This is a genomic window from Bacillus sp. 196mf, from assembly GCF_003217275.1.
GTDB classification, from domain to species: Bacteria; Bacillota; Bacilli; order Bacillales; family Bacillaceae_G; genus Bacillus_A; species Bacillus_A thuringiensis_S.
The window spans coordinates 1-47,422 of record NZ_QJTG01000032.1; the positions used below are offsets into that span (position 1 = coordinate 1).

Genomic DNA, 47,422 nt, shown 5'->3' on the forward strand with positions numbered 1-47,422 from the left:
AAGGGATAAGTGCTGAAAGCATCTAAGCATGAAGCCCCCCTCAAGATGAGATTTCCCATAGCGTAAGCTAGTAAGATCCCTGAAAGATGATCAGGTTGATAGGTTCGAGGTGGAAGCATGGTGACATGTGGAGCTGACGAATACTAATAGATCGAGGACTTAACCATATAATATGTAGCAAATGTTATCTAGTTTTGAAGGAATATGCCTTCATAGTTTGGTGATGATGGCAGAGAGGTCACACCCGTTCCCATACCGAACACGGAAGTTAAGCTCTCTAGCGCCGATGGTAGTTGGGACCTTGTCCCTGTGAGAGTAGGACGTCGCCAAGCAACTAAAACACGAGTCAAATGACTCGTGTTTTTTCGTGTTTTATTTTATAATCCATAGTAATAAAAAATGTGTTTAAAGTATTCATATTTTGTTTAAATACAAGGGAATGTGGCTAGGATAGTGAATAAGCAAAAGAGTTGCAAATTTTATTAATACGTATATAATTAAAGTCAAAGATAGTCAAAGTCAATAAAGGTGGCGGATAAATGAGAAATATATCTGATATCATTGAGCAATATCTAAAGCAAGTTATTGACTTAAGTAATAATAATGTGATTGAAATCAAGAGAAATGAGATTGCGGATCGATTCGAGTGCGTACCATCTCAAATCAATTATGTAATCAATACCCGTTTTACGTTAGAAAGAGGATTTGTAGTAGAAAGTAAACGTGGTGGAGGAGGTTACATTCGCATTATAAAAGTCAAACTGCATGATGATATAGACATTATTGATCAAATGCTTCATATGATTGATCATAGCGTTGCGCAAGGGAATGCAGAAAGTATGATTATACGTTTAATAGAAGAGGGAATCATAACAAATCGTGAAGCGAAACTGATGTTAAGTGTAATAGACCGTTCTGTATTATCAATGGATGTTCCTTCTCGAGATGAACTTAGGGCTCGAATATTATGCGCAATGTTAAGAACACTGAAATATAAATAAATATAACTTTTGTAAAAGATTGATAACTAAGATAAAGCAGTTAAATATTGTAGAAGTTTTGAAAAAGAACATGCACTTTTATTTAAATGGATTCAGGAAAGCGAACAATCTAGTAATGTATGAAAAGTATCATGAGATAGAGCGTTCCTGTTGTAAAGGTGGGGATAGTGATGACTTGTCAAAACTGTAACATAAGACCAGCAACTTTACATTATACAAAAGTAATTAACGAGAAGAAGGCGGAAGTTCATCTTTGTGAGCAATGTGCAGAGCAAAGTGGCTATACGTCTTTCTTTCAATCATCGCAGTCTAACTTTTCATTTCATGATTTATTTGCTGGTTTATTACACGGTGAATCAACAATGTTTGAAGAAGGAAAAAATGGATTTTCAAATGCAGATATAGTAAGGTGTCCAGATTGTAAGATGACATATGAACAATTTACAAAAGTCGGACGTTTTGGCTGTTCTTCTTGTTACGATACATTTAAGGAGCATTTAAAGCCATTATTAAAACGCCTTCACGGTGGGCATACAGAACATTGTGGAAAAATTCCGGAACGTATAGAAGGAAATATCCACTTAAAGAAAGAATTAGATGAACTAAAACTTATTCTGAAACAATACGTACAGAAAGAGGAATTTGAGAAAGCTGCAGAGGTAAGGGATAAAATCCGAGGTCTTGAAATACAGCTTAGTGAGCATAGGGAGGGGGAATAATTCTATGTCACTGGACAAAATTATGAACGAAGCAATTAGTCCATGGATGAAGGGGGATGGCCCTGATTCTGATATTGTTTTAAGTAGTCGAATTCGTTTGGCTCGTAATTTTAAACAATATCAATTTTCCACTATGCAAAACGAAGAAGAAGCTAAACAGATTCATGAATTATTCAAAAAGAAATTTATAAATAAAGCAGTAGGGTCCTTTGGGGAGTTTGGACTATTAAAGATGAATGAATTAACCCCTCTTCAAAGGAGAGTTTTAGTCGAAAAGCATTTAATTAGTCCAAATCTTGCAGGGACAGAATATGGAGCATGTCTACTATCAGAAAGTGAACATATTAGTGTTATGCTTAATGAAGAAGACCATATTCGGATTCAGTGCCTATTTTCAGGATTACAGTTATCAGAGGCGCTTCAAAGCGCCAATCAAATAGATAATTGGATTGAGAAAGAAGTTGAATACGCTTTTGATGAGTCACTTGGATATATTACAAGTTGTCCTACTAATGTTGGCACAGGGTTAAGAGCTTCTGTGATGATTCATTTACCGGGACTGGTTTTAACAAAAAGAATTAGCCGTATTATACAAGTAATTCAAAAATTAGGGTTAGTAGTAAGAGGAATATACGGTGAAGGTAGCGAAGCGTTAGGTAATATATTTCAAGTTTCAAATCAAATGACGCTAGGAAAGTCTGAAGAAGATATTATTGCAGATTTAAAGAGTGTCATTCAACAAATTATACAGCAAGAAAAAATAGCTAGAGAATTAATTGTACAAAATTCAAGTATTGAACTTGAAGATAAGGTTTATCGTTCTTACGGCATACTAGCAAACAGTCGTTTAATTCAATCTGCAGAAGCAGCCAATTGCTTATCGGATGTACGACTTGGTATTGATCTAGGATATATAAAAGGTATATCGAGAAATATTTTGACTGAGCTAATGGTTCTTACGCAACCAGGTATTTTACAACAATACGCAGGTGGACCTTTAGGGCCAGAAGAAAGAGATTATCGAAGAGCAACCTTAATCCGTGAGCGATTACGTATTGAAAAAAACTAAGCGCAAGTAGGAGGCGATTTCTATGATGTTTGGAAGATTTACAGAAAGAGCACAGAAAGTATTAGCTTTATCTCAAGAGGAAGCAATTCGTATTGGGCATAATAATATTGGAACAGAACATATTTTACTTGGGCTTGTACGCGAAGGTGAAGGAATTGCAGCAAAAGCATTAATTGCTCTTGGATTAAGTCCAGAGAAAGTTCAAAAAGAAGTAGAGGCGTTAATTGGGCGTGGAACAGAAGCTTCTCAAACTGTACATTATACACCTCGTGCTAAAAAGGTTATTGAATTATCTATGGATGAAGCGCGTAAGCTAGGCCATTCTTACGTTGGAACAGAACACATTTTACTCGGTTTAATCCGTGAAGGTGAAGGTGTAGCCGCACGTGTTTTAAATAATTTAGGTGTAAGTCTAAATAAAGCAAGACAACAAGTCTTACAACTTCTTGGAAGTAATGAAGCTAGTTCAGGTCATCAAGGTGGTTCAGCATCAAATGTAAATACACCGACACTTGATAGTTTAGCAAGGGACTTAACAGTTGTTGCGCGTGAAAATCGCTTAGACCCTGTTATTGGACGTGGTAAAGAAATTCAACGTGTAATTGAGGTATTAAGCCGTAGAACGAAAAACAACCCAGTATTAATTGGTGAGCCTGGTGTAGGTAAAACGGCAATTGCAGAAGGATTAGCACAGCAAATTGTAAATAATGAAGTTCCTGAAACTTTAAGAGATAAGCGTGTTATGACACTAGATATGGGTACAGTGGTAGCTGGAACGAAATATCGCGGTGAATTTGAAGATCGTTTAAAGAAAGTGATGGATGAAATTCGCCAAGCAGGCAATATTATTCTATTTATTGATGAGCTTCATACATTAATTGGTGCAGGTGGAGCAGAAGGTGCAATCGATGCATCGAATATTTTAAAACCATCTTTAGCACGAGGAGAGTTACAATGTATTGGGGCAACAACTTTAGATGAGTATCGTAAATATATTGAAAAAGACGCGGCTTTAGAAAGACGTTTTCAACCAATTCATGTTGATGAGCCAAGTTTAGAAGAATCGATTCAAATCTTGAAAGGTTTACGTGATCGTTATGAGGCGCATCACCGTGTATCTATTACAGATGACGCTATTGATGCAGCTGTAAAACTTTCAGATCGTTATATTACAGATCGCTTTTTACCAGATAAAGCAATTGATTTAATTGATGAAGCTGCTTCAAAAGTTCGCTTACGTTCTTATACAACACCACCAAACTTAAAAGAGCTTGAAGTGAAGCTTGAGGAGATTCGAAAAGAAAAAGATGCAGCTGTACAAAGTCAAGAATTTGAAAAGGCTGCATCCTTACGTGATATGGAGCAACGCTTACGTGAGAAGTTAGAAGATACAAAACGTCAATGGAAAGAGCAACAAGGAAAAGAAAATTCAGAGGTTACGGTAGAAGATATTGCAAATGTCGTTTCTACATGGACGCGTATCCCAGTTTCTAAACTTGCACAAACAGAGACTGATAAATTATTAAATTTAGAATCCATTCTCCATGATCGTTTGATTGGTCAAGATGAAGCAGTAGTAGCTGTAGCAAAAGCTGTTCGTCGTGCAAGAGCAGGATTAAAAGATCCGAAGCGCCCAATTGGTTCATTTATTTTCTTAGGGCCAACAGGTGTAGGTAAAACAGAACTTGCAAGAGCACTAGCAGAATCTATGTTCGGTGATGAAGATGCAATGATTCGCATCGATATGTCAGAATACATGGAGAAGCATTCTACTTCCCGTTTAGTTGGTTCTCCTCCAGGATATGTTGGATATGAAGAAGGTGGACAATTAACAGAGAAAGTTCGTCGCAAGCCATATTCAGTTGTCTTATTAGATGAGGTAGAGAAAGCTCATCCGGATGTGTTTAATATTTTACTACAAGTATTAGAAGATGGTCGTTTAACAGATTCTAAAGGACGTACAGTTGATTTCCGTAATACGATTGTTATTATGACGTCTAACGTTGGTGCCGAGGCGTTAAAACGTAACAAACATCTTGGATTTAATGTACAAGATGAAAGCCGTGATTATTCGGATATGAAAGGTAAAGTAATGGATGAGCTGAAAAAGGCATTTCGTCCAGAATTCTTAAACCGTATTGATGAAATTATCGTATTCCATATGCTTGAGAAAAAACATATTCAAGAGATTGTAACTCTTATGGTAAATCAGTTAGTTAATCGCTTAAAAGAACAAGAAATCGAATTGCACTTAACGGAAGGGGCAATTTCAGCTATTGCAGATAAAGGATTTGATCGTGAGTATGGCGCTCGTCCACTTCGCAGAGCAATTCAGAAACATGTAGAAGATAGACTATCAGAAGAACTTTTAAAAGGTGCTATTGAGAAAGGACAAAAAGTTATCTTTGATGTAGAAGGAGAATCATTTGTCATTCATAGTGCGGAAAAGGTAAAATAAGTATAGACAAACAAAGAGGGCTACGCGATAGCCCTCTTTCTTGTACGAGAAGGATAAACGTTTATAGACGAAAGTGAAGTGAACTATAAAAAGGTATGGCTAAAAAGAAAACGAAATTTATATGTCAAGAATGTGGTTATCAGTCACCAAAATATATGGGTAAATGTCCTGGATGTGGTCAATGGAATACACTTGTTGAAGAAATGGAGCCAGTTGTATCATCTAGGCGCCTTAATTACGCGAATGCAATTCAAACGGAAGTAACAAAACCAAGACGTCTTACCGAAGTAGAAACAAAGTCTGAGGCACGTATTGAAACGGAATTTCAAGAGTTTAATCGTGTGCTTGGTGGTGGAATTGTAGATGGGTCCTTAGTGCTTATTGGTGGAGACCCTGGGATTGGAAAATCAACATTACTATTACAGATTTCATCACAATTAGCAGATTCTTCATATGATGTATTATACATATCGGGTGAGGAGTCGGCAAAACAGATTAAACTTCGTGCAGATCGTTTGCATGTAAAGGGTAGCAATCTATTTGTTGTAGCAGAGACAGACCTGCAGCGTATTGCAGCACATATTGAAGAGATGAATCCAGCTTTTGTTGTTATTGATTCTATTCAAACGATACATTTACCTGAAGTGACGTCAGCACCAGGAAGTGTGGCACAAGTACGTGAATGTACAGCGGAATTAATGAAACTTGCAAAAACAAAAGGAATCCCTATTTTCATTGTCGGGCATGTGACAAAAGAAGGAGCAATTGCAGGACCTCGTATGTTAGAACATATGGTCGATGCAGTTCTTTATTTTGAAGGAGATCGACACCATACGTATCGTATTTTACGGGCTGTGAAGAACCGTTTTGGTTCCACGAATGAAATGGGTATCTTTGAAATGAAAGAGCTTGGTCTTGCGGAAGTTTTAAATCCTTCTGAAATCTTCCTTGAGGAAAGGCCGGTTGGTGTTGCAGGATCAACAGTAGTTGCTTCAATGGAAGGAACAAGACCGGTTTTAGTAGAAATACAAGCATTAATCTCCCCTACTAGTTTTGGAAATCCTCGAAGAATGGCGACGGGAATTGATCATAACCGTGTTTCGCTTATTATGGCAGTATTAGAAAAAAGAACAGGTTTACTATTGCAAAATCAAGATGCATATTTAAAAGTAGCTGGTGGTTTGAAATTAGACGAACCGGCAATTGATTTAGCAGTGGCTTTAAGTATAGCCTCAAGTTTTAGGGATAAATCTACGGCACCAACTGATGCAGTAATAGGAGAAGTAGGATTAACTGGAGAAATAAGAAGAGTATCAAGAATCGAACAACGTGTACAAGAAGCGGCTAAATTAGGATTTCAACGTGTTATTATTCCTAGAAAAAACTTAGGAGGATGGACAATTCCGGATGGGATTGAGGTTGTAGGTGTTTCTAATTTAGGAGAAGCGCTTCGTTTGACATTAGGAGGCTAGGCTATGGAAGAAAATAAGCAACGTGTCAAAAGTATGATTAATATTTTACAGCTCGTGGCCCCAGGAACACCACTGCGTGAAGGGATAGATAATGTACTTCGCGCACAAACAGGGGGGCTAATTGTTCTTGGATATAATGAGCAGATTAAAAGTATTGTGGATGGTGGTTTTCACATTAATTGTGCATTCTCTCCTGCTAGTTTATATGAATTAGCAAAAATGGACGGGGCACTTATTTTAAATGAAACGGGAAGTAAAATTTTAATAGCGAATGCACAGTTAGTTCCAGAGGCATCTATTGATTCTATTGAAACCGGTATGCGTCACCGAACAGCAGAACGTGTAGCGAAGCAGACGGGCAGCCTTGTTGTGGCCATTTCACAAAGACGTAACGTAATTACGCTATATCAAGGGAACTTACGTTATACACTAAAAGATATAGGGGTTATTTTAACAAAGGCAAACCAAGCTATTCAAACGTTAGAAAAATATAAGGCTGTATGGAATGATGGTATTACGAATTTGGGCATTCTAGAATTTGAAGAGGTCGTTACAATGTCTGAGGTAGTTCACGTTTTACATAGTGTTGAAATGGTACTGCGTATTAAAAATGAAATATTGAGCTATATTCATGAGTTAGGAACAGAAGGTAGGTTAATTCGTTTACAGCTTACAGAATTACTAGCTGATTTAGAAGCAGAGGCAGCATTGTTAATTAAAGATTACCATCAGGAGAAAACACAAGACCATCATCAAATTTTGAAAAAGTTACAGGACCTTGCAAATACACAACTTTTAGAGGATAGTGATTTAGTTAAATTACTTGGTTACCCAGGGCAAACCAGTTTAGAAGAAAGTGTGACGCCAAGGGGATATCGAATTACAAGCAAAATCTCTCGTGTTCCGCCACTTATCATTGAAAATTTAATTAATCGATTCAAAACGTTGCAAGGAGTTTGTCGCGCGACTATTCATGAATTGGATGATGTGGAAGGAATTGGGGAAGTAAGGGCGAAGAAAATACGAGAAGGCCTAAAAAGAATTCAAGAGCATCTATATATGAGTAGACACAATTAAGAATATTACATTGATTCCATAATATAACGACACTAGAACATTTTTGGTATATGATATGATATATTGGTAAATAAAACTATTTATAAAAAAACACGTCCGCTTTTGCATTCGGCGTTTTGATTAGCGAAACAATGGTTAATAATGAGTAGGAGGTGGTTGGATGTTAAAACGGATCGTACAGCTCTTCTTTCTAGTGATCGGGGGAGCGTTAGGGATTTACTTAATCCCAAAAGTTATTAATGTATTAGACATCGGTGCTGTTCCTTTATTGGAAGGATCGTATGTTCGTGCGATTATTGGTGCAATTATTTTATTTTTAACAACATTTTGGCTTGTAGATTATATTGTTCAACTTATTAAGCATATTGAAGAGGCTCTTGTAAAGGCGCCTGTAGCAGATGTTTTATTTGGTACATTAGGATTAATCTCTGGTCTTATTGTTGCATATTTAATTTTAATACCGATTCGTGAATTTACAATTCCGGTTATTAGTACGGTATTGCAAGTGTTCTTCACTCTTTTACTTGGATATTTAGGATTCCAAGTAGGATTTAAAAAGAGGAATGAATTGCTAGGATTATTTACATTACCCCAACGCGGAGGTAAGAAGAAAAATAATAACGAGAACGAAGAGGCAGAAGCAGAAAAATCTACGACTCATTGGAAAATTCTCGATACGAGTGTAATTATCGATGGACGTATTGCTGACATTTGCCAAACGAAGTTTTTGGAAGGAACAATTGTGATTCCACAATTCGTATTAGAAGAGCTTCAGCATATTGCCGATTCTTCCGATGCTTTAAAGCGTAATCGTGGTCGCAGAGGACTAGACATTTTAAATCGTATTCAAAAAGAGATGCCGATTCCGGTAGAAATTTATGAAGGCGATTTCGAGGATATCCAAGAGGTGGATAGCAAACTTGTAAAGTTAGCAAAAATCACCGGTGGAACTGTAGTAACGAATGATTTTAACTTAAATAAAGTTTCTGAATTACAAGGAGTAACAGTGTTAAACATTAATGATTTAGCTAATGCAATTAAACCAGTTGTACTCCCTGGCGAAGAATTAAATGTTTATGTTGTGAAAGATGGTAAAGAGCAAAACCAAGGTGTTGCGTACTTAGATGATGGTACGATGATTGTAGTAGAAGATGGTAGAGAGTATGTAGGTTCGCAACTTAATGTACTGGTTACTAGCGTATTACAAACATCAGCTGGTCGTATGATTTTCGCAAAACGTAAATTATTAGAAAAAGCATTATAGGTAGAGGATTATTAATATGTATACATTAATTATTCCGGCAGCCGGCCAAGGAAAGCGGATGGGTGCTGGCAAAAATAAGTTGTTCTTACTTATAAATGAAGTACCGATTATCGTTCATACATTACGTGCTTTTGAAAGAGATAAAGCGTGCAAAAGTATTGTTATGGCAATTAACGAAGAGGAACGCCCGTATTTTGAAGAATTAATGCAGAAGTATCCGATTGAAAAACAGGTACAATTTATTCAGGGTGGAGCCGAAAGACAAGATAGTGTATATAACGCGATTCAGCATGCGAGTGGTGTTGAATACGTTCTTGTACATGACGGAGCGCGCCCATTCGTAACGAATAAAGTGATTCAAGATGTATTAACAGCAGCAGAAAAATATGGAGCTTCCATTTGTGCAGTGCCAGTAAAGGATACAGTTAAGAAGGTAGAGCAAGGTGTTGTTGTCGAAACGGTAGAACGATCTCAGCTTAAGGCTGTACAAACACCGCAAGGGTTCTCTGTTTCTCTTTTGCTAGAAGCTCATAGAAGTGCAAAACAGAGCTGTTTTCTTGGTACAGATGATGCAAGTCTCGTGGAACGTATTGGAAAGCAAGTAGGTGTAGTAGAAGGGAGTTACTATAATATTAAAGTGACGACTCCAGAGGATTTACTAATTGCTGAAAGTTTCCTTCATGTTCTGAAAAAATAGCCGTGATGGTGTATAACAAAGGAAAGCTCGGCAATGGCCGGGCTTTTCTTTGTAAGGATATCGATATAATATAGAGTCATAAAGCTCAGTGGTTTAGCTCAAGGAGGATGTAAAGAATGTTTCGAATTGGACAAGGTTTTGACGTGCATGAATTTGCAGAAGGTAGACCGTTAATTATTGGCGGAATTACAATTCCACACGAGAAAGGATTAATCGGCCATTCAGATGCAGATGTATTGTTACATACGATTGCTGATGCATGTTTAGGTGCCATTGCAGCAGGAGATATCGGAAAGCATTTTCCTGATACAGACCCAGCTTTTAAAGATGCAGATTCAGCTGTATTGTTGCAAAAAGTTTGGGAATTTGTGCGTGAACAAGGTTACGAGTTAGGGAATTTAGATTGTACAATTATTGCTCAAAAGCCAAAAATGGCACCGCATATTGAAAGTATGCGTAAACGTATTAGTGAACTGTTAGAAACGTCTATAGATAACATTAATGTAAAGGCAACTACAACAGAAAAATTAGGATTTACAGGTAGGGAAGAAGGAATTGCTTCTCAAGCAGTGGTATTATTACAGAAAAAATAATGGTTTTTAATTCGTAAGATGGATAATCACATTTTTTTGTTGTACAATTATAGAATGTGTAGACATTAAGAATGGAAGGTGTACCAATTATGGAAAAGCAAGTGAGAGTGCGCTATGCGCCAAGTCCAACAGGACACTTACATATCGGAAATGCGCGTACGGCATTATTTAATTATTTATTTGCTCGTCATTTAGATGGCAAGTTTATTATTCGTATTGAAGATACTGATGTAAAACGTAACGTGGCTGGTGGAGAAGAAAGCCAATTAAAATACTTAAAATGGCTCGGTATGGACTGGGATGAAGGTGTTGATGTTGGCGGTGAATTTGGACCATATCGTCAAACAGAGCGTTTAGATATTTATAAAAAATTATATCTAGATTTATTAGAGCGTGGTTTAGCTTACAAATGTTATATGACAGAAGAAGAGCTAGAAGCAGAGCGTGAAGGACAAATTTCTCGTGGTGAAACACCTCGTTATGCAGGTAACCACCGTGATTTAACTGAAGAACAAATGAAAGAATTTGAAGCTGAGGGACGTATTCCGAGTATTCGTTTCCGTGTACCAGCTAATCGTGATTACACATTCAAAGACATCGTAAAAGACGAAGTTGCATTCCATTCAAATGATTTTGGTGATTTTGTTATCGTGAAAAAAGATGGAATCCCAACTTATAACTTTGCGGTAGCAGTAGATGATCACTTAATGGAAATTACACATGTACTTCGTGGTGATGATCATATTTCAAACACGCCAAAACAAATGATGATTTATGAAGCTTTCGGTTGGGATATCCCACAATTCGGTCATATGACTTTAATTGTAAATGAAAGTCGTAAAAAATTAAGCAAGCGTGATGAATCTATTATTCAATTTATTGAGCAATATAAAGAGCTTGGATATCTTCCAGAAGCAATCTTTAACTTTATTGCGCTATTAGGTTGGTCACCAGTAGGTGAAGAAGAAATCTTCTCTAAAGATGAGTTTATCAAAATGTTTGATGCAGCTCGTTTATCAAAATCACCTGCATTATTTGATTCTCAAAAACTAAAATGGATGAACAACCAGTATATGAAAAAGCAAGATTTAGATACGGTTGTAGAGTTAAGTTTACCGCATTTAGTGAAAGCTGGACGTGTGGGAGAAACTTTAAGTGAACAAGACCAAGATTGGATCCGTGGTGTAATTGCTTTATACCATGAACAAATGAGTTTTGGAGCTGAAATTGTAGAGCTTTCTGAAATGTTCTTCAAAGATCATGTTGATTATGAAGAAGAAGGACAAGAAGTATTAAAAGGTGAACAAGTACCAGAAGTACTTCGTGCATTTGCTGGTCAAGTAGAAGCACTAGAAGCGATGGAACCAGCAGCAATTAAGGCGGCTATTAAAGCAGTTCAAAAGGAAACAGGTCATAAAGGTAAAAACTTATTTATGCCAATCCGTGTTGCAACTACTGGTCAAACACATGGTCCAGAGCTTCCGAATGCTATTGCACTTCTTGGAAAAGAAAAAGTTTTAAATCGTCTTCAAAAAGTAATTGGTTAACATTTTCTAGGTTTAGAAATATAATAAGTATACTTAAAACCTAATAAGGAAAAGCGACGAGAAGGAGAAGTAGAAAATCAGGCTTTTTACAGAGAGAACCACCTTTAGGCTGGAAGTGGTTTATAAGCGGATTTTTGAAATGCCCCTTCGAGTCTTCTGCTGAACAGTAAATTGTTTTGCGAAACGTCTTAGGGCGTAAAGTAAGCAGAAGCGGTGTACACCGTTATCAGAGATGAGTTTGAGGCTTTTTTAGCCTAAACAGAGTGGAACCGCGCTTATAAGGCGTCTCTGTCAATATGACAGAGGCGTCTTTTTTTATACCGTAAAACTGGGTATGAGTATAAATTTTATCTACGTGTATAAAGATTTAGGGAGATAAGTAGGGAGTTAGTTCATTCGAAAAAGCAGCCCATAAAGGGGAGGGAACGTCGATGTTTAAGAGGCTTCGGGAAGATATTGAAGTCGTTTTTGAACAGGATCCAGCGGCAAGAAGTTATTTCGAAGTCATTTTGACTTACTCTGGATTACATGCAGTTTGGGCCCATCGAATTGCACATGCTTTTTATAAAAAAAATTTCTTCTTTATTGCACGTTCGATCTCACAAGTTAGTCGTTTCTTTACTGGCATTGAGATTCATCCAGGAGCAACAATTGGTCGTCGTTTTTTCATAGACCATGGAATGGGGGTTGTAATTGGAGAAACGTGCGAAATTGGTGATAATGTAACGATCTATCAAGGGGTTACATTAGGTGGTACGGGTAAAGAAAAGGGAAAGAGGCACCCTACAATTCAGGATAATGTATTAATTGCAACAGGTGCTAAAGTACTAGGTTCTATTACAGTTGGAGAGAATTCTAAAATTGGAGCAGGTTCTGTCGTATTAAAAGAAGTCCCTGCACATTCTACAGTTGTAGGTATACCTGGCCGAGTCGTTATTCAAAATGGAGTAAAAATCGGTCAAGAATTAAATCATTCTGACCTTCCAGACCCAATTTTTGATAAGTTAAAGGTCATGGAAGTAGAACTTGATAAATTGAAAAAACAACTTGAAGTAAAGGTAGAAAGGAAGGATAAAAATGACTATTCACATTTATAATACGTTAACACGTCAAAAGGAAGAGTTTACTCCATTAGAAGAAAATAAGGTAAAGATGTATGTGTGTGGACCTACAGTTTATAACTATATTCACATTGGGAATGCAAGACCACCTATGGTATTTGATACGGTACGCCGTTATTTAGAATATAAAGGGTATGATGTGCAGTATGTGTCCAACTTTACTGACGTAGATGATAAATTAATTAAAGCAGCAAATGAATTAGGTGAAGATGTGCCGACAATTGCTGACCGTTTCGTTGAAGCGTACTTTGAGGATGTAACGGCACTAGGTTGCAAACACGCAACAGTTCATCCGCGTGTAACGGAAAATATGGATATTATTATTGAATTTATTCAAGAACTTGTGAATAAAGGATATGCATATGAATCAGAAGGTGATGTGTACTTTAGAACGAAGGAATTCGAAGGATACGGTAAATTATCGCATCAACCAATCGCAGACTTACGTCACGGTGCGCGTATTGAAGTAGGAGAAAAGAAACAAGACCCTCTTGATTTTGCTTTATGGAAAGATGCTAAAGAAGGAGAAATCTTCTGGGAAAGCCCTTGGGGGAAAGGTCGTCCAGGCTGGCATATTGAATGCTCGGCAATGGCACGTAAATACTTAGGAGATACAATCGATATTCATGCTGGTGGTCAAGACTTAGCATTTCCTCATCATGAGAATGAAATTGCGCAGTCTGAGGCGTTAACTGGAAAAACATTTGCACGTTACTGGATGCACAATGGATATATTAATATTAATAATGAGAAGATGTCTAAGTCATTGGGGAACTTTATTTTAGTTCACGATATCATTAAGCAATATAATCCGCAGTTAATTAGATTCTTTATGCTATCGGTACATTACCGTCATCCAATTAATTTCAGTGAAGAGTTATTACAAAGCACAAATAACGGACTGGAAAGAATTAAGACGGCTTACGGTAACTTAAAACACCGTATGGAAAGTAGTACTGATTTAACAGACCATAATGAGAAATGGTTAGCGGAACTGGAAAAATTCCAGACTGCATTTGAAGAAGCGATGAATGATGACTTCAACACTGCTAATGCAATCACTGAGTTATATAATGTGGCAAATCATGCGAATCAATATTTACTGGAAGAACATACGTCTACAGTGGTAATTGAAGCATACGTAAAACAACTTGAAACATTATTTGATATTTTAGGGTTAGAATTAGCGCAAGAAGAGTTGCTTGATGAAGAAATTGATGCACTTATTCAAAAACGCATTGAAGCTCGTAAAAATCGTGATTTTGCATTATCAGATCAAATTCGCGATGACTTAAAAGACCGTAATATTATTTTAGAAGATACCGCTCAAGGTACAAGATGGAAAAGAGGATAAGAATGATTGATGCAAAGCAATTAAACAGCTTAGCGTTAGCATACATGGGTGATGCGGTATATGAACAATATATCCGCTATCACCTACTTCAAAAAGGGAAAGTTCGCCCTAATCAATTACATCGATTAGGGACAAGCTTTGTTTCAGCAAAAGCACAGGCGAAAGTTGTTTATCATTTATTAGAGACGGCGTTTTTGACAGAGGAAGAAGAGGCGGTATTAAGAAGAGGACGTAATGCAAATTCAGGTACAGTTCCAAAAAATACGGATGTACAAACATATCGACATAGTACAGCCTTTGAAGCGCTAATTGGTTATCATCATTTATTAAATAACCGTGAAAGATTAGACGAAATTGTATATAAGGCTATTGCAGTTTTAGAAGAAAAGGAAGGGGGCACATCATCATGAGTAGTGAATATATTATCGGACGTAACCCTGTAATTGAGGCGTTACGATCAGGGAGAGATATAAATAAAATTTGGATCGCAGAAGGTGCTGCCAAAGGACAAGTACAGATTGTACTAGCGTTAGCGAAAGAAAATAAGGTTATTTTACAACATGCACCAAAGAAAAAGTTAGATCAATTAGTTGAGGGTAATCATCAAGGTGTAATTGCTCAAGTAGCTGCATATCAGTATGCGGAGTTAGAAGAGTTATTCAAAGTGGCAGAAAAACGTAATGAAGATCCATTCTTCTTAATTTTAGATGAGATTGAAGATCCGCATAACCTAGGTTCTATTATGCGTACTGCTGATGCGACAGGAGCTCATGGAATTATTATTCCAAAGAGAAGGGCTGTGGGGCTTACAGCGTCAGTTGCGAAAGCATCAACAGGAGCGATTGAATACATTCCTGTTGCGCGCGTAACGAACTTATCCCGTACAATTGATGAATTAAAAGAACGTGGACTTTGGATTGCTGGTACAGATGCCAAAGGGAAAACGGATTACCGTAATTTAGATAGTAAAATGCCAATTGGGTTAGTAATTGGTAGTGAAGGAAAAGGTATGAGTCGTATTATTGGTGAAAAGTGTGATTTCCTAATCACTCTACCGATGGTTGGTAAAGTTACATCCTTAAATGCTTCCGTAGCCGCAAGTTTGTTAATGTATGAGGTATATCGTAAACGTCACGAAATTGGTAAATAAAAGATGAACGATATTTTAATCGTTGACGGTTACAACATTATCGGAGCTTGGGGAGATTTGAAGAAACTGCGGGATGTAGATTTACAATCATCAAGAGATGCACTTATTGATAAGATGGCGGATTATCAAGGTTATACAGGTACAAAAGTGATGATAGTCTTTGATGCCTATACAGTACATGGTATTGAAAAAAAGATGAAACAATCTCGTGTGGAAGTAATATTCACACGAAAGAATCAAACTGCAGACGAAAAGATAGAGCAGCTTGCGATAGAGCTTAGAAATATAAATACACGAATATATGTTGCGACTTCTGATTACACGGAACAATGGGTTATATTTGCGCAAGGTGCCCTTCGGAAATCTGCGCGTGAATTAGAGTTGGAAGTACAGGCAATGGAGCAACAAGTAAGAAGGCGTACAAAAGACACGAAAGAACAGCAACCCGCCATGCGAAAGATATTTAGTAAAGATATTACAGAAAAATTAGAAAAATTAAGAAGAGGAGAGCGTTGAAGCATTGACGCTCTTTGTCTTTTTACTGTATAATATTGCTAAATAAATAGCGGTCGGAGGGATCAAGGTGGAAGCAGGCTTCGTAAGTGTAGGCGACGTTACATTTCGTGATTTAGAGGATGAGGCAATCGTTGAGTTAGTTCGAAAAGGTAATACTGACGCTCTAGAATATTTAATTCACAAATATAAGAACTTTGTTCGCGCGAAATCAAGATCTTACTTTTTAGTGGGTGCCGATCGAGAAGATATTGTTCAAGAAGGTATGATAGGATTGTTTAAAGCAATTCGTGATTATAAAGAGGACAAGCTGTCTTCATTCAAAGCATTTGCTGAACTGTGTATCACTCGACAAATTATTACCGCTATTAAAACGGCAACAAGGCAAAAACATATTCCCTTAAATTCGTATGTGTCTTTAGATAAGCCGATTTACGATGAGGAATCTGATCGAACATTATTGGATGTTATTTCTGAAGCGAAGGTAACTGATCCTGAAGAGATGATTATTAGCCAAGAAGAATATACAGACATAGAATCAAAAATATCAGAATTATTAAGCGATTTAGAAAGAAAAGTACTTTCTTTATATCTAGATGGGCGTTCTTATCAAGAGATTTCAGAACAGTTAAACAGACATGTGAAATCTATTGATAACGCTTTACAGCGGGTGAAGAGGAAATTGGAACGATATATGGAAATGCGAGAAAGTACAACTTTAAATTCATAACAAATAACAAGTGCAACAGGTGTAAAATAAATCACCTGTTTTCTTTTGTAGACAGTACAAAATGCATGTCATTGACATTGTCTTTTATTGTATGATACATTTTTAGGGACATAATGTTACAAGGTTGGTGTAACTAATGAGGAAAAAAGTTGTACTCTCATGTGAAGAGTGTAAAAATCGAAACTACTCTACTATGAAAGATACGAGCTCAATAGAGCGACTTGAAATAAAAAAGTTTTGTAAAACATGCAATCAGCATACAGTTCACAAGGAAACAAAATAAATAATTGAAATAATACACTGGAGGTCCCGCAGATGCGTTTAACGAACTTTTTCGGCGATGTAGGTCGCGAAATGAAAAAAGTAAGTTGGCCTAAAAAAGATGAATTACTCCGCTCAACAGCGACTGTTGTTGCTACAGTTGTGTTCTTTGCGATTTTCTTCGCAGTAGTTGATATGGGCATTTCTTCTTTAATTCGGTTAATTCTTGGTTAATTCTTGAATAAGAAGCACTTATCCATGATATAATGTTATTTATAAGAACTGTGTAAAAGCCCGGTGAACGGGTTTTTTCATTTGCGCAAAAAAATGTACGTCAGGGAGGGAAGGACGCTCGTCCTAAATGAATGGAAAAAAGTTGGTATGTTGTCCATACTTATTCTGGATATGAAAATAAAGTAAAAGCAAACCTAGAGAAGCGTGTAGAATCAATGGGTATGCAAGATAAAATTTTCCGTGTTGTTGTCCCGGAAGAAGTAGAAGTAGAAATGAAAAACGGAAAAGAAAAATTAATGAAAAGAAAAGTGTTCCCAGGTTATGTATTAGTAGAATTAATCATGACTGATGATTCTTGGTATGTTGTACGTAACACGCCGGGTGTAACTGGGTTCGTTGGTTCTTCTGGTTCTGGATCTAAACCATCACCTCTATTAGAAGAGGAAGTTGTTACCATTATGAAACATATGGGAATGGACAACGAAGTGGTTGATTTCGACTTTGAACTTCATGAGACAGTACGTGTAAATGAGGGGCCATTCGCAGATTATACAGGTGCTATTGAAGAAATTGATGTGGAGAAGAAAAAGGTTAGCGTACTTGTGGACATGTTTGGTCGCGAGACTCCAGTTGAACTTGACTTCCATCAAATTGAAAAATTATAAAATGAAACTTGAAATGAATTGTAAAAAGTGATAATATCTTTTAAGTCAGTACGTCTTCGTTATCGGAGACGTTTTTTGAAAGATTTTATCCTTACAGATAAAATATGACGTGGGAGGGCAAATCACTGTCCAATTGACCACATCACGGACTTAAGGAGGTGTGTCTCGTGGCTAAAAAGGTAATTAAAATGGTAAAGCTTCAAATTCCTGCAGGTAAAGCTAACCCAGCTCCACCAGTTGGTCCAGCATTAGGACAAGCAGGTGTTAACATCATGGGCTTCTGTAAAGAGTTTAACGCTCGTACAGCAGATCAAGCTGGTCTTATCATCCCTGTTGAAATTACGGTATTTGAGGACCGTTCATTCACTTTCATTACTAAAACTCCTCCTGCTGCTGTTCTTCTTAAGAAAGTAGCTGGTATTGAGTCTGGTTCTGGTGAACCAAACCGTAATAAAGTGGCAACTGTTAAGCGTGATAAAGTACGCGAAATCGCTGAAACTAAAATGCCTGACCTAAACGCTGCTAGCGTAGAAGCTGCAATGCGTATGGTTGAAGGTACTGCACGCAGTATGGGCATCGTTATCGAAGACTAATTCGATTTGTTTTTAAAAAAGGTTGCGGGTCTGGAATTCCAATTCGCAACCTTTATTATCGTAAATGATTATTGTTTTTAAATAAATGGATGGCGCTCATCCTCAGGTTATACCTGAAAACAGGCGTAAACGTGGGAGGTTATTCCGCTAAAACCACATTCGAGGAGGAAATAAAAATGGCTAAAAGAGGTAAAAAGTACGTAGAAGCTGCAAAGCTTGTTGATCGTGCATCTGCTTACTCTGCAACAGAAGCAGTAGAATTAGTAAAGAAAACAAACACAGCTAAATTTGATGCAACTGTAGAAGCTGCATTCCGTTTAGGTGTTGACCCTAAGAAAGCTGACCAACAAATCCGTGGTGCAGTTGTTCTTCCACACGGTACTGGTAAAGTACAACGTGTATTAGTGTTCGCTAAAGGTGAAAAAGCTAAAGAAGCTGAAGCTGCTGGCGCTGACTTCGTAGGCGATACTGATTACATCGGTAAAATCCAACAAGGTTGGTTCGATTTCGATGTAGTAGTAGCAACTCCTGACATGATGGGTGAAGTTGGTAAACTTGGTCGCGTATTAGGACCTAAAGGTTTAATGCCAAACCCTAAAACTGGAACAGTTACTTTCGATGTAACTAAAGCTGTTAACGAAATCAAAGCTGGTAAAGTTGAATACCGCGTTGATAAAGCTGGTAACATCCATGTTCCAATCGGTAAAGTATCTTTCGAAGATGCTAAATTAGTAGAAAACTTCAAAACAATCGCTGACACTTTATTAAAAGTTAAGCCATCTGCTGCAAAAGGTACTTACATGAAGAACGTAACAGTTGCTTCTACAATGGGACCTGGCGTACGCGTAGACGTTTCTACATTAGCGTAAAAATTGGAAGTTGACTTCATAAAGAAGATTTAATATAATCATTTATGTTGTGAATTTAAATAGTGTACCGTAGACAGTAGGTGTCAATAGACTTAATTTCCTACCTAGGTGTTAATATACGAAACGGAATTTTTTTCTGTGACTATATGCCTCCATGTCTACAAGTTGGGCATGGAGGTTTTTAGTGCACTTTCGGTACATCTTCTATATAATCTACAGGAGGTGTAATAACATGAGCAAAGTAATCGAAACTAAACAACAAGTTGTAACTGAAATCGCGGACAAACTTCGTGCTAGTAAATCTACAATTGTTGTTGACTACCGTGGTTTAACAGTTTCTGAAGCAACAGAATTACGTAAGCAATTACGTGAAGCTGGCGTTGAGTTCAAAGTTTACAAAAACTCTCTAACTCGTCGTGCTGCAGAATCTGCTGAAATGGCTGAGTTAAACGAATTCTTAACAGGACCAAACGCAATCGCGTTCAGTAACGAGGATGTAGTTGCTCCTGCGAAAGTATTAAACGACTTCGCTACAAAACATGAAGCTTTAGAAATTAAAGCGGGCGTAATCGAAGGTAAACTTGTAACACTTGATGAGGTTAAAGCAATCGCTACTCTTCCATCACGTGAAGGCTTACTTTCTATGCTTCTTAGCGTTCTTCAAGCTCCAATCCGTAACCTTGCACTTGCTACTAAAGCAGTTGCAGAACAAAAGGAAGAGCAAGGCGCTTAATTTTTTAAAAGATAATTACTTGTTATCTATAAAACAATACAAACCTATTTAAGGGAGGATATTTACAATGACTAAAGAACAAATCATTGAAGCAGTTAAATCTATGACTGTATTAGAACTTAACGACTTAGTAAAAGCTATCGAGGAAGAATTCGGCGTAACTGCTGCTGCTCCTGTAGCTGTAGCTGGTGGCGCTGGTGAAGCTGCTGCTGAAAAAACTGAGTTTGATGTAGTACTTGCAAGTGCTGGCGCTCAAAAAATCAAAGTTATCAAAGCTGTACGTGAAATCACTGGTCTTGGCTTAAAAGAAGCTAAAGAATTAGTTGACAACACTCCAAAAGCAATCAAAGAAGGCGTTTCTAAAGAGGAAGCTGAAGAAATGAAAGCTAAACTTGAAGAAGTTGGCGCTGCTGTAGAAGTTAAGTAATTAACTTTTGATGCTTTAAAAAAAGCTCGCTCTCATGCGAGCTTTTTTTTTAACTGTAAAGAAAAGAGGTGGCCATATGGCAGACCATTATTTTTCTAACGACCCTTCTAGTAAAAGTGATCGTAAACGATGGGAATTTCCACTTCGTGGATCTCAATTTACTTTTTTATCTGACCATGGGGTGTTTTCGAAAAACGAGGTGGACTTTGGTTCTCGTCTTTTAATTGAAGCGTTTCAAATGCCGGATATTAAAGGTGATATATTAGACGTAGGTTGTGGATACGGTCCTATTGGTTTGTCGTTAGCGAAAGAGTTTCAAGGTTGTGAAGTTCACATGGTGGATGTGAATGAAAGGGCGCTTGGGCTTGCGAAAGAAAATGCCGCTAATAACAGAATCGAGAATATACGTATTTTTCAAAGTAGCGTCTATGAAAATGTAGATGGCGAGTATGCTGCTATTCTATCTAACCCTCCAATTCGTGCGGGTAAGGATATCGTACATGAGATTTTAGAAAAAGCTGTGGAGTATTTAGTTCCAGGTGGAGAACTTTGGATTGTTATTCAAAAGAAGCAAGGTGCACCATCTGCGCTGAAAAAACTAGAAGAAGTATTTTCTGAAGTTGAGATTGTAGAAAAGAAAAAAGGATATTATATCATAAAATCAAAAAAACGTTGACGGTTATTTTTGGCTATGTTAACATTATACAATGCCAATATATGATTTTCTGCGTTGAGAAAGATGTATATTTTTGTTTCTCTTGGAAAAGATAGTAAAATCAGCAGATTATGAAACAGAATGATGGTTTTCTTATAGAAGCCATTTTTCTTTTTTGAGCAGGTAGAAAGACTCAACGTATTTATCTTTAAGAGAACAAGACTACGCTAATAGCAGTAGTTGTATTTATTTGTGATTTTGCACAAATTTTTTTGTGCATTTATAATACTCATGATTTGAGGGGTGAAGCAGTTGACAGGTCAACTAGTTCAATACGGACGCCACCGCCAACGAAGAAGTTATGCCCGTATTAGTGAAGTATTAGAGTTACCAAATCTTATCGAAATTCAAACCTCTTCTTATCAGTGGTTTCTTGATGAGGGTTTGCGAGAAATGTTCCAAGACATTTCTCCGATTGAAGACTTTACGGGAAATCTATCGCTTGAATTTATCGACTACAGCTTAGGTGAACCTAAATACTCTGTAGACGAATGCAAAGAGCGTGATGTGACGTATGCAGCACCACTTCGTGTAAAAGTGCGTCTAATCAACAAGGAAACTGGTGAAGTAAAAGAACAAGATGTGTTCATGGGAGATTTCCCACTCATGACAGAGACTGGAACATTCGTAATTAACGGTGCAGAACGTGTTATCGTTTCCCAGTTAGTTCGCTCTCCAAGCGTATACTATAGTGGCAAAGTGGATAAAAACGGAAAACGTGGTTTTACTGCTACTGTAATTCCAAACCGCGGAGCTTGGTTAGAGTATGAGACAGATGCTAAGGATGTTGTATATGTGCGTATTGACCGTACGCGTAAACTTCCTGTAACTGTTTTGTTACGCGCATTAGGGTTTGGCTCTGATCAAGAAATCACCGAGCTTTTAGGTGATAACGAATACTTAAGCAACACATTAGAAAAAGACAACACAGATAGTACAGAAAAAGCATTGCTTGAAATTTATGAGCGTCTACGTCCTGGTGAACCACCAACAGTAGAAAATGCTAAGAGCTTACTTGTGTCTCGTTTCTTCGATCCAAAGCGCTACGATTTAGCAAATGTAGGTCGCTATAAGATCAACAAGAAGTTACACATTAAAAACAGATTGTTTAATCAACGTTTAGCTGAAACATTAGTGGATCCAGAAACTGGTGAAATTTTAGCGGCAGAAGGAACAATCTTAGATCGTCGTACACTTGATCGCATTTTACCTTACTTAGAGAAAAACATTGGATTCAAAACAGCGAAACCAATGGGTGGAGTGGTAGAAGGCGATGTTGAGCTGCAATCTATTAAGATTTATGCTCCTGAGTCGGAAGGCGAACGTGTAATTAATGTAATTGGTAATGCAAATATTACTCGTGATGTGAAACACATCACACCAGGTGATATCCTTGCTTCTATCAGTTACTTCTTCAACCTACTATACAAAGTAGGGGATACAGATGATATTGACCATTTAGGAAACCGTCGTCTGCGTTCTGTTGGAGAACTATTACAAAATCAATTCCGTATCGGTCTTTCTCGTATGGAACGTGTTGTTCGTGAGAGAATGTCGATCCAAGATACAAATGCAATTACACCACAGGCGCTAATTAATATTCGTCCTGTTATTGCATCTATTAAAGAGTTCTTCGGAAGTTCTCAGTTATCTCAGTTCATGGACCAAACAAATCCATTAGCAGAGTTAACTCACAAACGAAGACTATCTGCATTAGGACCTGGTGGTTTAACGCGTGAGCGCGCAGGCTTTGAAGTACGTGACGTTCATTACTCCCACTACGGTCGTATGTGTCCGATTGAAACACCAGAGGGACCAAACATCGGTTTGATTAACTCATTATCTTCGTTCGCGAAAGTAAATGAGTTTGGTTTCATTGAAACACCATATCGTCGTGTTGACCCAGAAACTGGTCTTGTAACAGGGCATGTTGATTATTTAACAGCAGATGAAGAAGATAACTATGTTGTAGCCCAAGCGAATATGAAATTATCTGATGAAGGTGAATTCCTAAGTGAAGATATCGTAGCTCGTTTCCGTGGTGAAAACATTGTCACAAATAGAGAACGCATCGACTACATGGATGTATCTCCAAAACAAGTAGTGTCGGCAGCGACAGCTTGTATTCCGTTCTTAGAAAACGATGACTCTAACCGCGCACTTATGGGAGCGAACATGCAACGTCAGGCGGTTCCGTTAATGAATCCGGAATCTCCGATTGTAGGTACAGGTATGGAGTACGTATCAGCAAAAGACTCAGGTGCTGCAGTAATCTGTAAACATCCTGGTGTTGTTGAGCGCGTAGAAGCACGTGAAGTTTGGGTACGTCGCTATGTAGAAGTTGACGGTCAAACAGTAAAAGGCGACTTAGATCGCTACAAAATGCAAAAATTCATTCGTTCTAACCAAGGAACTTGTTACAACCAACGTCCAATCGTAAGTGTTGGAAATGAAGTTGTAAAAGGTGAAATCCTTGCGGATGGTCCTTCTATGGAATTAGGTGAACTAGCACTTGGACGTAACGTGCTTGTTGGCTTCATGACTTGGGACGGTTATAACTACGAGGATGCGATCATCATGAGTGAGCGCCTTGTAAAAGATGATGTGTACACTTCTATTCATATTGAAGAATATGAATCAGAAGCTCGTGATACGAAGCTTGGACCAGAAGAAATTACACGTGACATTCCAAATGTTGGGGAAGACGCATTACGTAACCTTGACGAGCGCGGTATCATTCGCGTTGGTGCTGAAGTAAAAGATGGAGATTTACTTGTTGGTAAAGTAACACCTAAAGGTGTAACAGAATTAACAGCTGAAGAACGTCTATTACATGCTATCTTTGGAGAAAAAGCGCGTGAAGTACGTGATACATCACTACGTGTACCACACGGTGGTGGCGGTATTATCTTAGACGTAAAAGTATTCAACCGTGAAGATGGCGATGAATTGCCACCAGGCGTGAATCAACTTGTACGTGCATATATCGTTCAAAAACGTAAAATTTCTGAAGGTGACAAGATGGCCGGACGTCACGGTAACAAAGGTGTTATTTCTCGTATTTTACCAGAAGAAGATATGCCTTACTTACCAGACGGTACGCCAATCGATATCATGTTAAACCCATTAGGGGTACCATCTCGTATGAATATCGGTCAGGTATTAGAGCTTCATCTTGGTATGGCAGCAAGATACCTGGGCATTCACATTGCAACACCAGTATTCGATGGTGCTCGTGAGGAAGATGTTTGGGGCACAATTGAAGAAGCTGGTATGGCAAATGACGCGAAAACAATCCTGTATGACGGACGTACTGGTGAACCATTCGATAACCGCGTATCTGTTGGTGTCATGTATATGATCAAACTTGCGCACATGGTTGACGATAAACTTCATGCTCGTTCTACTGGACCATACTCACTTGTAACGCAGCAACCTCTTGGAGGTAAAGCTCAGTTCGGTGGACAGCGTTTCGGTGAGATGGAGGTTTGGGCACTTGAAGCTTACGGTGCTGCTTATACTCTTCAAGAAATCTTAACAGTGAAGTCTGATGATGTTGTTGGACGTGTTAAGACTTATGAAGCAATTGTTAAAGGCGAAAATGTTCCAGAACCAGGCGTTCCTGAATCATTCAAAGTATTGATTAAAGAGCTGCAAAGTTTAGGTATGGACGTTAAAATGATGTCTAGCGACGATACAGAAATTGAAATGCGTGATACAGAAGATGACGATGATCATCAATCAGCAGATAAATTGAATGTCGAAGTTGAGACAACTAAGGAATAATTGGGATAACCTGTAGACTAAAAGGGAGGTAGGCCCCTTGATAGATGTAAATAACTTTGAATATATGAAGATTGGACTTGCTTCACCTGACAAGATTCGTTCTTGGTCATACGGTGAAGTTAAGAAACCAGAAACTATTAACTATCGTACGTTAAAGCCTGAAAAAGATGGCTTGTTCTGTGAGCGTATTTTCGGACCACAAAAGGACTGGGAATGTCATTGCGGAAAATACAAACGTGTACGTTATAAAGGTGTAGTTTGTGATCGATGTGGCGTTGAAGTAACGCGTGCAAAAGTACGTCGTGAACGTATGGGTCATATTGAATTAGCTGCTCCTGTATCTCATATTTGGTATTTCAAAGGTATCCCGAGCCGCATGGGACTTGTCTTAGACATGTCCCCTCGCGCGCTTGAAGAAGTAATTTATTTCGCTTCTTATGTTGTAACAGAAAGTGGAGATACACCACTTGATAAGAAGCAATTACTTTCTGAAAAAGAATACCGTGCATATCGTGATCGATATGGTAGCACATTCCAAGCTGCTATGGGTGCAGAAGCGATTAAAAAGCTACTACAAGACATTGATTTAGATAAAGAAGTAGACTTCTTAAAAGAAGAATTAAAAACAGCACAAGGACAACGCCGTACTCGTGCTATTAAACGTCTAGAAGTATTAGAAGCATTCCGTAACTCTGGAAATGAACCATCTTGGATGATCTTAGATGTTCTACCAGTTATCCCACCAGAACTACGCCCAATGGTACAGTTAGATGGTGGACGTTTTGCTACTTCTGACTTAAACGACTTATATCGTCGTGTAATTAACCGTAACAACCGTTTAAAACGTCTATTGGACCTAGGTGCTCCAAGCATTATCGTTCAAAACGAAAAACGTATGTTACAAGAAGCTGTAGATGCATTAATTGATAATGGTCGTCGTGGCCGTCCAGTAACTGGACCAGGTAACCGTCCATTAAAATCACTATCTCACATGCTTAAAGGTAAACAAGGACGTTTCCGTCAAAACTTATTAGGTAAACGTGTTGACTACTCTGGTCGTTCTGTAATCGTTGTAGGACCGAACTTAAAGATGTACCAATGTGGATTACCGAAAGAAATGGCGCTTGAACTGTTCAAACCTTTTGTTATGAAAGAATTAGTTGGAAAAGGGTTAGCACACAACATTAAGAGTGCGAAACGTAAAATTGAGCGTGTACACCCTGAAGTTTGGGACGTTTTAGAATCTGTGATTAAAGAACATCCAGTACTTCTAAACCGCGCACCAACACTTCACCGTCTTGGTATCCAGGCGTTTGAACCTACATTAGTAGAAGGTCGCGCAATTCGTCTTCACCCACTTGTATGTACTGCATACAACGCGGACTTTGACGGTGACCAAATGGCGGTTCACGTTCCGTTATCATCAGAGGCACAAGCAGAAGCTCGTATTCTTATGTTAGCGGCACAAAACATCTTGAATCCAAAAGACGGAAAACCAGTTGTTACTCCATCTCAGGATATGGTATTAGGTAACTACTACTTAACACTTGAGCGTGAAGGCGCAATCGGTGAAGGTATGGTCTTCAAAGATGCAAACGAAGCAATACTTGCATATCAAAATGGATATGTACATCTGCACACACGTGTTGCAGTTGCTGCAAGTTCAGTAAATAACGTAACGTTTACTGAAGAGCAAAAAGGTAAGCTTCTATTAACAACAGTTGGTAAATTAATATTTAACGAAATCTTACCAGAGTCGTTCCCTTATATTAATGAACCGACAAACTCAAACCTTGAAAAAGAAACACCAGCGGAATATTTCGTTGAAAAAGGTGCGAACATTAAAGAAATTATTGCTAGTCGCGAAGAAGTGGCGCCATTTAGCAAGAAGATCCTTGGTAACATCATTGCGGAAGTGTTCAAACGTTTCCAAATTACAGAAACGTCTCGCATGCTTGACCGTATGAAAAACTTAGGGTTCAAGTACTCTACAAAAGCTGGTATTACAGTTGGGGTATCTGACATTCTTGTATTAGGCGAAAAAGATGAAATTCTCCACGAAGCACAAGCAAAAGTAGATAATGTAATTAAACAATTCCGTCGCGGTTTAATCACGGAAGAAGAACGTTACGATCGCGTTATCTCTATTTGGAGTAATGCAAAAGATGTTATCCAAGGAAAACTGATGAAATCCTTGAATAAACGCAATCCAATCTTCATGATGAGTGACTCAGGTGCCCGTGGTAACGCATCTAACTTTACTCAGCTTGCTGGTATGCGTGGTCTGATGGCCAATCCATCTGGTCGTATCATCGAACTTCCAATCAAATCGAGTTTCCGTGAAGGTTTAACAGTACTTGAGTACTTCATCTCTACGCATGGTGCGCGTAAAGGTCTTGCCGATACAGCACTTAAAACTGCCGATTCTGGTTACTTAACACGTCGTCTTGTAGACGTTGCACAAGATGTAATTGTCCGTGAAGATGATTGTGGAACAGATCGTGGTCTATTAATTGGTGCGATTAAAGAGGGTAATGAAGTAATTGAGTCATTATATGATCGTCTTGTTGGACGTTTTGCAAGAAAAACTGTAAAACATCCTGAAACAGGTGAAGTATTAGTTAGTGAAAACCAATTAATTACTGAAGATATCGCTCATATCGTTGAAAATTCGGGTGTTGAAACTGTAAATATTCGTTCAGCGTTTACGTGTAACACTCGCCATGGTGTATGTAAGAAGTGTTACGGTCGTAACTTAGCAACTGGTACAGACGTAGAAGTAGGAGAAGCGGTAGGTATTATCGCAGCTCAATCTATCGGTGAGCCAGGTACACAGTTAACGATGCGTACATTCCATACAGGTGGGGTTGCCGGAGATGATATCACTCAAGGTTTACCTCGTATCCAAGAGATCTTCGAAGCTCGTAATCCGAAAGGTCAGGCAGTTATCAGTGAAATCGACGGTGTTATCGCAGCGATCAACGATGTTAAAGATCGCCAAGAAGTAGTTGTACAGGGTGAAGTTGAAGCTCGTACGTATGCTATTCCTTACGGTGCTCGTCTGAAAGTAACTCCAGGACAGCCAATTAGCCACGGTAAAGAGTTAACAGAAGGTTCTATTGATCCGAAAGAATTACTAAAAGTAACGGACATTACAGCAGTTCAAGAATACTTATTACGTGAAGTTCAAAAAGTATACCGTATGCAAGGGGTAGAAATTGGTGACAAACACGTAGAGGTAATGGTACGTCAAATGCTACGTAAAGTTCGTGTAAGTGATGCAGGTGAAACAGACGTATTACCAGGAACATTACTAGATATCCATCAGTTTACTGATGCGAATGCGAAGGTGTTACTGAAAGGTAAACAACCAGCGACAGCTAGACCTGTTCTACTTGGTATTACAAAAGCTTCACTTGAAACTGATTCATTCTTATCTGCAGCATCATTCCAAGAAACAACTCGTGTCTTAACTGATGCAGCAATTAAAGGTAAACGTGATGAGCTTCTAGGATTGAAAGAGAACGTTATTATCGGTAAACTTGTTCCTGCTGGAACAGGTATGAATCGTTATCGCAAAGTGGATCTTGTAAAAACAACACAAGATAACATGAATGTAGAAAACGATGAGATTTATGTGGAACAGTAAAATTTTCCGTCGTAAATTTTGTATAAAAACATCTAATCCTAGTTGACATTGTATGAGTCAAAATGTTACTATAATCAAGGTTGCTCCTGAACGATGCTTTGGAGGATATTTATATGTCTTATCAAAAAGTGTCAAATGCTGAAAATGTAGTCGTTGGTCATAAACGCACATTGGAAGCAATCAAAAATGGTATAGTTAAAGAAGTTGTTATTGCAGAAGATGCTGATGTGCGGTTAACCCATGTTATCATTCGCACTGCTTTGCAACATAACATACCCATAACAAAGGTTGAATCAGTTCGTAAGCTTGGAAAAGTTTCGGGGATTCAAGTGGGAGCTTCAGCAATAGGAATAATAAGTTAAAACTGTTTTTGTGAGGAGAGAGCATTTGCTCTTCCTTGCAAAAACTTTGTTTTCAACTAATAATGAACCACCTGGATATGTGGTCATACAAACATGCGAAGGGAGGATAATCAAATGCCTACTATTAACCAATTAGTGAGAAATGGTCGTACTGATAAAGTATGGAAATCTAAATCACCTGCGTTAAACAAAGGATTTAACTCTTTAAAGAAAAAATCAACTGATATCTCTGCACCTCAAAAACGTGGTGTATGTACTCGTGTTGGTACAATGACTCCAAAGAAACCTAACTCAGCGTTACGTAAATACGCTCGTGTACGTTTAACAAACGGTATTGAAGTTACAGCTTACATCCCAGGTATCGGTCATAACTTACAAGAGCATAGCGTAGTATTAATTCGCGGTGGTCGAGTAAAGGATTTACCAGGGGTACGTTACCACATCGTTCGTGGAGCGCTTGATACAGCTGGTGTTGACAAACGTATGCAAGGACGTTCTAAATATGGTACTAAGCGACCAAAACCTGCTAAAAAATAATAAACTTATAATGAAAGGAGGAACTCAATATGCCTCGTAAAGGACCTGTTGCGAAACGTGACGTGTTACCAGATCCAATGTACAATTCTAAGCTAGTAACACGCCTTATCAACAAAATGATGGTTGACGGTAAAAAAGGTAAATCTCAAACAATTCTTTATAACGCTTTCGATATCGTTCGTGAACGTTCAGATAAAGAACCAATGGAAGTATTCGAGCAAGCTCTTAAGAACATCATGCCTGTTCTTGAAGTACGCGCTCGTCGTGTTGGTGGTGCTAACTACCAAGTTCCAGTTGAGGTTCGTCCAGAACGCCGTACAACTTTAGGTCTTCGCTGGTTAGTAAACTATGCTCGTCTTCGTGGTGAAAAAACTATGGAAGAGCGTCTAGCTTACGAAATCTTAGATGCAGCTAACAACGCTGGTGCATCTGTTAAGAAACGTGAAGACACTCATAAAATGGCAGAAGCTAACAAAGCATTTGCTCATTACCGTTGGTAGGATTCAACGTAAAATAAATGTATGCATAAACCGCTTTATTTGTCGCTTATGGAAGTGTGGAGAGGGAGAATGCCTCTCCCTTTCGTTGGGCGCTCGTTTTACATAATGAGGGTACTGGACACTGGCATATGTAACAATATAAAGTGGCTTTTTTGCTACTTAAAATAAAAAATCCAATCCATATATGGAAGGAGCAAGACACCAAATGACAAGAGAGTTCTCTTTAGAAAACACTCGTAATATTGGTATCATGGCTCACATCGATGCTGGTAAAACAACAGCAACTGAGCGTATTCTGTATTACACAGGACGTATTCATAAAATCGGTGAAACTCATGAAGGTGCATCTCAGATGGACTGGATGGAGCAAGAGCAAGAGCGTGGTATCACAATTACTTCTGCTGCAACTACAGCTCAATGGAAAGGTCACCGTGTAAACATCATTGATACTCCAGGACACGTAGACTTCACAGTAGAAGTAGAACGTTCTTTACGCGTACTTGATGGTGCGGTAGCAGTACTTGATGCACAATCTGGTGTAGAACCACAAACAGAAACTGTTTGGCGTCAGGCTACTACTTACGGTGTACCTCGTATCGTATTCGTTAACAAAATGGATAAGATCGGTGCAGATTTCTTATACTCTGTAGGAACAATCCACGATCGTTTACAAGCAAACGCACATCCAATTCAGTTACCAATCGGTGCTGAAGATGAGTTCAATGGTATCATTGACCTTGTTGAAGAGTGTGCTTACATGTACGGTAACGATTTAGGAACAGACATCGAGCGTGTCGAAATTCCTGAAGAGCACAAAGAACTAGCTGAAGAATACCGTGGAAAGCTTATTGAAGCGGTAGCTGAGCTTGATGAAGAAATGATGATGAAGTACCTAGAAGGTGAAGAAATCACTGTAGAAGAGCTTAAAGCTGGTATCCGTAAGGCTACAACTTCTGTAGAATTCTTCCCAGTAATCTGTGGTTCTGCATTCAAAAACAAAGGTGTTCAAATTCTGTTAGACGCAGTTATCGACTACCTACCATCTCCATTAGATGTACCTGCTATTAAAGGTACTCTTCCGGATACAGATGAAGAAGTAGAACGTAAGTCTAGCGATGAAGAACCATTCGCAGCTTTAGCATTCAAAATCATGACTGACCCTTATGTTGGTAAGTTAACGTTCTTCCGTGTGTACTCTGGTGTGTTAAACTCTGGATCATACGTGAAAAACTCAACTAAAGGTAAGCGTGAGCGTGTAGGACGTATCCTACAAATGCACGCTAACAGCCGTGAAGAGATTTCAACAGTTTACGCTGGTGATATCGCTGCTGCTGTAGGTTTAAAAGATACTACTACTGGTGATACTCTTTGTGACGAGAAGAGCCTTGTTATCCTTGAGTCTATGGAATTCCCAGAGCCAGTTATCTCTGTAGCTATCGAACCAAAATCTAAAGCTGACCAAGATAAAATGGGTACAGCATTATCTAAGCTTTCTGAAGAAGATCCAACATTCCGTGCTCACACTGACCAAGAAACTGGCCAAACTATCATCGCTGGTATGGGTGAACTTCACCTTGATATCATCGTTGACCGTATGCGCCGTGAATTCAAAGTCGAAGCAAACGTTGGTGCTCCTCAGGTAGCATACCGTGAAACTTTCCGCGCTGCTGCGAAAGTTGAAGGTAAGTTTGCTCGTCAATCTGGTGGACGTGGACAATTCGGTCACGTTTGGATTGAGTTTGCACCTAACGAAGAAGGTAAAGGATTTGAATTCGAAAACAAAATCGTCGGCGGTGTAGTTCCACGTGAATACATCCCAGCTGTTGGAGCGGGTCTTGAAGACTCACTTAAAAATGGTGTACTAGCTGGTTACCCACTAGTTGACATTAAAGCAGCATTAGTTGACGGTTCTTACCATGATGTCGATTCATCTGAGATGGCGTTCAAAATCGCTGCATCTATGGCACTTAAAGCTGCGGTTTCTAAATGTAACCCAGTAATTCTTGAGCCAATGATGAAAGTTGAAGTTGTAATTCCTGAAGAGTACATGGGAGACATCATGGGTGACGTAACATCTCGTCGTGGACGTGTAGAAGGTATGGAAGCTCGCGGTAACGCACAAGTTGTTCGCGCTATGGTTCCACTTTCTGAAATGTTCGGTTATGCGACAGCATTACGTTCTAACACTCAAGGACGCGGAACATTCTCAATGACATTTGATCATTATGAAGAAGTACCGAAGTCTGTTTCAGAAGAAATTATTAAAAAAAATAAAGGCGAATAATTGATTTTTATCAATTGTTCGAGTATAACTACTTATGTAAGCTTAGAAAGTGGGACGTAAGTTTCGCTTTCTAGTCTAAATATAAAATAACCTATATAAACTAAGGAGGAATTTAGAATGGCTAAAGCTAAATTCGAACGTTCTAAACCCCATGTTAACATCGGTACAATCGGCCACGTTGACCATGGTAAAACTACATTAACTGCTGCGATCACTACAGTTCTTGCAAAAGCTGGTGGTGCTGAAGCACGCGGATACGATCAAATCGACGCTGCTCCAGAAGAAAGAGAGCGCGGAATCACAATCTCAACTGCACACGTTGAGTACGAAACTGAAACTCGTCACTATGCACACGTTGACTGCCCAGGTCACGCTGACTATGTTAAAAACATGATCACTGGTGCTGCTCAAATGGACGGCGGTATCTTAGTAGTATCTGCTGCTGATGGCCCAATGCCTCAAACACGTGAGCACATCCTTCTTTCTCGTCAAGTAGGTGTTCCTTACATCGTTGTATTCTTAAACAAATGCGACATGGTAGACGACGAAGAATTATTAGAATTAGTAGAAATGGAAGTTCGTGACCTATTATCTGAATACGGATTCCCAGGCGACGACATTCCTGTAATCAAAGGTTCTGCTCTTAAAGCTCTTCAAGGAGAAGCTGATTGGGAAGCAAAAATCATTGAATTAATGACTGAAGTTGATGCTTACATCCCAACTCCAGAACGTGAAACTGACAAACCATTCTTAATGCCTATCGAGGATGTATTCTCTATCACAGGTCGTGGTACAGTTGCAACTGGTCGTGTAGAGCGCGGAATCGTTAAAGTTGGTGACGTAGTAGAAATCATCGGTCTTGCTGAAGAGAATGCTTCTACAACTGTAACTGGTGTAGAAATGTTCCGTAAACTTCTTGATCAAGCTCAAGCTGGAGACAACATCGGTGCTCTTCTTCGTGGGGTTGCTCGTGAAGACATCCAACGTGGACAAGTTCTTGCTAAAACTGGCTCTGTAAAAGCACACGCTAAATTCAAAGCTGAAGTTTTCGTATTATCTAAAGAAGAAGGTGGACGTCACACTCCATTCTTCGCTAACTACCGTCCTCAGTTCTACTTCCGTACAACTGACGTAACTGGTATCATCCAATTACCAGAAGGTACTGAAATGGTAATGCCTGGTGACAACATCGAAATGACTATCGAACTTATCGCTCCAATCGCTATCGAAGAGGGAACTAAATTCTCTATTCGTGAAGGTGGACGTACAGTAGGTTACGGTGTAGTTGCTACTATCGTTGAGTAATCTTAGCTGATATAAAAAAACCTAAGGGATTTTCCCTTAGGTTTTTTGTTTGCGTTTATATAAAGAAGAAGAGTGTGTTTTTTTGTTTTGACGAGTTTCTTCTATAGTAATATAAAAACAACAAAAGATAATCCAGAAACTGTAAAACGAATTCTGTTAGATGAAAACTTGAAATTCTTTAAAGTGCCATGTATAATAGCAAAAGTAGAGAAAAGCAGATGCAAACAAAAAGATGCTTGCATCTAGACGAATAACATTGTATAATAGACAATGTTGGTCTTTGACTGCGATGAAGTGGAAGGTTGCTGACACACCCGGCCGCTTTGCCATGGCATGGTGTGGGGAAATTTCCATGGAGAAGGTCTATTTTAGAAATAGGCGAACGAAGGAGGGAAAATAATGGCAAAAGAAAAAATTCGTATCCGTTTAAAAGCTTATGATCACCGTATTCTTGATCAATCAGCTGAGAAAATTGTAGAAACAGCTAAGCGTTCTGGGGCAACAGTTTCTGGTCCGATCCCATTACCAACTGAGAAGACTATTTACACAATTCTTCGTGCTGTTCATAAGTACAAAGATTCTCGTGAGCAATTCGAAATGCGCACACACAAACGTTTAATCGATATCGTGAGTCCTACTCCACAAACAGTAGATTCATTAATGCGTTTAGACTTACCGTCTGGTGTAGATATCGAAATCAAACTATAAATTATATAACTTAAAAATGTAGGAGGTGTAACTCATGACCAAAGGAATCTTAGGAAGAAAGATCGGTATGACTCAAGTATTTGCTGAGAACGGTGAGTTAATCCCAGTAACAGTTATCGCTGCTAATCCAAACGTTGTTCTTCAAAAGAAAACAACTGAAACTGATGGCTACAATGCAATCCAGTTAGGATTTGAAGATAAACGTGAAAAGTTAACTAACAAACCTGAACAAGGCCACACTGCTAAAGTATCTACAACTCCTAAGCGCTTCATTCGCGAAATCCGCGATGCAGACGTGGACGGATTAGAGGTTGGTCAAGAGGTAAAAGTTGAAGTTTTCGCTGCAGGTGAAATCGTTGACGTAACAGGAATTTCTAAAGGTAAAGGTTTCCAAGGTGTTATCAAACGCCACGGACAATCTCGCGGACCTATGTCTCATGGTTCTCGCTATCACCGTCGTCCAGGTTCAATGGGCCCAGTTGCTCCGAACCGTGTATTCAAAGGCAAAAAACTTGCTGGACGTATGGGTGGAGACCAAGTTACTATCCAAAACTTAGAAATCGTTCAAGTTGACACTGAGCGCAACTTATTACTAGTAAAAGGTAACGTTCCAGGTGCTAAGAAATCTCTTGTAGTTGTTCAAGGCGCTGTGAAGGTTAGCAAATAATTCACAATAGGAAGGAGGAATTCCAATGCCAAAAGTTACTGTATATAACCAAACTGGTTCACAGGTTGGTGAAATCGAATTAGCTGAAGCTATTTTCGGTATCGAACCAAATGAAGCTGTACTTTTCGAAGCTGTAATGATGCAACGTGCATCTTTACGTCAAGGTACACACAAAGTAAAAACTCGCTCTGAAGTTCGCGGTGGTGGTCGTAAACCATGGCGTCAAAAAGGAACTGGACGTGCTCGTCAAGGGTCTATCCGCTCTCCTCAATGGCGTGGTGGTGGTACGGTATTCGGACCTACACCAAGAAGCTATGCGTACAAACTTCCTAAGAAAGTTCGTCGTTTAGCAATCAAATCTGCATTAGCTACTAAAGTAGTTGAGAACAACATTGTAGTTCTTGAAGACCTAGTGTTAAATGCACCAAAAACAAAAGACATGCTAGCAGTACTTAAAGGATTAACTGTTGAGAAGAAAGCTCTTATCGTAACTGCTGATGCAAACGAATCTGTAGAGTTATCTGCTCGCAATATCCCTGGAGTAACAGTAATCACTGCTGATGGCGTAAACGTTTTAGACGTGCTTCATCATGATAAGCTAATCATGACAAAAGCGGCAGTGGAAAAAGTAGAGGAGGTGCTTGCATAATGAGAGATCCTCGTGATATCATTAAGCGCCCAGTTATCACTGAACGTTCTATGGAAATGATGGCTGAAAAAAAATACACGTTCGATGTGGACGTTAAATCTAATAAAACAGAAGTTAAAGATGCTCTTGAAGCGATCTTTGGTGTTAAAGTAGAAAAAGTGAACATCATGAACTACAAGCCGAAAGCAAAACGCGTTGGTCGTCACGCTGGTTTTACTAGCCGTCGTCGTAAAGCAATCGTTAAGCTAACTGCTGACAGCAAAGAAATCGAAATCTTCCAAGGCGTTTAATTCTTACTAAAGAAGGAGGGAAATTGAGATGGGAATTAAAAAGTATAATCCAACTACTAACGGTCGTCGTAATATGACTACGAATGATTTCGCTGAAATCACGACTGACAGACCCGAAAAGTCATTACTTGCTCCTTTAAGCAAGAAGGCTGGTCGTAATAACCAAGGTAAAATTACTGTACGTCATCAAGGTGGCGGACATAAGCGTCAATACCGTATCATCGACTTTAAGCGTAACAAAGATGGAATTCCAGGACGCGTTGCTACGATCGAATACGATCCAAACCGCTCTGCGAATATCGCATTAATTAACTACGTTGACGGTGAAAAACGTTACATTCTTGCTCCTAAATCTTTAGAAGTAGGTATGGAAGTTATGTCTGGCCCAGAAGCTGACATCAAAATCGGTAACGCATTACCATTAATCAACATTCCAGTAGGTACTGTTGTTCATAACATCGAGCTTAAGCCTGGTCGTGGCGGACAATTAGTTCGTTCTGCTGGTACATCTGCTCAAGTACTTGGTAAAGAAGGTAAATACGTACTTGTACGTTTAACTTCTGGTGAAGTACGTCTTGTATTATCTGCTTGTCGCGCTTCAATCGGTCAAGTAGGTAACGAACAACACGAACTTATCAAAATCGGTAAAGCAGGTCGCTCTCGCTGGTTAGGTAAACGCCCAACAGTTCGTGGTTCTGTAATGAACCCGGTTGATCACCCACACGGTGGTGGTGAAGGACGTTCTCCAATCGGACGTAAGTCTCCAATGTCTCCATGGGGTAAACCAACTCTTGGATTCAAGACTCGTAAGAAAAACAAAGCGTCTGACAAATTCATCGTTCGTCGTCGTAAAAAATAATGGGATTGTAGTACGGTTCATTTCTAGAACCGTACGCCAATCACGAAGGGAGGCACCAAAATGGCTCGTAGCTTAAAAAAAGGACCATTTGTCGATGATCACTTAATGAGCAAAATGGAAAAATTAGTTGCATCTGAGCAAAAACAAGTTGTTAAAACTTGGTCTCGCCGTTCAACAATCTTCCCTCAGTTCATCGGACACACAATCGCTGTATATGATGGTCGTAAACACGTACCTGTGTACATCACTGAGGATATGGTTGGCCATAAGTTAGGTGAATTCGCACCAACTCGTACGTATAAAGGTCACCTTGCTGACGATAAGAAAACTAGAAGATAATGAGAGGAGGCACTTCAATGCAAGCTAAAGCAGTAGCGAGAACAGTTCGTATTGCTCCTCGTAAAGTTCGTTTAGTAGTAGACTTAATCCGAGGTAAGCAAGTGGGTGAAGCGATTGCTATCCTTAACCACACACCAAAAACTGCTTCTCCAGTTGTAGAAAAAGTTTTAAAATCTGCAATCGCAAATGCAGAGCACAATTATGAGATGGACATTAACAACCTAGTTGTTGAAAAAGTCTTCGTTGACGAAGGTCCAACGTTGAAACGTTTCCGTCCACGTGCAATGGGTCGTGCAAGCCAAATTAACAAACGCACAAGCCACATTACAGTTGTGGTATCAGAAAAGAAGGAGGGATAATCGATGGGTCAAAAGGTTAATCCAATTGGTCTTCGTGTCGGTGTTATCCGTGACTGGGAATCTCGTTGGTTCGCTGAGAAAGATTACGCTACATTATTACATGAAGACATCAAAATCCGTGAGTACATTAATGTACGCTTAAAAGATTCTGCTGTTGCTAAAGTAGAAATCGAACGTGCAGCAAATCGTGTAAATGTTACAATTCACACTGCAAAACCTGGTATGGTAATTGGTAAAGGTGGTACTGAAGTTGAAGCACTTCGTAAAGCTCTTAACCAATTAACAGGCAAGCGTGTACACATCAACATTTTAGAAGTTAAGAGAGCTGATCTTAACGCTAAATTAGTAGGCGAAAACATCGCTCGTCAATTAGAAAACCGTGTATCATTCCGTCGTGCACAAAAGCAAGTTATTCAACGTGCTATGCGTGCAGGTGCTAAAGGTATTAAAACACAGGTTTCTGGTCGTCTTGGCGGAGCTGATATCGCTCGTGCAGAATCTTACAGTGAAGGAACTGTTCCACTTCATACACTTCGCGCTGATATTGACTATGCAGCAGTTGAAGCTGATACAACATACGGTAAATTAGGCGTAAAAGTATGGATCTACCGTGGAGAAGTCCTTCCTACAAAAAAGAAAGCTTCTGAGGAAGGAGGAAAATAATATGTTAATGCCAAAACGCGTAAAATATCGTAGAGAGCATCGTGGTAAAATGCGTGGTCGTGCTAAAGGTGGAACTGAAGTTGCTTTCGGTGAATTCGGTTTACAAGCACAAGCTGCTTCATGGATTACAAACCGTCAAATCGAAGCTGCTCGTCGTGCAATGACTCGTTACATGAAACGTGGCGGTAAAGTATGGATTAAAATTTTCCCTTCTAAACCTTACACTGCAAAACCTCTAGAAGTACGTATGGGTTCCGGTAAAGGGGCACCAGAAGGCTGGGTAGCAGTAGTAAAACCTGGGAAAATTATGTTCGAAATCGCGGGTGTATCTGAAGAGGTAGCACGCGAAGCATTACGTCTTGCAGCTCACAAGTTACCTGTGAAATGTAAATTCGTAAAACGTGAAGAAAATGGTGGTGAATCTAATGAAAACTAATGATATTCGTGAATTAACCACTGCCGAAATCGAAACAAAAGTTAAAGCTTTAAAGGAAGAGTTGTTTAATCTTCGCTTCCAACTTGCTACAGGACAATTAGAGAATCCAACTCGCATTCGTGAAGTGCGTAAAGCAATTGCTCGTATGAAAACTGTAGTTCGTGAAAGAGAGATCGGAATTAATCGATAAATTGAGGGGAGGTTTGCATAGTGAGCGAACGTAACCAACGCAAAGTTTATACTGGTCGTGTAGTGTCTGACAAAATGGACAAAACGATTACAGTTTTAGTTGAAACTTACAAAACTCATTCCTTGTACGGAAAACGTGTTAAGTATTCTAAGAAGTACAAAGCCCATGATGAGCAAAACCAAGCGAAACTTGGCGATATCGTTAAAATCATGGAAACTCGCCCGCTTTCTGCTACTAAGCGTTTCCGTTTAGTTGAAATCGTTGAAGAAGCGGTTATTATCTAAATAGACGAATCGGAATTTTTAGTCCGAAGGGAGGTTTCATAACATGATCCAACAAGAATCTCGTTTGAAAGTTGCTGACAACTCTGGTGCACGTGAACTTTTAACAATTAAAGTATTAGGCGGCTCTGGTCGTAAATATGCTAACATTGGTGACATTATCGTTGCTACGGTAAAACAAGCAACACCAGGTGGCGTTGTTAAAAAAGGTGACGTTGTTAAAGCAGTAGTAGTACGTACGAAGAGCGGAGCTCGTCGTCCGGACGGTTCTTACATCAAATTTGATGAAAACGCAGCGGTTATCATTAAAGACGATAAGAGCCCACGTGGTACTCGTATCTTCGGACCAGTAGCTCGTGAATTACGTGATAGCAACTTCATGAAGATCGTTTCTTTAGCTCCAGAAGTTCTATAATTTAAGGTATTGCCTTGCTAAGGAGGTGCAGAATTAAGATGCATGTAAAAAAAGGTGATAAAGTACAGGTAATCACTGGTAAAGACAAAGGAAAACAAGGCGTTATCCTTGTGGCTTTCCCAAAGCAAAACCGTGTTATCGTTGAGGGTGTTAACATCGTTAAAAAACACTCTAAGCCATCTCAATTAAATCCACAAGGTGGAATTATTACTAAAGAAGCACCTATTCACGTTTCTAACGTTATGATTTTAGATCCGAAAACAGGTGAACCTACTCGCGTAGGCTTCAAAGTAGAAGATGGTAAAAAAGTTCGTATTGCAAAAAAATCTGGTGAATTATTAGATAAATAATTTTCTTAAGAAAGGAGGTCACTTCATTGAATCGCCTTAAAGAGAAGTTCCAAAAGGAAATTACTCCTGCTCTAGTGAGCAAGTTTAACTATAAATCTGTGATGGAAGTACCGAAAATCGAAAAGATCGTAATCAACACTGGTGTTGGTGACGCGGTATCTAACTCAAAAGCTTTAGACAATGCAGTAGAAGAATTAACACAAATCGCAGGTCAAAAACCTGTTGTAACTCGTGCTAAAAAATCAATCGCTGGTTTCCGTCTTCGTGAAGGTATGCCAATCGGTGCGAAAGTAACTTTACGCGGCGAGCAAATGTATGAGTTCTTCGACAAATTAGTATCGGTTTCTTTACCACGTGTACGTGATTTCCGTGGTGTTTCTAAGAAATCATTCGATGGTCGTGGGAACTACACATTAGGTGTTAAAGAGCAACTTATCTTCCCTGAGATTGATTATGATAAAGTAAGCAAAGTACGCGGTATGGACATCGTAATCGTTACTACAGCGAAAACTGATGAAGAAGCTCGTGAACTTTTAACACAATTCGGTATGCCATTCCAAAAATAATGGAAGCCAACGCTAAGTAGAGGAGGCGAAAACGTGGCTAAAAAATCTATGATAGCGAAACAAAAGCGTACTCCTAAGTTTAAAGTACAAGAGTATACACGTTGCGAACGCTGCGGTCGTCCGCATTCTGTATACCGCAAATTTAAACTTTGCCGTATTTGTTTCCGTGAACTTGCATATAAAGGTCAAATTCCTGGTGTTAAAAAAGCTAGTTGGTAAAACCCACAAATGGGAAGGAGGTAAAACACATGGTGATGACAGATCCAATTGCAGACATGCTTACTCGCATCCGTAATGCGAACATGGTGCGTCATGAGAAATTAGAGGTTCCTGCTTCTAAAATCAAAAAAGAGATCGCTGAACTTTTAAAACGTGAAGGTTTCATTCGTGATGTAGAATACATCGAGGATAACAAACAAGGTATCCTTCGTATTTTCCTGAAATATGGTGCAAACAATGAACGTGTAATCACTGGATTAAAACGTATCAGTAAACCTGGCTTACGCGTTTACGCTAAAGCTGACGAAGTACCACGTGTACTTAACGGATTAGGTATCGCTCTTGTTTCTACATCTAAGGGAGTAATGACAGACAAAGACGCTCGTCAATTACAAACTGGTGGAGAAGTAGTAGCATACGTTTGGTAATATATATTTAAAACGAACGGAGGTGTGACCACATGTCTCGTATTGGTAAAAAGATTCTTGAAATCCCTGCAGGTGTTACTATTACAATTGCAGAAGACAATACTGTAACAGTAAAAGGCCCTAAAGGTGAATTAACTCGTAAATTCAATGCTGATATGTCTATCAAAATTGAAGAAAATACACTAACAGTTGAGCGTCCATCTGAACAGAAGGAACACCGTGCATTACACGGTACAACTCGTGCTTTAATCGGAAACATGGTTGAAGGTGTAACTGCAGGTTTCGCACGCGGACTTGAATTAGTCGGTGTTGGTTACCGTGCTCAAAAACAAGGAGATAAACTTGTTTTAAGCGTAGGTTATTCTCATCCAGTAGAAATGACTCCGGAAGCAGGTCTTGAAGTTGAAGTACCTGCACCAACTAAAATCGTAATTAAAGGTATCGACAAGCAACGTGTTGGCGAATTTGCTGCTAACATCCGTGCTGTACGTGCTCCTGAGCCTTACAAAGGTAAAGGTATTCGTTACGAAGGCGAAGTTGTTCGTCGTAAAGAAGGTAAAACTGCTAAGTAAACCCGTTAGGTGAGAGAAAGGAGTGACAAGAAAATGATCACTAAAGCTGATAAAAATGCGACTCGTAAGAAAAGACATGCACGTGTACGTGCTAAACTTACTGGTACTGCAGAGCGTCCACGTTTAAACGTGTTCCGTTCTAACCAACATATTTACGCTCAAGTTATTGATGATGTGAATGGTGTAACGTTAGTAAGTGCATCTACTCTTGATAAAGACCTTGCTCTTAACGGTACTAGCAATACTGAAGCTGCTACGAAAGTTGGAGAATCAGTTGCTAAGCGTGCTGTAGAGAAAGGCGTTAAAGAAGTAGTATTTGATCGCGGTGGTTACTTATACCATGGCCGTGTTAAAGCTCTAGCTGAAGCTGCTCGTGAGGCTGGATTACAATTTTAATGGTCAAAGGAGGGAAAATTGATGCATCGCATTGACCCAAGTAAATTAGAACTTGAAGAACGTGTAGTTACGATAAATCGTGTCGCGAAAGTTGTTAAGGGTGGTCGTCGTTTCCGCTTTGCTGCACTAGTTGTAGTTGGCGATAAAAACGGTCATGTTGGATTCGGTACTGGTAAAGCACAAGAGGTACCAGACGCAATCCGCAAAGCTATCGAAGACGCTAAGAAAAACTTAATCGCTGTACCATTAGTTGGTACAACAATTCCACACACAATCAACGGTCACTTTGGAGCTGGTGAAGTATTCTTAAAACCTGCTGCTGAAGGTACTGGTGTTATTGCTGGTGGACCTGTTCGTGCGGTACTTGAATTAGCTGGTGTACAAGATATTCTTTCGAAATCTCTTGGTTCTAACACACCAATCAACATGATTCGCGCTACTGTGAACGGATTAAGCGAACTTAAGCGCGCTGAAGATGTTGCAAAATTACGCGGTAAATCTGTAGAAGAGCTACTAGGTTAAGGAGGGAAAACAAATGGCGAAAAAGTTAGAAATTACCCTCACTCGTAGTGTAATTGGTCGTCCACAAGATCAACGTGCGACGGTAGAAGCTTTAGGTCTTAAAAAGTTGAATTCAACTGTAGTTAAGGAAGAAACTCCTGCTATTCTTGGTATGATCAACAAAGTTTCTCACCTTTTAACTGTAAAAGAAGCTTAAGGATAACTCATTAATATAAGGAGGTGCCTGGGAATGAAACTTCATGAATTGAAACCTGCAGAAGGTTCTCGTAAAGTACGTAACCGTGTCGGTCGTGGTATCGGTTCTGGTAACGGTAAAACTGCTGGTAAAGGTCATAAAGGACAAAACGCACGTTCTGGTGGCGGTGTTCGTCTTGGCTTCGAAGGTGGTCAAACTCCATTATTCCGTCGTTTACCAAAACGCGGCTTCACAAACATTAACCGTAAAGAGTTTACTATTGTAAACTTATCAACGTTAAATCGTTTTGAAGATGGTACAGAAGTAACACCTGAATTATTGCTGGAAACTGGCGTTATCAGCAAGTTAAACGACGGTGTTAAAATTCTTGCAAGCGGAGCAGTAGAGAAAAAACTAACTGTTAAAGCGCACAAGTTCTCTTCAAGTGCTAAAGAAGCAATTGAAGCAGCTGGCGGATCAGTTGAGGTGATCTAATGTTTCGTACAATCTCCAACTTTATGCGCGTTGCTGAGATAAGACGTAAAATATTATTCACTTTAGCGATGTTAATCGTATTCAGGATTGGCACGTTTATCCCAGTGCCATTTACAAATGGAGACGTACTGAAAGCACAAGACCAATTAAATGCTTTAGGTATTCTAAATACATTTGGCGGTGGCGCCTTGAAAAACTTCTCCATCTTTGCGATGGGAATCATGCCGTATATTACAGCATCCATCATCGTGCAATTATTGCAGATGGATGTTGTTCCTAAATTTTCGGAATGGTCGAAGCAAGGTGAAATGGGCCGTCGTAAACTAACGCAATTCACGCGTTACTTTACAATTGTTCTTGCGTTTATTCAGGGGTTTGGTATGTCAATCGGTTTTAACGGTATGGTAGGTGGGCAATTAATTTTGAATCCTGGTTGGAGCACTTATTTATACATTGCTACGGTACTGACTGCTGGTACTGCATTTTTAATGTGGTTAGGCGAACAGATTACAGCTAAAGGTGTGGGTAATGGTATTTCCATCCTTATCTTTGGCGGTATTGCTGCAGCGATCCCAAGTGTTATATCTCAAGTGTATCAACAACAGTTTCAAAATATCGGAGATCAATTGTTCATGAGTATCGTTAAAGTTGCATTGATTTTACTAGCTGTGCTAGCAGTTATTGTTGGTGTTATTTTCATTCAACAAGCTGTTAGAAAGATCCCAATTCAATACGCGAAGCGTGTAACAGGAGGGAATGGGAATCATGCTGGAGCACAAAACACACATTTACCGCTTAAGGTAAATAGTGCGGGTGTTATTCCAGTCATTTTTGCTGTTTCATTCTTAATTACGCCTCCAACTATTGCACAGTTCTTCCCGAAACATGATGTATCGCAGTGGATTATTGCAAACTTTAACTATTCTCACCCAGTGGGAATGATCATATATGTTGCGCTCATTCTAGCCTTCACATATTTCTATGCATTTGTTCAGGTTAATCCAGAGCAAATGTCAGAGAATCTAAACAAGCAAGGTGGATATGTTCCAGGTATTCGTCCGGGTAAGAATACAGAACAATATCTAACAAAAATCTTGTATCGTTTGACCTTTGTAGGATCAATTTTCCTAGCAGCGATTGCAATCTTACCAGTTATCTTTACGAAATTGGGAAATCTTCCTCCATCTGCACAGATTGGTGGAACGAGTATGTTAATCGTTGTCGGCGTTGCTTTAGAAACAATGAAGCAGCTAGAAAGCCAACTGGTAAAACGCCATTACAAAGGGTTTATCAAGCAGTGAGTAAGTGGGAAGAAACATCTTCCCTACATGCTCATGTACTGAGGGGGAACAAGGATGAACTTAATTTTAATGGGGCTTCCTGGTGCTGGTAAAGGTACACAAGCCGAACAGATTGTAGCCAAGTATAACATCCCTCACATTTCAACAGGAGATATGTTCCGTGCAGCTATGAAGGCTGAAACTGAAATGGGTCTACAAGCAAAATCTTTTATTGATAAAGGTGCACTTGTTCCAGATGAAGTTACAATCGGAATTGTTCGTGAACGTTTAAGTCAAGAAGACTGCGTAAGAGGTTTCTTACTAGACGGTTTCCCACGAACTGTTGCACAAGCATCAGCTCTTGAAGAGATTATGAAAGATCTTGGCAAAAAAATCGACTATGTTTTAAACATTAATGTGGATTCAGGGTTGTTATTAAAACGCCTTACAGGCCGTCGCATTTGTAAAGAGTGCGGTGCGACTTACCACTTAGAATTCAATCCACCAGCAAAAGCTGATGTGTGCGATAAATGTGGTGGCGAATTATACCAACGTTCTGATGACAATGAAGAAACTGTAGCAAATCGTTTAGATGTAAATATTAAGCAAACAAAACCTTTGCTTGATTTCTACGACGAGCTTGGTTACTTAAAAAGCATTAATGGTGAGCAAGATATCAATAAAGTATTTGCTGATATCGATGTTCTCATCGGAGGCTTAGCGTAATGATCATCTGCAAAACTCCTCGCGAGATAGAAATCATGCGAGAAGCTGGCAGAATCGTTGCTTTAACTCATCAAGAGTTGAAACAGCACATTACTCCAGGAATTACAACGAAAGAGCTCGATCAAATAGCGGAAAAGACGATTCAAAAATATGGTGCTACGCCATCTTTTAAAGGATACAACGGATTTCCGGGGAGCATATGTGCTTCTGTAAATGAAGAGCTTGTACACGGAATTCCAGGAAAGCGCAAGCTCAAAGAGGGCGATATCATCAGTATCGATATTGGTGCGAAATACAATGGGTACCATGGAGATTCTGCATGGACGTATCCAGTTGGAAACATTTCTGAATCTGTTCAAAAGCTACTTGATGTCACAGAAAAATCGTTGTATCTTGGTCTAGAACAAGTAAAACCAGGCGAGAGATTATCAAATATCTCACATGCGGTTCAAACCCATGCTGAAGAGAATGGATTCTCGATCGTTAGGGAGTATGTTGGTCACGGAATCGGGCAAGACTTACATGAGGACCCTCAAATCCCGCACTATGGTCCACCAAATAGAGGCCCTAGATTAAAGCCGGGAATGGTCATCTGTGTTGAGCCGATGGTGAATCAAGGAAGACGATATGTAAAAACACTATCTGATGACTGGACAGTGGTAACGGTAGATGGTAAATGGTGTGCCCATTTTGAGCACACGATTGCTCTTACAGAAGCAGGATACGAAATCCTTACCACTTTATAAGTAGCTGGCTCTCCGGGATTTCAGAGCAGTGTAAAATGTTACTGATTTGAAGAAGGGAGAACTATTGAATGGCTAAAGATGATGTAATTGAAGTCGAAGGTACCGTTCTTGAAACGTTGCCAAATGCTATGTTCAAAGTAGAATTAGAGAATGGGCATGTCGTATTGGCTCACGTTTCTGGTAAAATCCGTATGAACTTCATTCGTATTTTACCAGGAGACAAAGTTACGGTAGAATTATCTCCGTACGATTTAAATCGTGGTCGTATTACGTACCGTTTTAAATAATATAGCACTCCGTAATCTTTAAGGAGGTTCGAGACATGAAAGTAAGACCGTCAGTTAAACCAATCTGCGAAAAATGTAAAGTTATTCGTAGACGTGGAAAAGTAATGGTTATTTGTGAAAACCCTAAACATAAACAAAAACAAGGTTAATCAGAAGGAGGTGCATTCAGAATGGCACGTATCGCAGGTGTAGATATTCCTCGAGACAAACGCGTTGTTATTTCTTTAACTTACGTATTCGGCATTGGTCGCACAACTGCTGAAAAAATTCTTACTGAAGCTGGTATTTCTTCAGAAACACGAGTTCGTGATTTAACGGAAGACGAATTAGGACGTATCCGTGATGTTATCGATCGTATTAAAGTTGAGGGAGACCTTCGTCGTGAAGTATCTCTTAACATTAAACGTCTAATGGAGATCGGTTCTTACCGTGGTCTTCGTCACCGTCGTGGTTTACCAGTTCGTGGTCAAAATTCTAAAAACAATGCTCGTACACGTAAAGGTCCACGTCGTACAGTAGCAAATAAAAAGAAATAATAAGTAAAGGAGGTTGAACTAACAATGGCACGTAAAACAAACACTCGTAAAAAACGTGTGAAAAAGAATATCGAAGCTGGTATAGCTCATATTCGTTCTACTTTCAACAACACAATCGTAACACTTACAGATACTCACGGTAACGCGCTTTCTTGGTCTAGTGCTGGTGCACTTGGTTTCCGTGGATCTCGTAAATCTACTCCATTCGCTGCGCAAATGGCTGCTGAAGCTGCTGCTAAAGTTGCAATGGAGCACGGTTTAAAAACTTTAGAGGTTACTGTTAAAGGTCCTGGTGCTGGTCGTGAAGCTGCAATTCGTGCTCTTCAAGCTGCAGGTCTAGAAGTAACAGCAATTAGAGATGTTACTCCAGTTCCTCATAATGGATGTCGTCCGCCAAAACGTCGTCGTGTGTAATTTTTCTGTATAGAATTTTCCCTTTTGTCTATAATGGATATGATGCATTATCGAGAAATTTCGTACAGAAACATCGCTTGTTGTGCACAATCGGGAACTGCCTAAGGGGGACTTTCGGTTAGACAGGGGTTATACCTTTGTTTAACCGGGGTTTCGACGTTTTGAAGGA

59 protein-coding genes, 2 rRNA genes and 2 other annotated features are annotated in these 47,422 nt (G+C 39.2%); all 61 genes read left to right on the forward strand.

Features of this window, described 5'->3' with window-relative positions; all coding sequences use genetic code 11:
* Nucleotides 1–167 (forward strand): 23S ribosomal RNA (locus ATL10_RS26310); the annotation flags it as partial.
* Between the two features lie 49 nt (nt 168–216).
* Nucleotides 217–332: ribosomal RNA gene (gene rrf, locus ATL10_RS26315) — 5S ribosomal RNA — on the forward strand.
* Nucleotides 333–539: 207 nt separating this feature from the next.
* Nucleotides 540–1,001, forward strand: coding sequence for a transcriptional regulator CtsR (ctsR, locus tag ATL10_RS26320; RefSeq protein ID WP_001244560.1), 462 nt, complete (start codon nt 540–542; stop codon nt 999–1,001).
* A gap of 170 nt (nt 1,002–1,171) precedes the next feature.
* On the forward strand, nt 1,172–1,720 hold the full coding sequence (gene mcsA, locus ATL10_RS26325) for a protein-arginine kinase activator protein McsA (RefSeq protein ID WP_000128385.1): 549 nt from the start codon (nt 1,172–1,174) through the stop codon (nt 1,718–1,720).
* A gap of 4 nt (nt 1,721–1,724) precedes the next feature.
* Entirely contained in the window at nt 1,725–2,789 is a 1,065-nt protein-coding gene (gene mcsB / locus ATL10_RS26330) for a protein-arginine kinase McsB (RefSeq protein WP_000050836.1), read from the forward strand.
* A gap of 22 nt (nt 2,790–2,811) precedes the next feature.
* Nucleotides 2,812–5,247 carry an ATP-dependent protease ATP-binding subunit ClpC gene (gene clpC, locus ATL10_RS26335; protein ID WP_110497829.1) on the forward strand — a complete coding sequence of 812 codons (2,436 nt, stop codon included), beginning with the start codon at nt 2,812–2,814 and terminating at the stop codon, nt 5,245–5,247.
* A gap of 95 nt (nt 5,248–5,342) precedes the next feature.
* Entirely contained in the window at nt 5,343–6,719 is a 1,377-nt protein-coding gene (gene radA / locus ATL10_RS26340; RefSeq protein WP_001085199.1) for a DNA repair protein RadA, read from the forward strand.
* 3 nt (nt 6,720–6,722) lie between these two features.
* Nucleotides 6,723–7,796 carry a DNA integrity scanning diadenylate cyclase DisA gene (disA, locus tag ATL10_RS26345; protein ID WP_000392164.1) on the forward strand — a complete coding sequence of 358 codons (1,074 nt, stop codon included), beginning with the start codon at nt 6,723–6,725 and terminating at the stop codon, nt 7,794–7,796.
* Nucleotides 7,797–7,956: 160 nt separating this feature from the next.
* Nucleotides 7,957–9,060 carry a PIN/TRAM domain-containing protein gene (locus tag ATL10_RS26350; RefSeq protein ID WP_000919679.1) on the forward strand — a complete coding sequence of 368 codons (1,104 nt, stop codon included), beginning with the start codon at nt 7,957–7,959 and terminating at the stop codon, nt 9,058–9,060.
* 16 nt (nt 9,061–9,076) lie between these two features.
* Nucleotides 9,077–9,757: a 2-C-methyl-D-erythritol 4-phosphate cytidylyltransferase gene (gene ispD / locus ATL10_RS26355; protein WP_053565450.1), complete on the forward strand. Its 681-nt coding sequence runs from the start codon at nt 9,077–9,079 to the stop codon at nt 9,755–9,757.
* Nucleotides 9,758–9,873: 116 nt separating this feature from the next.
* A complete protein-coding gene (gene ispF / locus ATL10_RS26360; RefSeq protein ID WP_000488386.1) occupies nt 9,874–10,350 on the forward strand; it encodes a 2-C-methyl-D-erythritol 2,4-cyclodiphosphate synthase in 477 nt (158 codons plus the stop codon).
* An 89-nt stretch (nt 10,351–10,439) separates the two neighbouring features.
* Nucleotides 10,440–11,897 (forward strand): glutamate--tRNA ligase, encoded by a 1,458-nt coding sequence (gene gltX, locus ATL10_RS26365; protein WP_000415150.1) that lies wholly within the window; start codon nt 10,440–10,442, stop codon nt 11,895–11,897.
* A 47-nt stretch (nt 11,898–11,944) separates the two neighbouring features.
* Nucleotides 11,945–12,190 (forward strand) — a binding site (T-box leader).
* 138 nt (nt 12,191–12,328) lie between these two features.
* Entirely contained in the window at nt 12,329–12,994 is a 666-nt protein-coding gene (gene cysE, locus ATL10_RS26370) for a serine O-acetyltransferase (protein WP_090978618.1), read from the forward strand.
* A complete protein-coding gene (gene cysS, locus ATL10_RS26375; protein ID WP_000152272.1) occupies nt 12,975–14,372 on the forward strand; it encodes a cysteine--tRNA ligase in 1,398 nt (465 codons plus the stop codon). Before cysE ends, cysS begins: the two co-directional genes overlap by 20 nt.
* A gap of 2 nt (nt 14,373–14,374) precedes the next feature.
* Nucleotides 14,375–14,782, forward strand: coding sequence for a Mini-ribonuclease 3 (locus ATL10_RS26380; RefSeq protein WP_000564261.1), 408 nt, complete (start codon nt 14,375–14,377; stop codon nt 14,780–14,782).
* Nucleotides 14,779–15,522: a 23S rRNA (guanosine(2251)-2'-O)-methyltransferase RlmB gene (gene rlmB, locus ATL10_RS26385; RefSeq protein WP_110497831.1), complete on the forward strand. Its 744-nt coding sequence runs from the start codon at nt 14,779–14,781 to the stop codon at nt 15,520–15,522. The genes ATL10_RS26380 and rlmB overlap by 4 nt, the downstream gene beginning before the upstream one ends.
* Before the next feature lie 3 nt (nt 15,523–15,525).
* Complete coding sequence (locus ATL10_RS26390; protein WP_000997887.1) at nt 15,526–16,038, forward strand: NYN domain-containing protein; 513 nt, start codon at nt 15,526–15,528, stop codon at nt 16,036–16,038.
* Between the two features lie 67 nt (nt 16,039–16,105).
* The gene (locus ATL10_RS26395; protein WP_000387198.1) at nt 16,106–16,765 is read left to right on the forward strand and encodes an RNA polymerase factor sigma-70; all 660 of its coding nucleotides are present in this window, start codon (nt 16,106–16,108) and stop codon (nt 16,763–16,765) included.
* Nucleotides 16,766–16,901: 136 nt separating this feature from the next.
* The gene (gene rpmG, locus ATL10_RS26400; RefSeq protein WP_014481927.1) at nt 16,902–17,048 is read left to right on the forward strand and encodes a 50S ribosomal protein L33; all 147 of its coding nucleotides are present in this window, start codon (nt 16,902–16,904) and stop codon (nt 17,046–17,048) included.
* 32 nt (nt 17,049–17,080) lie between these two features.
* A complete protein-coding gene (secE, locus tag ATL10_RS26405; RefSeq protein WP_001241323.1) occupies nt 17,081–17,260 on the forward strand; it encodes a preprotein translocase subunit SecE in 180 nt (59 codons plus the stop codon).
* A gap of 131 nt (nt 17,261–17,391) precedes the next feature.
* Entirely contained in the window at nt 17,392–17,925 is a 534-nt protein-coding gene (nusG, locus tag ATL10_RS26410; RefSeq protein WP_000415794.1) for a transcription termination/antitermination protein NusG, read from the forward strand.
* Between the two features lie 167 nt (nt 17,926–18,092).
* The gene (gene rplK / locus ATL10_RS26415; RefSeq protein WP_001085872.1) at nt 18,093–18,518 is read left to right on the forward strand and encodes a 50S ribosomal protein L11; all 426 of its coding nucleotides are present in this window, start codon (nt 18,093–18,095) and stop codon (nt 18,516–18,518) included.
* Between the two features lie 176 nt (nt 18,519–18,694).
* Nucleotides 18,695–19,387 (forward strand): 50S ribosomal protein L1, encoded by a 693-nt coding sequence (gene rplA, locus ATL10_RS26420; RefSeq protein ID WP_002094239.1) that lies wholly within the window; start codon nt 18,695–18,697, stop codon nt 19,385–19,387.
* 49 nt (nt 19,388–19,436) lie between these two features.
* Nucleotides 19,437–19,580, forward strand: a sequence feature (ribosomal protein L10 leader region).
* 39 nt (nt 19,581–19,619) lie between these two features.
* A complete protein-coding gene (gene rplJ / locus ATL10_RS26425; protein ID WP_000048718.1) occupies nt 19,620–20,120 on the forward strand; it encodes a 50S ribosomal protein L10 in 501 nt (166 codons plus the stop codon).
* 67 nt (nt 20,121–20,187) lie between these two features.
* A complete protein-coding gene (gene rplL / locus ATL10_RS26430) occupies nt 20,188–20,547 on the forward strand; it encodes a 50S ribosomal protein L7/L12 (protein WP_000159737.1) in 360 nt (119 codons plus the stop codon).
* A gap of 76 nt (nt 20,548–20,623) precedes the next feature.
* The gene (locus tag ATL10_RS26435; protein WP_000763269.1) at nt 20,624–21,223 is read left to right on the forward strand and encodes a class I SAM-dependent methyltransferase; all 600 of its coding nucleotides are present in this window, start codon (nt 20,624–20,626) and stop codon (nt 21,221–21,223) included.
* Between the two features lie 291 nt (nt 21,224–21,514).
* Nucleotides 21,515–25,048 carry a DNA-directed RNA polymerase subunit beta gene (gene rpoB / locus ATL10_RS26440; RefSeq protein WP_000147553.1) on the forward strand — a complete coding sequence of 1,178 codons (3,534 nt, stop codon included), beginning with the start codon at nt 21,515–21,517 and terminating at the stop codon, nt 25,046–25,048.
* Nucleotides 25,049–25,085: 37 nt separating this feature from the next.
* Nucleotides 25,086–28,697: a DNA-directed RNA polymerase subunit beta' gene (gene rpoC / locus ATL10_RS26445; protein WP_000567943.1), complete on the forward strand. Its 3,612-nt coding sequence runs from the start codon at nt 25,086–25,088 to the stop codon at nt 28,695–28,697.
* Nucleotides 28,698–28,810: 113 nt separating this feature from the next.
* The gene (locus ATL10_RS26450; protein ID WP_000121833.1) at nt 28,811–29,059 is read left to right on the forward strand and encodes a 50S ribosomal protein L7ae-like protein; all 249 of its coding nucleotides are present in this window, start codon (nt 28,811–28,813) and stop codon (nt 29,057–29,059) included.
* A 114-nt stretch (nt 29,060–29,173) separates the two neighbouring features.
* Entirely contained in the window at nt 29,174–29,596 is a 423-nt protein-coding gene (gene rpsL / locus ATL10_RS26455) for a 30S ribosomal protein S12 (protein WP_001142341.1), read from the forward strand.
* Between the two features lie 29 nt (nt 29,597–29,625).
* Nucleotides 29,626–30,096: a 30S ribosomal protein S7 gene (rpsG, locus tag ATL10_RS26460; protein ID WP_001137492.1), complete on the forward strand. Its 471-nt coding sequence runs from the start codon at nt 29,626–29,628 to the stop codon at nt 30,094–30,096.
* A 205-nt stretch (nt 30,097–30,301) separates the two neighbouring features.
* A complete protein-coding gene (fusA, locus tag ATL10_RS26465; protein ID WP_000196384.1) occupies nt 30,302–32,380 on the forward strand; it encodes an elongation factor G in 2,079 nt (692 codons plus the stop codon).
* Between the two features lie 117 nt (nt 32,381–32,497).
* Nucleotides 32,498–33,685, forward strand: a complete 1,188-nt coding sequence (gene tuf / locus ATL10_RS26470) for an elongation factor Tu (RefSeq protein ID WP_001029617.1) — start codon at nt 32,498–32,500, stop codon at nt 33,683–33,685.
* Nucleotides 33,686–34,084: 399 nt separating this feature from the next.
* Complete coding sequence (rpsJ, locus tag ATL10_RS26480) at nt 34,085–34,393, forward strand: 30S ribosomal protein S10 (RefSeq protein ID WP_001040595.1); 309 nt, start codon at nt 34,085–34,087, stop codon at nt 34,391–34,393.
* A gap of 34 nt (nt 34,394–34,427) precedes the next feature.
* A complete protein-coding gene (gene rplC / locus ATL10_RS26485; RefSeq protein ID WP_110497833.1) occupies nt 34,428–35,060 on the forward strand; it encodes a 50S ribosomal protein L3 in 633 nt (210 codons plus the stop codon).
* A 25-nt stretch (nt 35,061–35,085) separates the two neighbouring features.
* Entirely contained in the window at nt 35,086–35,709 is a 624-nt protein-coding gene (gene rplD / locus ATL10_RS26490; RefSeq protein WP_001127258.1) for a 50S ribosomal protein L4, read from the forward strand.
* The gene (rplW, locus tag ATL10_RS26495; protein WP_001205558.1) at nt 35,709–35,999 is read left to right on the forward strand and encodes a 50S ribosomal protein L23; all 291 of its coding nucleotides are present in this window, start codon (nt 35,709–35,711) and stop codon (nt 35,997–35,999) included. The genes rplD and rplW overlap by 1 nt, the downstream gene beginning before the upstream one ends.
* A gap of 28 nt (nt 36,000–36,027) precedes the next feature.
* The gene (rplB, locus tag ATL10_RS26500) at nt 36,028–36,858 is read left to right on the forward strand and encodes a 50S ribosomal protein L2 (protein ID WP_000511583.1); all 831 of its coding nucleotides are present in this window, start codon (nt 36,028–36,030) and stop codon (nt 36,856–36,858) included.
* A 60-nt stretch (nt 36,859–36,918) separates the two neighbouring features.
* The gene (rpsS, locus tag ATL10_RS26505; protein WP_000124454.1) at nt 36,919–37,197 is read left to right on the forward strand and encodes a 30S ribosomal protein S19; all 279 of its coding nucleotides are present in this window, start codon (nt 36,919–36,921) and stop codon (nt 37,195–37,197) included.
* Nucleotides 37,198–37,214: 17 nt separating this feature from the next.
* Nucleotides 37,215–37,556 carry a 50S ribosomal protein L22 gene (rplV, locus tag ATL10_RS26510; RefSeq protein ID WP_001148024.1) on the forward strand — a complete coding sequence of 114 codons (342 nt, stop codon included), beginning with the start codon at nt 37,215–37,217 and terminating at the stop codon, nt 37,554–37,556.
* A gap of 3 nt (nt 37,557–37,559) precedes the next feature.
* Nucleotides 37,560–38,219: a 30S ribosomal protein S3 gene (rpsC, locus tag ATL10_RS26515; RefSeq protein ID WP_000529956.1), complete on the forward strand. Its 660-nt coding sequence runs from the start codon at nt 37,560–37,562 to the stop codon at nt 38,217–38,219.
* A 1-nt stretch (nt 38,220) separates the two neighbouring features.
* Nucleotides 38,221–38,655, forward strand: a complete 435-nt coding sequence (gene rplP, locus ATL10_RS26520; RefSeq protein ID WP_000928971.1) for a 50S ribosomal protein L16 — start codon at nt 38,221–38,223, stop codon at nt 38,653–38,655.
* Entirely contained in the window at nt 38,645–38,845 is a 201-nt protein-coding gene (rpmC, locus tag ATL10_RS26525; RefSeq protein WP_000855718.1) for a 50S ribosomal protein L29, read from the forward strand. Before rplP ends, rpmC begins: the two co-directional genes overlap by 11 nt.
* A gap of 20 nt (nt 38,846–38,865) precedes the next feature.
* A complete protein-coding gene (gene rpsQ, locus ATL10_RS26530; protein WP_000004106.1) occupies nt 38,866–39,129 on the forward strand; it encodes a 30S ribosomal protein S17 in 264 nt (87 codons plus the stop codon).
* Between the two features lie 43 nt (nt 39,130–39,172).
* Nucleotides 39,173–39,541, forward strand: coding sequence for a 50S ribosomal protein L14 (gene rplN / locus ATL10_RS26535; RefSeq protein ID WP_000615912.1), 369 nt, complete (start codon nt 39,173–39,175; stop codon nt 39,539–39,541).
* 38 nt (nt 39,542–39,579) lie between these two features.
* Complete coding sequence (gene rplX, locus ATL10_RS26540; protein WP_000558200.1) at nt 39,580–39,891, forward strand: 50S ribosomal protein L24; 312 nt, start codon at nt 39,580–39,582, stop codon at nt 39,889–39,891.
* Between the two features lie 26 nt (nt 39,892–39,917).
* Entirely contained in the window at nt 39,918–40,457 is a 540-nt protein-coding gene (gene rplE / locus ATL10_RS26545) for a 50S ribosomal protein L5 (protein WP_001080829.1), read from the forward strand.
* Between the two features lie 33 nt (nt 40,458–40,490).
* Nucleotides 40,491–40,676: a 30S ribosomal protein S14 gene (rpsN, locus tag ATL10_RS26550; RefSeq protein ID WP_001085700.1), complete on the forward strand. Its 186-nt coding sequence runs from the start codon at nt 40,491–40,493 to the stop codon at nt 40,674–40,676.
* Between the two features lie 29 nt (nt 40,677–40,705).
* Nucleotides 40,706–41,104 carry a 30S ribosomal protein S8 gene (gene rpsH, locus ATL10_RS26555; RefSeq protein WP_000245511.1) on the forward strand — a complete coding sequence of 133 codons (399 nt, stop codon included), beginning with the start codon at nt 40,706–40,708 and terminating at the stop codon, nt 41,102–41,104.
* Nucleotides 41,105–41,136: 32 nt separating this feature from the next.
* The gene (gene rplF, locus ATL10_RS26560) at nt 41,137–41,676 is read left to right on the forward strand and encodes a 50S ribosomal protein L6 (protein ID WP_000086551.1); all 540 of its coding nucleotides are present in this window, start codon (nt 41,137–41,139) and stop codon (nt 41,674–41,676) included.
* Nucleotides 41,677–41,709: 33 nt separating this feature from the next.
* Nucleotides 41,710–42,072, forward strand: a complete 363-nt coding sequence (gene rplR / locus ATL10_RS26565; protein WP_000628818.1) for a 50S ribosomal protein L18 — start codon at nt 41,710–41,712, stop codon at nt 42,070–42,072.
* 21 nt (nt 42,073–42,093) lie between these two features.
* Nucleotides 42,094–42,594 (forward strand): 30S ribosomal protein S5, encoded by a 501-nt coding sequence (gene rpsE, locus ATL10_RS26570; RefSeq protein ID WP_000554646.1) that lies wholly within the window; start codon nt 42,094–42,096, stop codon nt 42,592–42,594.
* Nucleotides 42,595–42,607: 13 nt separating this feature from the next.
* Nucleotides 42,608–42,790 carry a 50S ribosomal protein L30 gene (gene rpmD, locus ATL10_RS26575; RefSeq protein ID WP_001085233.1) on the forward strand — a complete coding sequence of 61 codons (183 nt, stop codon included), beginning with the start codon at nt 42,608–42,610 and terminating at the stop codon, nt 42,788–42,790.
* Between the two features lie 33 nt (nt 42,791–42,823).
* Complete coding sequence (gene rplO, locus ATL10_RS26580; protein WP_000766083.1) at nt 42,824–43,264, forward strand: 50S ribosomal protein L15; 441 nt, start codon at nt 42,824–42,826, stop codon at nt 43,262–43,264.
* Entirely contained in the window at nt 43,264–44,565 is a 1,302-nt protein-coding gene (secY, locus tag ATL10_RS26585; RefSeq protein WP_110497835.1) for a preprotein translocase subunit SecY, read from the forward strand. The genes rplO and secY overlap by 1 nt, the downstream gene beginning before the upstream one ends.
* Before the next feature lie 54 nt (nt 44,566–44,619).
* Nucleotides 44,620–45,270, forward strand: a complete 651-nt coding sequence (locus tag ATL10_RS26590) for an adenylate kinase (RefSeq protein ID WP_001048995.1) — start codon at nt 44,620–44,622, stop codon at nt 45,268–45,270.
* A complete protein-coding gene (gene map, locus ATL10_RS26595) occupies nt 45,270–46,016 on the forward strand; it encodes a type I methionyl aminopeptidase (protein WP_000582539.1) in 747 nt (248 codons plus the stop codon). The genes ATL10_RS26590 and map overlap by 1 nt, the downstream gene beginning before the upstream one ends.
* A gap of 68 nt (nt 46,017–46,084) precedes the next feature.
* Entirely contained in the window at nt 46,085–46,303 is a 219-nt protein-coding gene (gene infA / locus ATL10_RS26600) for a translation initiation factor IF-1 (protein ID WP_001029884.1), read from the forward strand.
* Between the two features lie 35 nt (nt 46,304–46,338).
* A complete protein-coding gene (gene rpmJ / locus ATL10_RS26605) occupies nt 46,339–46,452 on the forward strand; it encodes a 50S ribosomal protein L36 (RefSeq protein ID WP_000868344.1) in 114 nt (37 codons plus the stop codon).
* Between the two features lie 21 nt (nt 46,453–46,473).
* Nucleotides 46,474–46,839 (forward strand): 30S ribosomal protein S13, encoded by a 366-nt coding sequence (gene rpsM / locus ATL10_RS26610; protein ID WP_000090792.1) that lies wholly within the window; start codon nt 46,474–46,476, stop codon nt 46,837–46,839.
* 24 nt (nt 46,840–46,863) lie between these two features.
* A complete protein-coding gene (rpsK, locus tag ATL10_RS26615) occupies nt 46,864–47,253 on the forward strand; it encodes a 30S ribosomal protein S11 (protein WP_000101797.1) in 390 nt (129 codons plus the stop codon).
* Nucleotides 47,254–47,422 lie beyond the last annotated feature (169 nt).

Coding starts and splice junctions, on each gene's coding strand:
- rplV (WP_001148024.1), top strand. CDS start 37,215: ATGCAAGCTAAAGCAGTAGCGAGAACAGTTCGTATTGCTCCTCGTAAA.
- rpsE (WP_000554646.1), top strand. CDS start 42,094: ATGCATCGCATTGACCCAAGTAAATTAGAACTTGAAGAACGTGTAGTT.
- tuf (WP_001029617.1), top strand. CDS start 32,498: ATGGCTAAAGCTAAATTCGAACGTTCTAAACCCCATGTTAACATCGGT.
- ispF (WP_000488386.1), top strand. CDS start 9,874: ATGTTTCGAATTGGACAAGGTTTTGACGTGCATGAATTTGCAGAAGGT.
- rplP (WP_000928971.1), top strand. CDS start 38,221: ATGTTAATGCCAAAACGCGTAAAATATCGTAGAGAGCATCGTGGTAAA.
- secE (WP_001241323.1), top strand. CDS start 17,081: ATGCGTTTAACGAACTTTTTCGGCGATGTAGGTCGCGAAATGAAAAAA.
- cysE (WP_090978618.1), top strand. CDS start 12,329: ATGTTTAAGAGGCTTCGGGAAGATATTGAAGTCGTTTTTGAACAGGAT.
- rplD (WP_001127258.1), top strand. CDS start 35,086: ATGCCAAAAGTTACTGTATATAACCAAACTGGTTCACAGGTTGGTGAA.
- rplO (WP_000766083.1), top strand. CDS start 42,824: ATGAAACTTCATGAATTGAAACCTGCAGAAGGTTCTCGTAAAGTACGT.
- clpC (WP_110497829.1), top strand. CDS start 2,812: ATGATGTTTGGAAGATTTACAGAAAGAGCACAGAAAGTATTAGCTTTA.
- rplC (WP_110497833.1), top strand. CDS start 34,428: ATGACCAAAGGAATCTTAGGAAGAAAGATCGGTATGACTCAAGTATTT.
- fusA (WP_000196384.1), top strand. CDS start 30,302: ATGACAAGAGAGTTCTCTTTAGAAAACACTCGTAATATTGGTATCATG.
- rplL (WP_000159737.1), top strand. CDS start 20,188: ATGACTAAAGAACAAATCATTGAAGCAGTTAAATCTATGACTGTATTA.
- rplF (WP_000086551.1), top strand. CDS start 41,137: ATGTCTCGTATTGGTAAAAAGATTCTTGAAATCCCTGCAGGTGTTACT.
- ctsR (WP_001244560.1), top strand. CDS start 540: ATGAGAAATATATCTGATATCATTGAGCAATATCTAAAGCAAGTTATT.
- mcsB (WP_000050836.1), top strand. CDS start 1,725: ATGTCACTGGACAAAATTATGAACGAAGCAATTAGTCCATGGATGAAG.
- rpsJ (WP_001040595.1), top strand. CDS start 34,085: ATGGCAAAAGAAAAAATTCGTATCCGTTTAAAAGCTTATGATCACCGT.
- rpsK (WP_000101797.1), top strand. CDS start 46,864: ATGGCACGTAAAACAAACACTCGTAAAAAACGTGTGAAAAAGAATATC.
- nusG (WP_000415794.1), top strand. CDS start 17,392: ATGGAAAAAAGTTGGTATGTTGTCCATACTTATTCTGGATATGAAAAT.
- rplR (WP_000628818.1), top strand. CDS start 41,710: ATGATCACTAAAGCTGATAAAAATGCGACTCGTAAGAAAAGACATGCA.
- rplB (WP_000511583.1), top strand. CDS start 36,028: ATGGGAATTAAAAAGTATAATCCAACTACTAACGGTCGTCGTAATATG.
- rlmB (WP_110497831.1), top strand. CDS start 14,779: ATGAGTAGTGAATATATTATCGGACGTAACCCTGTAATTGAGGCGTTA.
- rpsM (WP_000090792.1), top strand. CDS start 46,474: ATGGCACGTATCGCAGGTGTAGATATTCCTCGAGACAAACGCGTTGTT.
- rpsL (WP_001142341.1), top strand. CDS start 29,174: ATGCCTACTATTAACCAATTAGTGAGAAATGGTCGTACTGATAAAGTA.
- ATL10_RS26450 (WP_000121833.1), top strand. CDS start 28,811: ATGTCTTATCAAAAAGTGTCAAATGCTGAAAATGTAGTCGTTGGTCAT.
- radA (WP_001085199.1), top strand. CDS start 5,343: ATGGCTAAAAAGAAAACGAAATTTATATGTCAAGAATGTGGTTATCAG.
- infA (WP_001029884.1), top strand. CDS start 46,085: ATGGCTAAAGATGATGTAATTGAAGTCGAAGGTACCGTTCTTGAAACG.
- map (WP_000582539.1), top strand. CDS start 45,270: ATGATCATCTGCAAAACTCCTCGCGAGATAGAAATCATGCGAGAAGCT.
- rpmC (WP_000855718.1), top strand. CDS start 38,645: ATGAAAACTAATGATATTCGTGAATTAACCACTGCCGAAATCGAAACA.
- ATL10_RS26590 (WP_001048995.1), top strand. CDS start 44,620: ATGAACTTAATTTTAATGGGGCTTCCTGGTGCTGGTAAAGGTACACAA.
- rpsH (WP_000245511.1), top strand. CDS start 40,706: ATGGTGATGACAGATCCAATTGCAGACATGCTTACTCGCATCCGTAAT.
- mcsA (WP_000128385.1), top strand. CDS start 1,172: ATGACTTGTCAAAACTGTAACATAAGACCAGCAACTTTACATTATACA.
- rpmG (WP_014481927.1), top strand. CDS start 16,902: ATGAGGAAAAAAGTTGTACTCTCATGTGAAGAGTGTAAAAATCGAAAC.
- cysS (WP_000152272.1), top strand. CDS start 12,975: ATGACTATTCACATTTATAATACGTTAACACGTCAAAAGGAAGAGTTT.
- rpsC (WP_000529956.1), top strand. CDS start 37,560: ATGGGTCAAAAGGTTAATCCAATTGGTCTTCGTGTCGGTGTTATCCGT.
- gltX (WP_000415150.1), top strand. CDS start 10,440: ATGGAAAAGCAAGTGAGAGTGCGCTATGCGCCAAGTCCAACAGGACAC.
- ATL10_RS26380 (WP_000564261.1), top strand. CDS start 14,375: ATGATTGATGCAAAGCAATTAAACAGCTTAGCGTTAGCATACATGGGT.
- rplN (WP_000615912.1), top strand. CDS start 39,173: ATGATCCAACAAGAATCTCGTTTGAAAGTTGCTGACAACTCTGGTGCA.
- rpmD (WP_001085233.1), top strand. CDS start 42,608: ATGGCGAAAAAGTTAGAAATTACCCTCACTCGTAGTGTAATTGGTCGT.
- rplJ (WP_000048718.1), top strand. CDS start 19,620: ATGAGCAAAGTAATCGAAACTAAACAACAAGTTGTAACTGAAATCGCG.
- ATL10_RS26350 (WP_000919679.1), top strand. CDS start 7,957: ATGTTAAAACGGATCGTACAGCTCTTCTTTCTAGTGATCGGGGGAGCG.
- rplW (WP_001205558.1), top strand. CDS start 35,709: ATGAGAGATCCTCGTGATATCATTAAGCGCCCAGTTATCACTGAACGT.
- ATL10_RS26435 (WP_000763269.1), top strand. CDS start 20,624: ATGGCAGACCATTATTTTTCTAACGACCCTTCTAGTAAAAGTGATCGT.
- secY (WP_110497835.1), top strand. CDS start 43,264: ATGTTTCGTACAATCTCCAACTTTATGCGCGTTGCTGAGATAAGACGT.
- ATL10_RS26390 (WP_000997887.1), top strand. CDS start 15,526: ATGAACGATATTTTAATCGTTGACGGTTACAACATTATCGGAGCTTGG.
- rplA (WP_002094239.1), top strand. CDS start 18,695: ATGGCTAAAAGAGGTAAAAAGTACGTAGAAGCTGCAAAGCTTGTTGAT.
- ispD (WP_053565450.1), top strand. CDS start 9,077: ATGTATACATTAATTATTCCGGCAGCCGGCCAAGGAAAGCGGATGGGT.
- rpsS (WP_000124454.1), top strand. CDS start 36,919: ATGGCTCGTAGCTTAAAAAAAGGACCATTTGTCGATGATCACTTAATG.
- rpsG (WP_001137492.1), top strand. CDS start 29,626: ATGCCTCGTAAAGGACCTGTTGCGAAACGTGACGTGTTACCAGATCCA.
- disA (WP_000392164.1), top strand. CDS start 6,723: ATGGAAGAAAATAAGCAACGTGTCAAAAGTATGATTAATATTTTACAG.
- rplX (WP_000558200.1), top strand. CDS start 39,580: ATGCATGTAAAAAAAGGTGATAAAGTACAGGTAATCACTGGTAAAGAC.
- rpmJ (WP_000868344.1), top strand. CDS start 46,339: ATGAAAGTAAGACCGTCAGTTAAACCAATCTGCGAAAAATGTAAAGTT.